The following is a 57,214-nucleotide window of genomic DNA, read 5'->3' on the forward strand; positions in this document are numbered from 1 at the left end:
GGTCGTGGGCGGGGGCAGGGGCGGCGTGCGGAGAGGGCCGCTCCGGGGTCGGCTCGTCGGCGGACCCTGCGCCGGACCTGAGGGCCGGGGACGCGGGGCCGCCCGGAGCGTCGGGCGGGCCGGACGCGTCACCGCCCGTGTCCGGCCCCGCCTCCGACGCCGTGGCCGCGGGCTGCGGGGGTGCGGGGTGCACGAGCCGCAGCGCGGGCTCGCCGGGCCGGGCATCCGTACCCGGGTGGCCGCTCCCGGAGCCGCCGCCCAGCTCCCGCAGCACGTCCCGCTGCCAGTCGCCACCACCACCGTGTGCCGACGGCTGCTCCCGCCACTGATCCCCCTGCTCCTGCGCCATACCGCCGCGCCTCCTAAGCGAAGGTGTCGAGCAGTCGCCCGTACACACCGAACACGCCGACGAGCAGCGGGAGCAGCGCGATGACCCCCACCGATTCGAGCAGGTCACCGGCTCGCCGCAGCCGGACCCGCACGTGCTCGGCCGGCTGTACGGCGAGCACGAGGAGGGGCAGGACCGCCAGCACGGCGAGGACGGCCGGCGCTGCCGCGGCCGAGGACCGCTCCGCCCACACCACCAGCAACCGCACGACGACGCCCGCCGCGGCGGCCAGCAGCACGACCACCTCGGCGACCAGCGGAAACGCCCGGGCCCGCAGAGCCAGCACCACCGCGACGACCGCGGCCAGCGGCACCGTCCACACGGAGGGGTCCCGCAGCGCCAGTACGGCGGCCACGGCGGCCGATCCGGCCACGGTGACCGTGGCGAGCACCAACCCGCGGTGGGCGGCGGCCAGGGCGGCGGACACCTGGTGGCGGCTGACGGAGATCCCCCCGGCCCGGCGGTCGTCGAGCTCCGAGAGCCCGGACGCCATCAGCGCGAGCCGCGGCAGCATCCCGAGCACCACCACGCAGACGACGCCGAGCACGGCCCCGACACGGGCCTGCTGCTCCGCCGTCCCGGCGCCGGACTGCACGGCCACGACGGCCTCCCAGCCGACGGCGGTCACGGCCACGGCACCGGCGCCCACGACCCCGCCCCGTCCCAACGGCGTGAACAGCCCGAGCAGGGCGAGGACCAGCACACTCACGGCGGCCACCCCGGCGAGCCGCAGGGCGTCCGCCGAGGATCCGCCGACGACGTCGACCAGGCTCCACACACCCGGCACACCGAGCGCGCCCGCGCCGCACAGCAGGGTCGCGGCCGGCCCGTGCCGGCGCAGCCGTCCCAGGACCGCACCCGTGACCGCGGCCAGGCCGGCCGCGGCGAGCAGGGCACCGACGACGACCGTCCGGTCGTACTGCGCACGCGCGAACAGAGCGGCGACGACCATCCAGCCCACGCTCGCGGCACCCGCCGTGACCCGGCGCGCGGCCGGCCCCCACACCCATGCCCGATGACCGAGATCCTCCGCCACCTCGTCGGTGACGTCGTGCACGACGGGAGCGGGCGGGGCGTCCTCCGCGCGGACGAGACGCAGCACGGCGCCGTCGCGGACGCCCGCCGTCTCCAGTGTGCTGTCGTGATCGAGCGCGGAGCCGTCCACCGTGACGAGGTGACGCGACGCGGGCCGCCCCTCCACACGGTCGTCCAGCAACCGCATGATCTCGGGCAGCAGCAGCCCGACCGGCTCCCGAGCCGGAAGCACCAGGTCGACGCGGCGCCGCTCACCGACGAGCGTGACCCGGCTCAACACCGTCGGCCCACCGGCCGTTTCCCTGCTCAAGGCCCCCGTAGACATCACGATCGCGAACCTATCACCGGCTCGTAGGACTGTCGGAAGGCGTGGAAACGCCAGGGGAGTACGGGCTCTGCCCGATCAGCCGGTGCGACACGAACGACCACCCCACACACCCCGCGCACAGCACGGCCGCGATCACCACCCCGGCGACCGCCTTCCCCATCCGCTCGTCCACGGCCCGCCGTTGCCGCTGCGCCCCGAACACCAGGGCGTCCCGCAACCGCCGTCGCCGCACGGAGACGGACTCGAGGAGCTGGCTGTCGTAGTCCTGAGCGGTCATGGTGATCAGTTACCTCGTGTCACGTCGGGAATTCGCCCAGCCAGCTGCGCTCGAGCAGGTTCTCGGGCAGGTACTCCGACTCGACCTCGACGGGCAGTCCGGCGTCGTGGGCGAGGCAGGCGAGGGCGAGGACGTCGAGGGGGATGTCACCGTCACTCGTCTCCTGACGCTCCTCGTTCGCCGTCCAGTACTCCTTGTGCAGCTCGAGCGCCTGGGCCAGAGCCTCGTTGAACCGGTCGGCGTCCCGGCTGACGAAGCGGTAGAAGAGGTTGATCGGCGGATAAAGAACTTTGAGCATCGTCTCGCGGTCCATGAACCGCAGCCGGTCGGGATCGGTCCCGTCGAATGCGGCGACGAGCTTGTCCCCGAGCCCCGGCCGCTCCAGCCAGTACGTCTGGAGGGCGTCGACCCAGTGGTAGATGTACTCCTCGAAGACGGCGCCGGAGGCCCGCAGCGTCTCGACCGGCACCTCGCACAACTGGGTCATCCGCGCCTGGTCCCGGCAGACGACCGCCAGCCAGAAGGCTTCCAGCCAGGTACCCGCATCCACGAAATGCGTGATTCCCACGGCGGGAATCGTCCGTACCTCGTGGCCGATCACGCACTCGACGGTGGAGCCCTCGGGAGCGGTCGCCGACGCGAACAGGGCGGACCCGACCTGCATGGCCATGACCCAGGCTTCCCACGTCTCCAGTTTGTCCGCGGTGGGGTCGAGGGAGCACTGGAGCTTGGCGGTGTGCAAGGCACTACTGAAGGTCATGCCAAAACTCTGAGGCCACTCCTCGAGCCGCCCGATGTCCTCGAGCGTGTCCTCGTTGAGTTCTTGTCTGAGTTCGTCGGGGTTCGGATGGCCGATTCCCTGCGCAGGTCGGGAGACGCGCGTCGGCATGAACTACTTCCTCATTTCGTGAGGTCGAACTGCTTCATTTCGTAGCCAGCGTACTTAGCCCCGTCGGGCTTGGCTTTCACGAGGACATAGTCCACCTTGCCCGCACCCAGCGCGGTTTTCAGGTCACGGGCCAAGGTGCGCTCAGCTCTGGCTTGATCGAGGTGACCATCCTTGCGGAGCTTCGCGGCCCTCTTTTCCATTTCCTTGAGGATGGTCTCGAAGTATTCCTTTGTCCCCTGTGTCACCAACCGCCCACTGTGCCCCTTGCGCACTCCGAGGGATGCTTTCGTGGACCCCTTCGCCTCGACGACGACATACCGGCCGTCCGTCGTCCGGTACACCTGGTCGAACCGGTTGTTCCCGAACGCCCCGTCGTCCAGGCGCACCGCACCCGCGTAGTGCTCGGGTATCGCGTGGTGTTCGGCGGCGTGCTCGCCGAGCAGTTCGCTCTGCCGGCGGGCGTCGCCGTGGAGCGGCGAGTGCGTCTTGTCGGCGAGATCCCTCGCGGCGGCCAGTTCGTCCGTGGGGTTGGCCGCGTAGGCCTTCTCCGCGGCTCCGAGGGCACCCTCCGCCGCGTTGTCGGCCTTGATGGCCGCGTCCCGCTTGGCGGCCTGCTTGTTCAGGTCCTCCAGGATCTTGTCGGGGAGGTCCGATGCCTTGCCCTTGATGGGATCCGGGCGCACATAGTCCTCCTTGATCGCCGGAGGCATGTCACTCGCCGCGATCCACTTGGGCGGCGCGAGCGGGTTGCGCGTGAGCTGGGGTACGGCCTGGCCGTACCCGCCCTCGGCGGACGTGGAGCGCCGGTATCCGTTCTCGCGGTAGTGCTCCTTGAACCACTGGGGGTCGTTGTTGGCCCGCTCGACCTGCCGGCGCATGATTTCACGTTCGACATCCAGCGGATCGCGGCTGCCGGACGGCGATCCGCCCGAGCCGTCTCCGCTACCGCGACCGCCACCGGTCCCGCCGTGCTGGGCGGGAACCGAGCCGCTGTCGGCCCCGCCGCCCGCGTGCCCGTCACCGCCCGCCGCATGGCCCCCGGTGTCGCGTGCGGGCACCGTGTCCGTGCCGCGCGCCCCGGCGTGCTCGCCGGCGTGAGCGGTCGGTGCCGTGTTCCCGCCGGCCCGGCCCGTCGCGTCACCGCCGACGTGGGCCGCCGTCTCCCCGGCCGCGTGCACGCCCGCCCGCTCGCCCGCCCCGACGAGCACACCCTCCTCGTGCGGCAGGCTCCGCTCCAGCAGCTCCCGGTCCGCCGCCGACAGTTCCACCTTCGCCGGCGCAGCCGTCCCGTCCGCGCGGACGACCGAGCCGTCGTCCAGGTTCAGCCGGGTTCCGTCCGGCCACTCCACGACGTTGTCGCGGATGACCGGCATGTCGTCGGCGACCCGGACCACGCTGCCGTCGGGCTGGACCCGTCCCGTTCCGGAGAGGATGTCGGCGTACGCGCCCGCGTGCACGCCCCGCAGGCCGGCGAACAGGTCGGCGACCTTGACCGTGCCGAACGTCGCGGCCTTGCCGAGGTACGTCATGGGATCGACGAGCCGGGCCGTCTTGCCGAGCGCGCCGACCGTACGGGCCACCGCGCCGCCCTTCGCCGCCGCTCCGGCGCCTCCGGTGAAGACCGTCGTCAGGACGTTGAAGGTGACCGCGCCGCCCGCCCGTGCGGGGTTCTCGCCCCACTGGTCCCAGGCGACCAGCGCCTTGCCCGTCTCCTTGACCGCGTTGCGGGAGTCGCGCAGGTAGGAGGGCAGCTTGTCCTCGGGCATCGCCCAGTAGGCGACGCCGACGACGGGCACCGCGGTGATGAGCACGCCGGTCGCGAGCTTGCCGAGCCCCTTCCACGCCTCGCCCGCGGCGTCCCAGCCGTCGAAACCGACGAGGGTGCCGAGGCCCCGTATCGTGCCCCACACGCCGTCGACGACGAACCCCTTGCCGAACTCCATCAGCTGGTGGCCCAGCCAGTCGAGCCCGTGCCGCTCCTTCTCCACGGTCTTGCCCCAGGGCAGTTCCTCGGACTGGTTCAGGAGGTCGGCGGTGAAGCCGTAGGTGCTGTCGCCGAGCTTCATCAGCCGTTGCTGGGCGCCGTCCTCGATGATCAGCGTCGAGCCGCCCACCAGCGCGGTGATCTTGTTGTGGCAGGAGATCTCCGCCAGCCAGAAGGCCTCCGCGGTGGCGTTGACGTCGTACACCAGGTCGTTGTTGAGCTGGACGTTGTCGTCGTCCTCGCGCCAGTCGTCGTCCCCCGCGATCTGCTGCCGGAAGGTTTCCGCACGCTGTTTGAGGCTCTTCAGTCTGGCCACGAGCGGCTGGATCTCCGTCTCGTACGAGCTGAGGGCCGCCGCCACCTTCTCCAGGTCGTCGGCGAACTCGTCGGCCTTGGCCGCCACCGGCGCCGTCGTGGCGAACAACTGCTCCGCCTCCGGCGCCGTGTAGCACGCCGACAGCCCCTGGAAGCGGGTGTGCACGTCCGACCCCGACTGGCGGAAGGCGATGGCCTCCGCCGTCAGCAGCATGTGGTCCGTGCCCAGTTGCTCCAGGTCGCCGGTGAACTGCGGGATGTTCTGCGGGTCGATGAGGTCCGCGCTCACCGGCCCCCCTGCTGACCGCCCGCACCCGGCAGGTCGATCTTCGGTTCCTTCAGCGCGTTCGCCTGGGCCTGCGCGGCCATCTCCAGGTCACCCTTGACGTACGCGTTGGTCGCGCCGGCCGCCCCGTCGAGGGAGTTCGACGTGCGCACCGCGACGTACATCAGCTTCTCCTGGTAGGCGGTGAAGAACTCGCCCAGCGCCGCCGCGACCGGGCCCTGGACCCCGCTCTTCTCCACGCCGCCCTGCTGGATCGTGCCGGCGGACTTCGCCGCGCTCGGCATGGTCTCCTGCAGGGCCTTCCCGGTGTTCGAGAGGCCCTCGGCCGCCTTCGCCGTCTCCGTGAGGACGTGCTGCACGCCCGACGGCGATATGTCCCACCCCGTCATGTGGATTCCCCGTACTCCCGTGTGCCGTCGCCCCGCCGACGCGTCCGCGTCAGCCGATGTTGTCGACCGCCGCCCGCGCCTTCGCCATCGTCGACTGGGCCGTCCCGTCGTTCTCCTCGAGGGTCGTGCGCACCAGTCGGATGATGTTGCGCACCTCGTCGGCCGCGCGGTTCCAGCGCATTTCCTTGCCGTGGTACTCCTCGGAGACCCCGTCGGCCTGGAAGTCGGCCATGGCGGCCTTCACGGCCCTGTCGCGGTCGGCCAGTACGCGCTCCAACTGCCCGACGATCCCCTGCAGACCACCCTGCACCTCGCTCGACGCGCCGGTGTCGTAGGAGCGGCGGTCCAGATTCTGGCCCATCGTCAAAACCCCCTGTGGTTGTCGGCCTCTGCCCCGGCCGGCGGTCTAGCGCGCGCCGAAGCGGGCCGCGTCGAAGTTGGCCGCGCCCATGTTCTTCTGGGCGTTGTCCTGCTGTTCGGTCTCACCGGTGGTGAACGCGGTGTCCATACCGCCCTGGCCTTCGAGGATCGCGCCGAGCGACTCGTTCAGCGCGGCGGTGATCTCGTCCGCGCGCGTCTTGAACGAGTCGAAGGCGACCTTTCCGGAACCGTTGAACTTGCCCTCCAGCGGCTCGGCCGCCTGGATGAGCATGCGGATCAGCGTGCCCAGGTCGGTGCTCGAACCGGACGTGTTCTTTCCCAGTTCCGACAGGGTCGTGGACCCCATGTCGAACTTCACGTGTGTCACCCCCGTGCGTCACGTACGCATCACAAAGTTGTTCGAACATGTTGTCGCACAACCCGTTGCGGACGCAACGCCGTTGATCACGGTGTGACGCGATCCGGACATGGTGGGGACAATGCCGATGCCTGCGCACGTCGGCGGGAGGTACTCGCCGGGACGGCGGCACGGTTCGTGGGGCACGCGGACAGGAGCCGGGACCGGGCTCGTACGAGGGCGAGAGAACGGTTCCTTCCGGCTCGCGCGGAGCGCAAGCCGTGCGGTGCCGGATCGGACGCCGACGTTCGCCGGCACCGCACGCTGCTTCCCCCCTGTTCCCCGCTGGTGCACAGCCCCCACCGTGCACGGGCACCAGCATGCGCCCACCGGGCGGTTGAATCCTTGACCGTCCGTGCAGGGATCTTGTCGATTCCGGCAGGAGACGCCGGACCGCCCCTACCGGTCGCGGCCCGCGTGGTGATGGCGGTGGTCCGTCGGCGTCATGCCGTACGCGCGGCGGAAGACGCGGCTGAAGGTGGCCGCGTCGGTGAAGCCCCACCGCGCGGCGATCGCGTGGACGGAGCGGCCCCGCAGCCGGGGGTCGGCCAGGTCGCGGCGGCACCGTTCCAGACGGCGGTGGCGGATCCAGGCCGCCGGGGCCTCGCCCTCCGCCGCGAACAGCTGGTGCAGGTGCCGTACCGAGATGCCGTGGGCCGCCGCGACGGTCGCCGGGGACAGTGACGGATCGCCCAGGTTCCGGTCGATGAAGTCCCGGATCCGGGTGTGCAGGGCGCGCCGGCGGGACTCCGGTGGCAGCGCGTCCTCGGAGTCCGCGCAGCGGCCGAGCAAGGAGGCGAGCAGATCCGTGGTCACCGAGGCCAGCGCCGGCACGTCGGCCTCGGTGAACTCGTCGGCCCGCCGGGCGACGTCGGCCAGCCAGCGGTGCAGCGCGCCGCCCATGCCCCGGTCCACCGGGACCGGCACCGCCAGCAGGCGGCGCACCGCGCGCGGCGGCAGCGGGAGCCGGGCCCGGGGCAGGCTGACGACCACCGTCGTGGACCGCTGCGACGTCCTGTTGATGCGGACGTCGTACGGCAGGCTGGTGTCGGCCACGATGAGCTGCCCCGCCCCGAACACCCCCTCGGTGCCGTCCTGCGCCAGCATGCCGTCGCCGGAGAGATGACAGTTGATCTGGAGGACCTCGGGGTCGAAACGCCGGATGGTGCGCGGTGTGCGCACGGTGTCCAGGTGCGGCAGGTCCAGCTCGGCGATCTGCAGGTCCCCCAGCGGCAGGACCCGCATCGTGGCCTCGAAGTCGTCGCTGCGCTCACTGCGCAGCAGGTTGGGCACGTGCGTCCGCGTGGCGACGTCCTGCCACAAGTCCCACCGCTCGGCGGGCGGCACCACTCCGGTCCGGAACTCCTGCACCAGCATCGCCACACGCCCCCAACGCGTACCGGACGACCGCATCCTGCCCAGGAGGACATCGTAGGGAACCGGAACCGGAGCCGGAAAAATTACGGAGGGACCGTGCAACCCTCCCCGCACCTCGCGGGTCGTACTTGGAGTCAGGACTCCTGGGAGGGGACCCGGGGGGACTTGAGGGGTTCTGGCGGGGGAGGGACCGAGGGGGCCCGGTCGACGGACCGGGCCCCCTCGAAGCGCGTACGGCGGTACCGCGGGTCGCCTCAGAAGAACACCCCGCAGCGCAGCAGCACGTTCGCGTACGGCCGTGCCTCGCCGGTGCGGACGACGAGCCGCGCGCCGGCGCTCAGCTCCTTGAGCCGCTCGTGCGGGACCAGGCCGAGGCCGGGGAAGCGGCCCGCCAGCAGCTCGGCCGCGGCCGGATTGGCGTCCCGCACCTCGGACGCGGCCGTGGCGCCCTCGACGACCAGCTCGTCGAGGAGCCCCTCCAGCACCTCCGCGAACGACGGCACCCCCGCGCGGAAGGCGAGGTCCACCACGCGCGGCCCACCGGGTACCGGCATCCCCGCGTCGCACACCAGCACCCCGTCGCCGTGCCCGAGCTCGGCCAGGGCACCGGCGAGGTGCCTGTTCAGGATCCCGTGCTTCTTCACCGGGTGCCGCCTTCCGGGTCGGCGCCGGATGCGCCGTCCGGCCCCCGGCCGGGGGTCCGGGGGCCGTCCCCCGGACCGGTACGGCACAGCCCGTCGATCTCCGCCGCCGTGGGGAAGGAAACCTGCGCGCCCTCCTTGGTGACCGTCGCCGCGCCCACCCGGGCCGCGTACGCCGCCGCCTCGGCGAGCGGTTCGCCCGCGCCGAGACGCCAGGCCAGCGCGGCGGTGAACGCGTCCCCCGCGCCGGTGGTGTCCACGGCGCGCACCTCGACGGACGCGACGCGGTGGACGCCCTCGGCGGAGGCCACCAGCGCGCCCTCGCCGCCCAGCGTCACCACCACCGACCGCGGGCCCTTCGCCAGCAGCAGCCGCGCCCACTCCTCGGGCTTGTCACCCGCCCCGGCGTCGTCGCCCAGGATCACCTTCGCCTCGTGCTCGTTGACGATCAGCGGGTCGCAGGCCGCCAGCACCTCCGCCGGGAGCGGGCGCGGCGGGGACGGGTTCAGCACGAACCGGCTGCCCGGCACCAGGCTCCGCACCACCTCCACCACCGTCTCCAGCGGGATCTCCAGCTGTGCGGAGACCACCCGGGAGGCGTGGAACAGGCTTCCGGCCGCCCGCACGTCCGCCGGGGTCAGCCGGCCGTTGGCGCCCGGCGAGACGACGATGCTGTTGTCGCCCGACGGGTCCACCGTGATCAGCGCGACCCCGGTGGGCGCCCCGCCCACCAGCACGCCCACCGTGTCCACCCCGGCCGCCCGCTGCGAGTCCAGCAGCAGCCGCCCGTGCCCGTCGTCGCCGACCCGCGCCAGCAGGGCCGTACGGGCACCGAGCCGGGCGGCCGCGACCGCCTGGTTCGCGCCCTTGCCGCCCGGGTGGACGGCCAGGTCGGAACCGAGCACCGTCTCCCCGGCGCCGGGCCGGCGCTCGACCCCGATCACCAGGTCGGCGTTGGCCGATCCGACGACCAGGAGGTCGTAGTCGTACATGAAATCGCTCCCCGATCCCGGCGTCAGCCCTCGAAGCCGGCCACGTTGTCCTGGGTGACCACCTTCACCGGCACCTTCACCATGTTCTCCACCTTCTCCTCATCGGCGGCCCGCAGCGCGTTCCGTACCGCGATCCTGCCGAGTTCCGACGGCTGCTGCGCGACGGACGCGTACAACGTGCCGGCCTCGACCGCCTTCAGCCCGTCCGGAGTGCCGTCGAACCCGACGACCTGGACCGACTTCCCGGCCTTGGAACCGAGCGCCTTGATCGCGCCGAGCGCCATCTCGTCGTTCTCCGCGAAGACACCGTCGATGTCGGGGTGCGCCTGGAGCAGGTTCGTCATCACGTCCAGGCCCTTGGTGCGGTCGAAGTCCGCGGGCTGCTCGGCGACGACCTTGATGCCCGGGTAGTCCTTCAGTCCCTCGGCGAAGCCCGCGCCGCGCTCGCGGCTGGCGGAGGTGCCGGCCTGCCCCTGGAGGATGACGATGGTGCCCTTGCCGCCGAGCTTCTCGGCGAGCGCCTTCGCGCCCAGCGCGCCGCCCTCGACGTTGTCGGAGGCGACCAGCGCGGCCGTGTCCGCGTCGTTGACCCCGCGGTCCACGGCGACGACCGGGATGCCGGCCTTGTTCGCGCCGCGCACGGCGGGAGCGGCGGCGTCGGAGTCCACCGGGTTGACGACGACCGCGGAGAGCGAGCCGCTGGTGAAGTTCTGCAGCTGGTTGGCCTGCTGGGAGGCGTCGTTCTGCGCGTCCGTGACCGTCAGGTCCACGCCCAGTTTCTTCGCCTCCTCCTCGGCGCCGGCGCGGATCTGCACGAAGAACGGGTTGTTGAGCGTCGACAGCGACAGGCCGATCCGCTGCGTCTTGCCCGCCGACGACCCGTTGTGCAGCAACGAGGTCGCGCCGACGACGGCGACGGCGACGACCGCCGCGATGACGTACGTCAGTGCCTGCCTGCCCTTGTTCCCGCCTCCGGACGCCCCGGCGGCCGGGGTGGTCGCGCCCGCCTTGCGGCGCAGCGTGTCGAAGAGGACGGCCAGCGCGATGACGACACCGATGACGACCTGCTGCCAGAACGCGGAGACGGACAGCAGGTTGAGCCCGTTGCGCAGCACCGCGAGGATCAGCGCGCCGATCAGCGTGCCCGACGCCTTGCCGGTGCCGCCCGCGAGGGAGGCGCCGCCGATGACGACGGCGGCGATCGCGTCCAGCTCGTAGCCCTGCGCGGCCTGCGGCTGCGCGGAGGCCAGCCGGGAGGCGAGCACGATGCCCGCGGCGGCGGCGAACAGCCCGGAGAAGGCGTAGATGGCGAGCTTCTGCCGCTTCACCCGCAGGCCGGACAGGCGTGCGGCCTCCTCGTTGCCGCCGATGGCGTACATGGAGCGGCCGATGTACGTCCGGCCGAGCACGAAGGCGGTGAGCAGCCCCATGACGACCATCACGAGCACCGGCACCGGCAGCCAGCCGCCCAGCGTGTCACCCAGGTGGGAGACCGAGTCCGGGAAGGCGATGGGCGAGCCCTGCGAGATGACGAGCGACAGACCGCGCCCCACCGACAGCATGGCCAGCGTCGCGATGAACGGCGGCAGCTTCCCGTACGAGATGAGGAAGCCGTTCACCAGACCGCAGGCGATGCCCGTCGCGACGGCGAGGAGGACCGCCAGGGGAACCGGGATCCCGGCCTCGGTCGCGCTCCACGCCAGCACGGTCGCGGACAGCGCGGCGACCGAGCCGACCGACAGGTCGATGCCCGCCGAGACGATCACGAAGGTGACGCCGAAGGCGAGGATCGCGGTCACGGCGGCCTGGACGCCGACGTTGAGGAGGTTGTCGGCGGTCAGGAAGTCCCCGGACAGCGCCGACATGGCGATGACGAGGACGATCAGCGCGGTCAGCGCGCCGTTGTCGAGGAGCAGGCGGCGCAGGCCGGCCGTGGCGCCGCCCTGCGCGCCCTTGAGCGTGTCAGTGGCCACGGGAGGCCTCCGTTCCGTTGCTGTGGGGAGTGGTGGTGCTGACGGCGAGGGCCATCACGGCGTCCTGGGTGGCCTCGCCGGCGGGGAGTTCGCCCGCGACGCGCCCCTGCGCCATGACGACCACCCGGTCGCTCATGCCGAGCACCTCCGGCAGATCGCTGGAGATCATGAGCACGGCGGCACCGGCGGCCGTCAGTTCGTTGATCAGCTGGTAGATCTCGACCTTGGCGCCGACGTCGATGCCGCGCGTCGGCTCGTCGAGGATGAGCACCTTGGTGTTCGCCAGCAGCCACTTGCCGATGACGACCTTCTGCTGGTTGCCGCCGGAGAGCGTGCGCACGTGCTGGCCGAGCCCGGCCATCCGCACGCCGAGCTGCCCGGCGATCCGCTCGGCGGCCTCGTGCTGCCCCTTGAGGTCGACGAGCCCTCCGCGGGTGGCGGACCGGAGGGTGACCAGGCCGAGGTTCTCCTCGACGGAGGCGTCGAGGACGAGCCCCTGCCCCTTGCGGTCCTCGGGCACCAGCCCGATCCCGGCCGCCATGGCGGCGTTCACGTCGTGCCGGCGCAGGGGGGTCCCCGCGACGTGCACGGTCCCGGCGTCGTACGGGTCGGCCCCGAACACCGCCCGGACCACCTCCGTCCGCCCGGCCCCGACGAGCCCCGCGATGCCGACGACCTCACCGGCCCGCACCTCGAAGCTCACGTCGTGGAAGACGCCGTCCCGGGTCAGCCCCTCCACCTTCAGCAGCGCGTCACCGGCCTCGGCGCGCTCGCGCGGGTACTGCTGCTCGATCGACCGCCCGACCATGAGCCGTACGAGCTCGTCCTCGGGCGTGGCGGCGGGCACCTGCCCGACGCTGCGGCCGTCCCGGATCACGGTGACCCGGTCGCCGAGGGCGGCGATCTCCTCCAGGTGATGGGTGATGAACACGATCCCGACGCCGTCCTCGCGCAGCCGCCGCACGATGGCGAACAGCTTCTCGACCTCCTCGGAGGTCAGCACGGCGGTCGGCTCGTCCATGACGAGCACCCGCGCGTCCAGGCTGAGCGCCTTGGCGATCTCGACCATCTGGAGCCGTGCGATGCCGAGTTCGCGCACCCGCGCACGGGGGGAGACGTCCACCCCGACCCGCTTCAGCAGCACCTCGGCGTCCGCGTCCATCCGCTTCCGGTCGATCATCCCGAGGCGGCGCGGCTGCCGCCCCAGGAAGATGTTCTCGGCGACCGTCAGATCGGGGACCAGGTTGAACTCCTGGTAGATGGTGGCGATCCCGAGCCGCTCGGAGTCCTGCGCACCGTGGATGCGCACCTCCTCGCCGCCGACCGTGATCCGGCCGGCGTCGGGCGTGTAGGCACCGGAGAGCATCTTGATCAGCGTGCTCTTGCCGGCGCCGTTCTCACCGAGGAGCACATGCACCTCGCCCCGGCGCAGGTCGAAGTCGACGCTGTCGAGCGCGACCACGCCCGGGAAGGTCTTGCGGATGCCCTCGATGCGCAGCAACTCGTCCGGGCTGCTCACGACGTACTCCTTCGTACGGGGGACTGTGGTGCGGGGGACTGCGGGGGCGCCGGCTCACCGCACGAGCGGCGTACGACGAGCCGGGCGGGGAGGGTGACGGACGCGCCGGGTCTCCCCTCGATCCGGTCGACGAGCGCGCGCACGGCGGCCCGCCCCAGCGCGCCGGTCGGCTGGGCGATCGCGGTGACCGGCGGATCGGTGTGCACGAACCAGGGGATGTCGTCGAACGCGGCCAGCGCGATGTCGTCGGGCACCCGCAGCCCGCGCGCGCGGACGGCGTCCAGCGCGCCGAGCGCCATCAGGTTGTCGGCGGCGAACACGACCTCGGGCGGCTCGGGCAGGCCGAGGAAGCCCTCGGTGACGCGGCGCCCGCTGTCGGCCTGGAAGTCGCCCTGGCCGATGTAGGCGTCGGGGAGGGGGAGCCCGTACGCGCCGAGCGCCTCCCGGAAGGCGTCCACGCGCTCGCGGCCGGTGGTGGTGGCGGCGGGCCCGGCGATGATCGCGAGCCGCCGGTGCCCGAGGGCGTACAGGTGCGCGACCAGGTCCCGTACGGCGCCGCGCCCGTCCGACCTGACGACGGGCACGTCCACGCCGGGGATCCACCGGTCGACGAACACCATGGGCGTGCCCGCACGGGCGGCGTCCAGCATGCCCGGCGACCCGCCGTCGGTGGGGGAGACGAGCAACCCGTCGATACGGCGGTCCAGCAGCGTCGTCACGTGGTGGTCCTGGAGGTCGGGCCGCTCGTCGGCGTTGCCGATGATCACGCTGTAGCCGAGCGCGCGGGCCTCCTCCTCGACGGAGCGGGCCAGCTCGGTGAAGTACGGGTTCATCACGTCGCTGATGACCAGCCCGAGGGTGCGGGTCTGGTCGGTGCGCAGGGAGCGGGCGACGGCGTTCGGGCGGTAGCCCAGCGCCTCGACGGCGGCCAGCACGCGGGTGCGGGCGTCCGCGCTGACCGACGGATGGTCGTTCAGGACGCGCGACACCGTGGCGACGGACACCCCGGCCCGCGCGGCGACGTCCTTGATGCTCGCCATCGCCGTTCCACCTCCTCGTGGAATCGATTACACGGAGGATTGGAATCGATTACACGGGCGGCTGGCAAGAGGGTGCGGGGTGGCCGAAACCGAATCGTGACCGCGGGGCGGCGGTGTCCCATGGGGCGACCGGGTTCCGCGTACCGCAAACGGTGAGCATCCGGCGGGCGAACGCACCCTGCGCACTCGGATGAGCGGAGCGCGAACACCACGGGCCGGAATGCTCCCGCTTTTCAGGCAAGGGTGAGCAAGCTCCAGGCGACCGCGCGGAGTTCCTCGTCCTCGTGGTCCTCGGAGAAGGGGGTGGCGCCGAGCAGGCGGCGCGGGGAGAAGGCGCAGGCCCGAAGGGCCGGGCGCAGCCCCTCGGGTGTCCGGCCGATGACGGCGAGGGCCTTGAGGGCGTGAAGACCGACCGGGCTGGGACCGGCCAGCTCGGCGAGGACGGGGACGGCGTCGGCCGGGGAACCGGTGATCCAGTGGTGCGCCTCGGCGGCGGTCGCCCGCGTCCATTCGTATCGCGATGTCAGCATCGGTTCGACGAGGGGGAGCAGGGGTGCGGCGGCACCGCCGAGGGGCTGGAGACTGCCCAGGTGCCAGTGTGTCGGGCCCTGTGCCGCCGAGAGCAGTTCCTCGAAGGTGCGAAGTGCCGGGACGGCGTCACCGGTCAACCGGTAGTGGGCGACGGCCGCCGCGGCCCGCAGCGAGGCGTCACTGCTCTGTCCGGCCTCCCGCAGGGCGGAAGAGATCCCCCCGGTCAGGATGCCGTCGAGGCCGAGCTGCCGGGCGGCGGCGACGGCCGCCCGGCGGGTCCGGAGGCATTCCACCAGTTCGGGCCGGGCCTGCCGGGCGGGAGTACCGAGCGGTTCCAGTGCCGCGATCAGGGCGGCGGCCGCGTTCCCGGTGGCGCCCGCCGACAGTTCCTCGCGGATCACCGCCGTGAGCTCGTCGCCCGCCTCCGGGAAGACCGTCGCCGCGGCCCGGACCGCCTTGGCGTCGGGGCGGCGCAGGAGCACGTCCACCGCACGGGGGTCACGTGACCGGACCAAGGCGAGGAGCGCCGGCCGTGCGGTCTCCCCGTCCGTGCGGGCGTAGTCGTACAGGGTGTCCCGGAGCTCGTCACCGGGCTCGGGCAGACGGCCGACCCAGCGGCCGATGACGTCCAGCGTGTGGACGAGTGAGCGGGCGCCCCGCTGGTGGGGCAGGGCGGCGAGCAGGAGATCCAGTACCTCCGGTTCCCGGTCGCGCCAGCTCTCCGTGATCTCCCGGGCCAGCCACGATCCGCGTGAGCCCAGGTCGCCCGCGTCGATCCAGCGGGCCGCCACGGCGAGAGCGGCGTCCGGGTCGTCGGTCAGCAGCCCGGTGAGGTGGGACTCCGGGGTGTCGGTGCCCGGCCACGGGAAATCGTCCTCCCCGGGATCGGGTTCGGCCCCGTCCTCGGCGAGGATCGTCACCAGCTCCGCCGGGTACGGCGGGCCGGACCGTTCGGCGGCGAGCGTGGCCGCCGCCATCCTGACCTCGGACCACGGGCTGTCGAAGGGCAGTGGTTCCCGCCCGCGCTGGTTCAGGACGACCAGTGCGTCGGCCCGTACCGCCGGGACCGCGTCACCGGCGTACAGCTCGCCGACCCGCTCCTCGACGGAGGCCCACAGCCCGGCGGGGAGCACGTCCGCCACGGCCGCGACCACGCGGAGCGCCGCCCGGCGCACCGGCCGTTCGGTGTCCGTCAGACAGGGCAGCAGGTCCGGAAGCACCCGGCACAGCTCCGTGCATACCTCGGCGACCGGACTGAGCGGCCAGTGCGGTGACCCGGTGTCCGAGGGAGTGTGGTCGGCGAGCGTCGCCAGCAGCATCAGCAGCTCGGCGCGCCTGCCGGGAACGTGCAGGGCGGCGTGTGCGAGGAAGGGAACGGCGGGCGCCGACGCCGAGTACACCGTGCCCTGGTGGTGGATGTTCCCGTACAGCTCGCGAACGGCTTCGTCGACGGCCGTGTCGTCGTCCTGGTGGAGCGCCCTGATCAGGTCGGGCACGTCCACGGCCGGGCCGTAGGCGTGGGCCAGTGTCTGCCACGGGACGGTGTCCAGTTCGGCCGGGGACTTCATGGTCGGCGCTCCTTCGCTGATCAGGTGTGCCGACCCTACGGAGCACCACCGACAGCGCCGGGCTCGCACCGCGCGTACTCGCCCCGACTGCCCTGTCCGGCCAGTGGCCGCCACCCCGCACCTCGGCACAGGCCCGTACCGGCGCCGGGCCCCGCCGGTCCTCCGGCTCGGGCCTCGGTGACGGCGACTCGTGCCTCGGGACCGTACACACCCGCCCCCTCGTGGCCGTACGCGACTCCGATGCCCCCACCCGGGCCGCCCCCGCCTTCCCGGCCATCGCCTTCGCTCGCTTCCTCGAGACACGGAAGGAACCGGACCGGCGGGAACCGGCGTGATATCCCTCGGCCGACATCCCCGCTGAACACGATCCCGTGGAACCGGGCCGTGCCGTTCCGGAGCGGCACGGACAGCCGTCCCGCCCGGCGGATCCCCCGCCGCGCTTTCACCCTGGAGCCCGCTTTGTCCTTACGGACGACCACCCGCCCCGTACCCCTGCTCCTGTCGGCCGTGCTCGCGGCCGGAACGCTCACCGGCTGCGCGCTGGGGGAGCTCGCCGGGGACTGCGAGGGGACCGACGGCCGGGTGAAGGAGATGGCCGCGCTCGGCATCCTCGACTCCCGGCCCGCCGGGGCCACCGTCGCCCGCGGCTTCGAGAAGGTCGACGCAGGCTGCTGGGCGGACAGCGGCGACGTCTCGGTGTACGCGGGCCGGACCTACGCCTTCCCCGGCACGGAGGCCGACGTCGTCGCCCACTACCGGACGGCAGCGGTACGGGACGGATGGGATCCGGACCCCGAGGCCCCGTCCGGTGAACCGTGCTTCGTCAAGGAGGACATGACCCTGCGGGTCGTCTTCCTCACCGCCGAGGGCCTCGCGGAGGACGGCCACGGAAGCCGCCCCGACCTCACCACCGGGGCCGGTTACTCGGTCAACGCCGACTCGTTCGTGGACAGCGGTGCCGAGGCGGGCTGCTAGAGCCAGGCCGTTTGGACGGGGCGCCCGGACAGGGCGCCCCTTGTCACACCCCACGGGTACCGTCGGATCATGTCCAACCAGTCCGCAGCAGCCTCCCCCGGCGAACGCCGGCTCGCCACGCTCGAAGGCGTGCTGGAGCGCATCACGTACGCCAACGAGGAGAACGGCTACACGGTCGCCCGCGTCGACACCGGCAGGGGCGCCGGTGACCTGCTCACCGTCGTCGGCGCGCTGCTCGGTGCGCAGGTGGGGGAGTCCCTGCGGATGGAGGGGCGCTGGGGGTCGCACCCCCAGTACGGCAAGCAGTTCCACGTCGAGAACTACACGACCGTGCTGCCCGCCACCGTCCAGGGCATCCGCCGCTACCTCGGCTCCGGCCTGGTCAAGGGCATCGGCCCGGTCTTCGCCGACCGCATCACGCAGCACTTCGGCATCGACACCCTCACCATCATCGAGGAGGAGCCCAAGCGCCTCATCGAGGTCCCCGGGCTCGGCCCCAAGCGGACCAAGAAGATCGCCGACGCCTGGGAGGAGCAGAAGGCGATCAAGGAGGTCATGCTCTTCCTCCAGACCGTCGAGGTGTCCACCTCCATCGCCGTGCGCATCTACAAGAAGTACGGCGACGCCTCCATCTCCGTCGTGAAGAACCAGCCCTACCGGCTCGCCGCCGACGTCTGGGGCATCGGCTTCCTCACCGCCGACAAGATCGCCCAGTCCGTCGGCATCCCGCACGACAGCCCCGACCGGGTGAAGGCCGGCCTGCAGTACGCCCTCTCGCAGGCCACCGACCAGGGGCACTGCTACCTCCCCGAGGAGAAGCTGATCGCCGACGCGGTGAAGCTGCTCCAGGTGGACACCGGCCTGGTCATCGAGTGCCTCGCCGAGCTCGCCGCCGAACCGGAGGAGGACGGCGAGGACCCCGGCGTCGTACGGGAGAAAGTGCCCGCCCCCGACGGCGGCGACCCCGTCACCGCCGTCTACCTCGTCCCCTTCCACCGCGCCGAGCTGGCCCTCTCCGCCCAGCTGCTGCGCCTGCTCCGTACCGACGAGGACCGGATGCCGGCCTTCCGGGACGTGGCCTGGGACAAGGCGCTGGGCTGGCTGAAGGGGCGTACGGGCACGGACCTCGCCCCCGAGCAGGAGGCCGCCGTCAAGCTGGCGCTGAGCGAGAAGGTCGCCGTCCTCACCGGCGGTCCCGGCTGCGGCAAGTCCTTCACCGTCCGGTCGATCGTGGAACTGGCCCGCGCGAAGAAGGCCAAGGTGGTCCTCGCCGCCCCGACCGGCCGCGCCGCCAAGCGCCTCGCCGAGCTGACCGGGGCCGAGGCCTCCACCGTCCACCGCCTCCTCGAGCTCAAGCCCGGCGGTGACGCGGCCTACGACCGGGACCGCCCGCTCGACGCCGACCTGGTGGTGGTCGACGAGGCGTCCATGCTGGACCTCCTCCTCGCGAACAAGCTGGTCAAGGCCGTGCCTCCGGGCGCCCACCTGCTCTTCGTCGGCGACGTCGACCAGCTGCCCAGCGTCGGCGCGGGCGAGGTGCTGCGGGACCTCCTCGCCGACGGCAGCCCCGTTCCCGCCGTGCGGCTCACCCGCGTCTTCCGCCAGGCCCAGCAGTCCGGCGTGGTGACCAACGCGCACCGGATCAACGCCGGGCAGCACCCCGTCACCGACGGCATGAAGGACTTCTTCCTCTTCGTCGAGGACGACACCGAGGAGGCCGGCCGGCTCACCGTCGACGTGGCCGCCCGGCGCATCCCGGCGAAGTTCGGCCTCGACCCCCGCCGGGACGTGCAGGTCCTCGCCCCCATGCACCGGGGCCCGGCCGGCGCGGGCACGCTCAACGGGCTGCTCCAGCAGGCCATCACCCCCGGCCGCCCCGACCTCGCCGAGAAGCGGTTCGGCGGCCGGGTCTTCCGCGTCGGCGACAAGGTCACCCAGATCCGCAACAATTACGAGAAGGGGGAGAACGGCGTCTTCAACGGCACCGTGGGCGTGGTCACCGCCCTCGACCCGGTCGACCAGCGCCTGACGGTGCTGACCGACGAGGACGAGGAGGTGAGCTACGAGTTCGACGAACTGGACGAGCTGGCGCACGCCTACGCCGTGACCATCCACCGTTCCCAGGGCAGCGAGTACCCGGCGGTCGTCATCCCGGTGACCACGGGCGCCTGGATGATGCTCCAGCGCAACCTGCTGTACACGGCGGTCACCCGGGCCAAGCGGCTGGTCGTCCTCGTCGGCTCCCGCAAGGCGATCGGACAGGCGGTGCGCACGGTCTCCGCGGGCCGTCGGTGCACGGCGCTGGACTTCCGCCTCGCCGGCTCCCGTCTCTCGGCCCCCGCGTGACCCCTGTGAGCGGCCCGTCATCAAAAAATGATCGATCAAATGAGTCACGAAGGTCACAGAGCCCTTCCGGACAGGGGACACAGGGGGCAGTATGGGCAAGTTGGCGGCACTCAGTGCCGCCGATAGGCCCGATGGTCGACCCCGAGTGCACTCTCCTGCGCCGAGTGGGGGATGGTGGAGACAGTCAGGGCACCTCGAAGATGAGGCACTAGGTCGGTGAGGGAAGACGTGAGCGACAACTCTGTAGTACTGCGGTACGACGGCAGCGAGTACACCTACCCGGTGATCGACAGCACCGTCGGCGACAAGGGCTTCGACATCGGGAAGCTCCGCGCACAGACCGGTCTGGTGACACTGGACAGCGGCTACGGCAACACCGCCGCCTACAAATCCGCCGTCACCTATCTGGACGGCGAGGCCGGCATCCTCCGGTACCGCGGCTACCCGATCGAGCAGCTGGCCGAGCGTTCCACCTTCCTGGAGGTCGCCTACCTGCTGATCAACGGCGAGCTGCCGACCGTCGACGAGCTGTCCGCGTTCAAGGGCGAGATCACGCAGCACACCCTGCTGCACGAGGACGTCAAGAACTTCTACAAGGGCTTCCCGCGCGACGCCCACCCGATGGCCATGCTGTCGTCGGTCGTCTCCGCGCTGTCGACGTTCTACCAGGACAGCCACAACCCGTTCGACGAGCAGCAGCGCAACCTCTCCACGATCCGGCTGCTCGCCAAGCTTCCGACGATCGCGGCCTACGCGTACAAGAAGTCGGTCGGCCACCCGTTCGTCTACCCGCGCAACGACCTCGGCTACGTCGAGAACTTCCTGCGCATGACGTTTTCGGTCCCGGCGCAGGACTACGAGCTCGACCCGACGGTCGTCGCGGCGCTCGACAAGCTGCTGATCCTGCACGCGGACCACGAGCAGAACTGCTCGACCTCCACCGTGCGCCTGGTCGGCTCCTCGCAGGCGAACATGTTCGCCTCGATCTCCGCCGGCATCTCCGCCCTGTGGGGCCCGCTGCACGGCGGCGCCAACCAGTCGGTGCTGGAGATGCTGGAGGGCATCCGCGACGCCGGCGGTGACGTCGACTCCTTCATCCGCAAGGTGAAGAACAAGGAGGACGGCGTCCGCCTGATGGGCTTCGGCCACCGGGTCTACAAGAACTTCGACCCGCGCGCGAAGATCATCAAGGCTGCCGCGCACGATGTGCTGTCCGCCCTCGGCAAGTCCGACGAGCTGCTGGACATCGCGCTGAAGCTGGAGGAGCACGCGCTCTCCGACGACTACTTCGTCTCGCGCAGCCTCTACCCGAACGTCGACTTCTACACCGGTCTGATCTACCGGGCCATGGGCTTCCCGACCGAGATGTTCACGGTCCTGTTCGCCCTCGGCCGCCTCCCGGGCTGGATCGCCCAGTGGCACGAGATGATCAAGGAGCCGGGTTCCCGCATCGGCCGCCCGCGCCAGATCTACACGGGCGTCGTCGAGCGGGACTTCGTCCCGGTCGAGGAGCGCTGACACCTGCCCGGTGCGGGGGCGTGCCCTTGAGGGCGCGTAACAGCTCGTCGCTGTAGGAGCGTGGGCGACTGCGGGCCGGTCTGTGGCTGGTTGCGCCCACGCGGCGGAGCCGCATATCGGCACAGTCCCGCGCCCCTGGGTGTGTCGCACAACCGCACACGAGCCCGCGTCCCTATAGGCGTGTTGCGCAACCGCGAAGAAGAAGGCGCCCCGGCCGACGGTCCCCCCACGGGCCGACGAGCCGGGGCGCCTTCCCATGTCCCGGTGCGGATTCCCCCCACGGGATCCGGCCGGGCGTCTGTGAGGACAGCGCCTGAATCGCTGTGTGAGTGCGGGCGGACCTGAACCCGCCGCACTCGTCGGTGTGTGCGGTCTGCCGGGACAGCGCACGTTCGGGAGGGCCGCTCAAAGCTCCCCGCTGGGTACGTGCCCCGGCAACGCAATCTCCGGAGAAAGTCCCCCAAGACATTCCCCAGATGTCAGGAAGCGCCCCCCAAGACGCTGCCCGACATCGCCAACTTAGACCTTCGAACCCCTTCGATGGTTACGTTCAGATCACTGTGATCTGCGTCTCTTGCACATCCCCTCAAGGTACGCAAGAGCCCGCAAACCGCTCACGGGACTCAAGCGTAAGGAAGATGCGCGAGCCGTGTGAAGAGCTTATGTGAGGGTCGTACCGGACGACAGGGGTACACCCCAACTTGAGACCTCAATGAAACGCCCGCAGGCGCAGGCTGTTCGTCACCACGAAGACCGAGGAGAACGCCATCGCCGCACCGGCGATCATCGGGTTCAGCAGCCCGGCCGCGGCCAGCGGCAGCGCGGCCACGTTGTAGCCGAAGGCCCACACCAGATTGCCCTTGATCGTGCCGAGTGTCCTGCGGGACAGCCGTATCGCGTCCGCGGCCACCCGCAGATCGCCGCGGACCAGGGTCAGATCGCCCGCCTCGATCGCCGCGTCCGTGCCGGTGCCCAGGGCGAGACCCAGATCGGCGACGGCCAGCGCGGCCGCGTCGTTGACGCCGTCGCCGACCATGGCGACGCTGTGTCCCTCGTCCCGCAGCCGCCGTACGACGTCGGCCTTGTCCTCGGGCAGCACCTCGGCGATCACCCGGTCGATGCCCACGGTCCGCGCCACCGCCTCGGCGACGGCCTTGTTGTCACCGGTCAGCAGCACCGGCGTGAGCCCGAGCGCGCGCAGCTCGCGCACCGCCTCGGCGCTGGTCTCCTTCACGGCGTCGGCGACCGCGAGGACACCGCGCGCCACCCCGTCCCAGCCGGCCACGACGGCCGTACGCCCGTCCCGCTCGGCCTCCTCCTTCGCCCGCGCCAGCTCCGGCGGCACCTCGTCGAAGAGGCGCCCCACGGCCACCTCGTGGCCCCCCACGCGCCCGCGTACGCCCCGGCCGGGGACGTTCTCGAAGTGCTCGGCGCGAGGCAGCGCACCCACGCGCTCCTCGGCGCCCGCGGCGATCGCCTGGGCGATCGGGTGTTCGGAGGCGTGCTCCAGGGCGCCGGCGAGGCGCAGGACCTCGGTCTCGTCGGTGCCGTCGGCGGTGTGGACGGCGAGCAGGGTCATGCGGCCGGTGGTGACGGTGCCGGTCTTGTCGAGGACGACGGTGTCGACGCGGCGGGTGGACTCCAGGACCTCGGGGCCCTTGATGAGGATGCCGAGCTGGGCGCCGCGTCCGGTGCCGACCATCAGCGCGGTCGGCGTGGCGAGCCCGAGGGCGCAGGGGCAGGCGATGATCAGGACGGCGACGGCGACGGCGGCGGTGAACGCGGTGACGGTGTCGCCCGTGGCGCCCAGCCACGTCCCGAAGGTGCCGGCCGCGATCAGCAGCACCACCGGGACGAAGATCCCGGCGATCCGGTCGGCGAGCCGCTGCACCTGCGCCTTGCCGTTCTGCGCCTCCTCGACCAGCTTCGCCATCCGGGCGAGCCGCGTGTCGGCGCCGATCCGGGTCGCCTCGACGACGAGCCGTCCGCCCGCGTTGACCGTGGCGCCGGTGACGGTGTCGCCGACGGTGACGTCCACCGGGACGGACTCGCCGGTCAGCATGGACGCGTCCACGGCGGAGACGCCCTCCACCACCGTGCCGTCGGTGGCGATCTTCTCCCCGGGCCGTACGACGAACAGGTCGCCCACGGCCAGCCGCTCCGCCGGGATCCGCACCTCCCGCCCGCCCGCCCGTCTCCCACCACCGCCCTCAACCGAGAGCGCTTCGCGCTCGCCCTCCTCGTATCGGAGCACGGTCACGTCCTTGGCGCCCAGCTCCATCAGCGCCCGCAGGGCCGCTCCCGCACGGCGCTTGGAACGGGCCTCCAGATAGCGGCCGAGGAGGATGAGCGCGGTGACGCCCGCAGCGACCTCCAGGTAGATCGTGGAGGCGCCGTCGGTGCGGGCGACGGTGAGTTCGAAGGGGTGCCGCATGCCGGGCATGCCCGCGTCGCCGAGGAACAGCGCCCACAGGGACCAGCCGAACGCGGCGAGCGTGCCGACGGAGACCAGCGTGTCCATGGTGGCCGCGCCGTGCCGGAGGTTGGTCCAGGCGGCCCGGTGGAAGGGGGCGGCGCCCCAGACCACGACGGGCGCGGCGAGGGTGAGCGAGAGCCACTGCCAGTTGTCGAACTGCAGCGGCGGGACCATCGCCAGGAGGACGACGGGGAGGGCGAGGAGCGCGGAGACGGTGAGGCGCCGGCGCAGGGCGGCCTGCTCGGGGTCGGCCTTCCGCGAGGCGGACGTCTCGTCCTGCGGAGACTGCGAGGACTGCGGGGACCGCGGAGGCGCGGGTTCCTCGGCGGTGTACCCGGTCCGCACCACCGTGCCGATCAGGTCGGCGACCTCGGTGCCCGGCGGGTAGGCGATCCGCGCCTTCTCCGTCGCGTAGTTCACCGTGGCGGTGACGCCGTCCATGCGGTTGAGCTTCTTCTCGACGCGGGCCGCGCAGGAGGCGCAGGTCATCCCGCCGATGAGCAGCTCGACCTCGGAGAGGGCCGGCTGCCCGGCGGCCGGTGCCTCGGGGGCGGTGGTGCTGGTCATGTCCGTATCTCCAGGGGCGAAGTCCGCGGTTCCGGGGACGAGGTCCGGGGTTCCGGGGGCGGTGGCGTGCCGGGCCGCGGGGAACGGGTGGCCGGTACGGCCCGGTTCACGCCGTGCGGGGGCTCGGGACCGGCTCAGGCGGTGCCCGCCAGCTCAAAGCCGGCCTCGTCGACGGCGGCGCGGACGGCCTCCTCGTCGAGCGGGGCCGCGGAGACGACGGTCACCTCGCCGGAGGAGGCGACCGCCTGCACCGAGCTGACCCCGGGGAGCTGGGAGATCTCGCCGGAGACGGCGCCCTCGCAGTGCCCGCAGCTCATCCCGCTCACCTTGTAGACGGTGGTGACGGAGCCCTGGGTGTCGGTCTGGGAGGTCATGTCATTGCTCCTCGTCGAGGCGTAGATGATGGGTGGAGGGTGGTGCGGGCCCACACGGGTCACGGGGGACCTCAAGACCCTCCTGCCACCCAGCTTATACCCCTAGGGGGTATAAATCCACGACGGTCGGGCCGAACGGAAGGCGGGGCGGGTCATGCGGGCGGTGGTGTTCGAGCGGTACGGGGAACCGGCCGAGGTGCGGGAGGTCGCGGACCCGGAGCCCGCGGAGCACGGGGTCGTGGTCCGCGTCGAGGCCACCGGCCTGTGCCGCAGTGACTGGCACGGCTGGCAGGGCCACGACCCGGACATCACCCTCCCGCACGTCCCCGGCCATGAACTCGCCGGGACCGTCGAGGCCGTCGGCGCCCGCGTCACCGGCTGGCGCGCCGGGGACCGGGTCACCGTCCCCTTCGTCTGCGCCTGCGGTTCCTGCCCCGCCTGCGCGGCCGGCGACCAGCAGGTGTGCGAGCGCCAGACCCAGCCCGGCTTCACCCACTGGGGCTCCTTCGCCCAGTACGTGGCGCTGGACCACGCGGACGTGAACCTCGTCGCCGTCCCCGACGGGATGTCCTTCGCGACGGCCGCCTCGCTCGGCTGCCGTTTCGCCACCGCCTACCGCGCGGTGGTGCAGCGGGGCCGGGTGGCGGCGGGGGAGTGGGTGGCCGTGCACGGCTGCGGCGGGGTGGGGCTGTCGGCGGTGATGATCGCCGCGGCGGCCGGTGCGCGCGTCGTCGCCGTCGACGTGTCACCGGGCGCCCTCGACCTGGCACGGAGGTTCGGCGCGGCGGAGTGCGTGGACGCGACGGCCGTACGGGACCCCGCCGAGGCGGTCCGCGACCTCACCGGCGGCGCCCACCTCTCCCTGGACGCCCTCGGCGCGCCCGCCACCTGCGCCGCCTCCGTCGACAGCCTGCGCCGCCGGGGCCGCCACGTCCAGGTCGGCCTGCTGCCCTCACCCACGGGCACCACACCGGTCCCCATGGCCCGCGCCATCGCCCTCGAACTCGAACTCCTCGGCAGCCACGGCATGGCCGCGCACACCTATCCCCCGATGCTGGAACTGGTGCGCGCCGGCGTGCTCCGCCCCGACCTGCTGGTGACCTCCACCATCGCCCTGGACGCCGCCCCGCCCGCCCTCGCGGCCATGGGCGGGGCGGGGGCGGGGGCGGGCGTGACCGTCATCGAACCCTGGAGCTGACCTCAGCCGTTCCCGCGGCCCCGGTTGCCCGGACGGGAGGCGACCCACGCCCGGACGGTGTCGGCGTACCAGTAGGGCTTGCCCCCCTCCACATGGTCGGGCGGGGGCAGCAGCCCGTGCTTGCGGTACGAGCGGACGGTGTCCGGCTGCACCTTGATGTGGGCCGCGATGTCCTTGTAGGACCACAGCGATCGGTCGGTCATGGTGGGCACCTCCCCGCGCGCACCACGGCGACGGCCGGGGGCGGCCGTCAGGGGGGAACCGGGCGTGCGCTGGTGATCAGGCATGCGTTGTGCCCGGTCAACGAGGCCCGTCGGCGGCAGGGCAGGGGTTGTGCGCCGGGTGTGACGGAAGGCCCGCGCACGTGTGACGCCCGTGACAGCGCGGGAGTGTTTGTGACAGGGATGCCACACAGGCGCACGCCGGTCCGTCGGCGAGGCGCGTTGACTTCCCTCGCGGCGGCCGGTCCGGACCTCACGACAGCGGGTCCGGACCTTACGGCGGTGCATCCGGACAGGCCCCGGCAAATCTCGTCCGAATGTCCGGACAAAACATTGACAGGGCTTCGTGCCCGGGGCTAGAAACCGGGGAGGACCACACAGGCGTGGAGCCGTACGAAGGGGACGCGATGGCGTACGACGTGATCACCATGGGGCGGATCGGGGTGGACCTCTATCCGCTCCAGACGGGCGTACCGCTGCCGCAGGTCACGTCCTTCGGCAAGTTCCTCGGTGGCTCGGCGACCAATGTCGCGGTCGCCGCCGCCCGCCTCGGCCGCCGCACCGCCGTGATCACCCGCACCGGCGACGACCCCTTCGGCACCTATCTCCACGAGGCGCTGCGCGACTTCGGCGTCGACGACCGCTGGGTCACCCCCGTCCCCGGTCTGCCCACCCCGGTCACCTTCTGCGAGGTCTTCCCGCCGGACGACTTCCCGCTCTACTTCTACCGCCGGCCCAAGGCACCCGACCTGGAGATCGACGCCCACGAACTCGACCTGGACGCCCTCCGCGACGCGAGCGTCTTCTGGGTCACCGGCACCGGCCTGAGCGAGGAACCCAGCCGTACCGCCACCCTCGCCGCCCTCGCCCACCGCGCCAGGTCCGGCATCACGGTCTTCGACCTCGACTGGCGTCCCATGTTCTGGACCGACCCCGACGCCGCCCGCCCCTTCTACCGCGAGGCCCTGCGCCACACCACGGTCGCCGTCGGCAACCTGGACGAGGTGGAGGTCGCCACCGGCGAGCGCGAACCGCACGCCGCCGCCCGCGCCCTGCTCGCCGCCGGGGTCGAGATCGCGGTGGTCAAACAGGGTCCGAAGGGTGTCCTGGCCATGGACCGCGACGGCCGGACGGCCGAGGTCCCCCCGCTCCCGGTGACCGTCCTCAACGGCCTCGGCGCCGGCGACGCCTTCGGCGGCTCGCTCTGCCACGGCCTGCTGGCCGGCTGGGACCTGGAGAAGACCATGCGGCACGCCAACGCCGCCGGGGCCATCGTCGCCTCCCGCCTGGAGTGCTCCTCCGCGATGCCCACCCCCGACGAGATCGACGCGGCACTCGCCGCCGGGGCCGTCACATGACAACCCCGTACGTCCCCCGGTGCGCCACCACCGGCACCACTCGCACCACCCGTACCACCGGCACTACCGGCACTACCGGCACCACCCCACCGATCGCCTCCGGCGCGGGAGGCCGCTTCGCTTTGGCAGGAGCGAAGAGCGAGCGACGACTCCCCGCCCGCCGCGGCCCCGCGCCGGAGGTTCCGCCGAAGCCCCAGGTGTCTAAGCGGGAACCGAAACGGCCGACACTGTGTCGGGCCCGTCCGGCTGCCCGCACCTGGTGTGATGGACCCGTGGCCGAGCCACCCGAACCGCACGAACCGCACGAGCTGTACGAACGGCACGTCTCCACCCGTCGCCGCCATCTGTGAAGGAGTTCCCGGTCATGACGAAGATCGTCAACCACTGGATCGGCGGCAAGACCGCCGAAGGCGCCTCGGGTACGTACGGCCCGGTGACGGACCCGGCGACCGGCGAGGTCACCACGAAGGTCGCGTTCGCCTCCGTCGAGGAGGTCGACGCCGCGGTCGCCGCCGCCAAGGAGGCGTACCTGAGCTGGGGCCAGTCCTCGCTGGCCACCCGCACCACCATCCTCTTCCGGTTCCGCGCGCTGCTCGACGCCCACCGCGACGAGATCGCCGAGCTGATCACCGCCGAGCACGGCAAGGTGCACTCCGACGCGCTCGGCGAGGTGGCGCGCGGTCTGGAGATCGTCGACCTGGCCTGCGGCATCAGCGTGCAGCTCAAGGGCGAGCTGTCCACGCAGGTCGCCAGCCGCGTCGACGTGTCGTCCATCCGCCAGCCGCTGGGCGTCGTCGCCGGCATCACGCCGTTCAACTTCCCGGCGATGGTGCCGATGTGGATGTTCCCCCTCGCCATCGCCTGCGGCAACACGTTCGTGCTGAAGCCGTCCGAGAAGGACCCGTCGGCCTCGATCCGCCTCGCCGAACTCCTCTCCGAGGCCGGTCTCCCCGACGGCGTGTTCAACGTCGTCCACGGCGACAAGGTGGCCGTCGACCGCCTCCTCGCCCACCCCGACGTCAAGGCGGTCTCCTTCGTCGGCTCCACCCCGATCGCCCGCTACATCCACACCACCGCCTCCGCGAACGGCAAGCGCGTCCAGGCCCTCGGCGGCGCCAAGAACCACATGCTGGTCCTCCCCGACGCCGACCTCGACGCGGCGGCCGACGCGGCGGTGTCGGCGGCCTACGGCTCGGCCGGTGAGCGCTGCATGGCGATCTCCGCGGTCGTCGCCGTCGGCGCGATCGGCGACACCCTGGTGGAGAAGATCCGCGAGCGCGCCGAGAAGATCAAGATCGGCCCCGGCAACGACCCCACCTCCGAGATGGGCCCGCTGATCACCAAGGTCCACCGCGACAAGGTGGCCTCCTACGTGGCCGGCGCGGCCGACGAGGGCGCCGAGGTCGTCCTGGACGGCACCGGTTACACCGTCGACGGCCACGAGAACGGCCACTGGATCGGCATCTCCCTCCTCGACAAGGTGCCGACCACGGCGAAGACCTACCAGGACGAGATCTTCGGCCCGGTCCTGTGCGTCCTGCGCACGGAGACCTACGAGGAGGCCCTGGACCTCATCAACAGCTCCCCCTTCGGCAACGGCACCGCGATCTTCACCCGCGACGGCGGCGCCGCCCGCCGCTTCCAGCTCGAGGTCGAGGCCGGCATGGTCGGCGTGAACGTCCCGATCCCGGTCCCCGTCGGCTACCACTCCTTCGGCGGCTGGAAGGACTCCCTCTTCGGCGACCACCACATCTACGGCAACGACGGCACGCACTTCTACACCCGAGGCAAGGTCGTCACCACCCGCTGGCCCGACCCGGCCGACGCCCCCACCGGCGTCGACCTGGGCTTCCCTCGCAACCACTGAGCCCGCACGGACCGTCACCCCGGCCGGCCGGGGTGACGGTCCACGCCATCCACCGGACGCAACCGCTCCGGGGCCACGGTCCACTCCCGCCCCCCCGCCGACGGGACGCACGAACGCGGTAGGACGCGGACGCTGATCCCCTCGCCAGGGCGGCACGTACGCGGTGACGTCCTGAAGCACTCCGACCCGCCCCGAATCCGGATCCTCCACCAGCGCCCCGCGCGGGATCGCGTCCGTACCGCGCGGCGGCGCGAGCCAGTGCGTATCCGACGGCCGCCCGGTCACCGCAGACCGCCCCGATGACTGCTCCAGCGGTTGAGCTCCCGGAGCCGCTCGCTCAGCTCCCGCGACGGGGCCTCACGCGCGGGACAGCCCCGCAAGCCGGCCAGGAGACGCAGCAGGAGACGGCACTCCTCGGCCGTGAGCGGCCGTGCCTCCTCGCTCACCGCGCGGCGCCCCGCAGAACGGCCGCGAGCTTGCGGGCGGTCGGAAGGTTGCACCGCCCGAGGTCGATCAACGGCTCGGCGTGCCACGCCGCGACCATGGGAACGTCCAGCGCCGGCGAGGGCAACGTGACCCCGACTCCGGCCAGCGCCGCCCCCAACTCCTCCCGTACGGCCTCCGCCCGCTGAATTCCGTTCATCACCGCTTCGAGTTCCTTGTCCGTCATTCACCCGCTCCGATCGCCGGTCACGTAATGCACTCGAATCGTCACGCCACGTGGATGGCGTGACCAGGCCCGACGCGTTGCCGCCCGGCACGGCAGCGGAGGCGGTACGAGGGACAGAGGGGGAAGACCGATGGACGTGCGACCGGGACAGCAGGACACCGGCGAGGACTCCGCGCGCGGCGCGCTCGGCAGCACCCTGCGCTATCTCCGCGAGAAGGCGGGCAAGTCCCTGAGCCAGCTCGCCGACGACACCAACTACGACAAGAGCTACCTGTACCGCCTGGAAGCCGCCGAACGCATCTCCAAGCGTCCGGTGATGGAGGACCTGGACAGGTATTACGAAACCGGTGACCTGCTGGTAAGGCTGTGGAAACTGGCGCGGATGGACGCGTTCGTCGACCACTACAAGGCATTCATGCGCCTTGAGTCCACGGCCAACGTGGTGCACATGTACACCCCGGTCATCCCTGGTCTGCTGCAGACCGAGTCGTACGCCAGAGTGCTGCTCTCCATGTGGCCGCAGCGAAATGAGGAGGAACTGGAGGAGCAGGTCGCTGCCCGCATCGGTCGACAAGAGCTGCTGCACCGCAACCCCCGGCCGACCGTCCGCGCGATCATCGATGAGGCCGCGCTACGGCGTAGCGTGGCCGATCCGCAGACCTGGGCCGACCAACTGACCCACCTTCTCTTTGCGGCGGCGCAGCCATCGATCACTGTCCAAGTGCTGCGGTTCAGTGCGGGAGTTGTGCCGGTACCGGGTGGCTCCCTCCATCTGCTGTGGCAACCGGACGGCAGCTCGGTTGCCTACTTGGAGGGCAGCTCGTCAGGTGATTTGCTTGATGAACAGGACGACATCCTCACGTACCGCTTGGCCTACGATCGGATCCGAGATATGGCGCTCACGCCACGGGACTCGGTGACGTTCATCGAGCGCATCCTGGAGGAACACCGATCATGAGCCGCACTCCCGACCTCGGTGCCGTGAGCTGGCGCAAGTCGAGCTACAGCGAAGGCGGAGCCGACAACTGCGTCGAGGTCGCCGAGGCCCTCCTCACCGTTGTCCCTGTCCGTGACAGCAAGGTTCCGCACGGTCCCGTCCTGCGCTTCCCCGCCTCCGCCTGGACGGCCTTCCTCGGCGAGCTCAAGGAGTCCCGTTCCCCGATGGCCTGATGCGGGGCCGCTCGCCCGCGGAGCACGCCGACGGGACGCGATCTCTCGCGGCCCCTGCCCCCTGGCCGTCCGGAAGGGCGAGCATTCGGCAAGCGAATGTAACTTGCGCGCTCAATCGAGCGGCCAGTGAACACTGGTGGCCGAGATGTTCACGCTTCGGGAGAAGACACATGTCTCCCGGCCCGGGTGGACGGCAGGGCCTCGACGGTCCCGTGCCCTCGAATCAGCCGGCGGATCTCTTGACGGCCGTGACCGGTCCCACGGTCCTGTCCTGCGGTTGTCGCGTCGCCGGACGGTCCGGTTGGTTTCCGTCGTGCTCTTCGGGGTGCGTGACGAATGGTTCGCCTCGCCCTGTCGCCATCTCCTCGAAGAGGATATGGGTGATATCTGCCGTAAACTCTCTTTTAGTTCCCCGTGCCACCCGATGCACCGAAATGCAACCGCCATTTGGTCCTCGGCGCCATAGCGAGGGACACTACCCCGCGGATGCGCGTTCCCGGCCGAGTGGCACTCGCTTCAGTATCCTCTCGTACGGGTCGTCGGGGGTCATCTACTCAAGGATTACTGGGCAGTTGACCTCGGTGTTTCGTGGTAGCGTCCTGGTTCGGAGGGACAGTGCGAACTGAAAGGGAAATCGTGAACACGGAGAAGATCGCCGCTCGCCGCCTCTCGCTGGAAGAGGTGACGAAGCTCGGCGTGAAGGACAGGATCTTCGTTTCCGCCGACACGGCAGAACTCAAACTTCCCGACTGCTACGTCCCTGCTTTTCTGACCAAGTCCGGTGAGCTTTTCGAGGGCGGCTCGGTCACGGCGAGGACCGTATTCCAGGAAGAGGTCTCCTGCCTTCCCGACGACGAGAACGAAGCCGGGATCTACGTGGCCGACGAGAGCGGCCCGGTGACCATCGAGGTCCTCCAGTCCGCCGGTGTCGTGCTGGACCTGGCACTTTTCGTCCCTGGCGGGGACAAGGGGTCCCTCACGGCCCTTTACGCCGCGGTCCGGCAGGCGTTCGGCGCCGACGTCGTGCAGATCTGGCGCCAGGGCCTCAAGGAGGTCCCCGACGTGAAGGTCGACATCTTCGAGGAGCAGGTTCCCCGGGGGCGCAAGGCGAGCGACAGTCCCAAGCGTGACCGTCGCGCGATCGACACCTACCCCACCCGTGCGGACTTCATCGAGTTCTCCGCGGGATGGAAGCCGGTCGTCGAGATCCACAAGCCGGTCGTCGACGACACCCCGACCATCTGAGACGGCGTCACACCTTCCGTCTCAGCCTGAGAGAAGGCCGGAACACCGTTCCACTCGACGGCCTCGCGAGACGGACGCCCGCCGGCCATGCCGAAGCCCTGGGGTGGACGGGCCGCCGCGTACCACGGACGCGGTACGCGGCGGCCCTCCCGTACACCAGTGGGAGGTGCCCGGGTTCGGTCTCCGGTCGACATCGCGGCGACAGGTTGACCCCGTACCGTTGACGCATGGATCTTCGACTGCCCGGATCGCGGTGGCTGCGGTCACGACGGCCGCTGTCACGGAGGCCGCGACGGACCGTCGTCGCCGCCGCGGCCGCCGCCGTCGTGCTCGCCGGTGCCGGTACGTGGAGCGCCGTCGCCTCCGACGACGCGCCCGCGGTCACCCGCGCCGACCGGGTCATGAGCACGGGCGACGGGGTGCGCATCGACACCTCGTACTTCACCGCGGGACCCGACGGCCGCCGCCCCGCCGTCCTGCTCGGGCACGGCTTCGGGGGCAGCAAGGACGACGTGCGGGAGCAGGCCGAGGACCTCGCGCGGGACGGGTACGCCGTGCTGACGTGGTCCGCGCGAGGCTTCGGCGGGTCCACCGGGAAGATCGGGCTGAACGACCCGGAGGGCGAGGTCGCCGACGTCTCCCGGCTGATCGACTGGCTGGCCGACCGGCCCGAGGTCCGGCTTGACAAGGACGGCGACCCGCGGGTCGGGATGGCCGGCGGCTCGTACGGGGGTGCCATCGCGCTGCTCGGCGCCGGATACGACGACCGGGTCGACGCCATCGCCCCGGCGATCACCTACTTCGACCTCGCCGACGCGCTCTTCCCGAACGGCGTCTTCAAGAAGCTGTGGGCCGGCGTCTTCGTCAACTCCGGCGGCGGCTGCGAGAAGTTCGAGCCCGCGCTGTGCGCGATGTACCAGCGGGTCGCCGAGTCCGGCGCCCCCGACGACAAGGCGCGCGAACTGCTCGAGGCGCGTTCGCCGTCCGCCGTCGCCGACCGCATCGACGTGCCCACGCTCCTTCTGCAGGGCCAGACCGACTCCCTCTTCCCGCTCGGCCAGGCCGACGCGGCCGCCAAGGCGATCCGCGCCAACGGCGCCCCGGTCGCCGTCGACTGGATCGCGGGCGGCCACGACGGCGGCAACCCGGAGACGGACCGCGTGCGACAGCGCGTACGGACCTGGTTCGACCGGTACCTGAAGGACGACAAGGGCGCCGACACCGGCCCCGCCTTCCGCGTCACCCGCACCGGAGGAGTCGACTCCACCGACGGCGAGGCCGTGCTGAACGGCGCGAGCGCCGACACCTACCCGGGTCTGACGAACGACGGCCGGTCCTTCCCCCTCACCGGACGCGAACAGAGCTTCGCCAACCCGGCAGGCGCCAACCCGCCCGCCATCTCCTCCCTGCCCGGCCTCGGCGGCTCCGGCGGACTCGCCCAGCTCTCCTCGCTCGGCGTGGGCATCTCCCTGGACTTCCCGGGCCAGTACGCCCGCTTCGAGTCCGCCCCGGTCGCCGACGACCTGCGGATCACCGGATCGCCGGCCGTCACCGTCCACGTCCAGTCGACCGGCGACGACGCCGTCCTCTTCGGCAAGGTCTACGACGTCGGCCCGGACGGACGGCAGCAGGTGCTCCCCTCGCAGCTCGTCGCCCCCGTCCGCGTCGAGGACGCCAGGTCCGGCAAGGACGTGACGCTCACCCTCCCGGCCGTCGACCACGAGGTCCGGAAGGGCCACCGGCTGCGCCTCGTCCTCGCCTCCACCGACCTCGGCTACGCCTCCCCGGCCGCCCCGGCGACGTACACCGTCTCCCTGAAGAGCGACCTCACCGTGCCCACCGCGCCCGGCGTGACCACCGCCGCGGCCCCGCTGCCCGCCTGGGTGGTGTGGCTGCCGGCCGCCGGCGCCCTGATCGCGCTCGCGCTGCTCCTCACCGGCCGTCGCCGTACCACCGCCCCGGCACCCGACCCGGAACTCGCCGACGTCCCGCTCCAGATCACCGGCCTGAGCAAGCGGTACGCCCGCTCCTCGGACCGGTACGCCGTGCGGGACCTGTCCTTCCGCGTGGAAAAGGGGCAGGTGCTCGGACTGCTCGGGCCGAACGGCGCCGGCAAGACCACCACCCTGCGCATGCTGATGGGGCTCATCAAGCCCGACGGCGGCGAGATCCGCGTCTTCGGCCACGCCATCCGCCCCGGCGCCCCCGTGCTGTCCCGGGTCGGCGCGTTCGTCGAGGGCGCGGGCTTCCTGCCGCACCTGTCAGGGCGGGAGAACCTGGAACTGTACTGGCGGGCCACAGGACGCCCGGCCGAGGACGCCCACCTGGAGGAGGCCCTGGAGATCGCCGGGCTCGGTGACGCGCTCGCCCGCGCGGTGCGCACCTACTCCCAGGGCATGCGCCAGCGCCTCGCCATCGCCCAGGCCATGCTCGGCCTCCCGGACCTGCTCATCCTCGACGAACCGACCAACGGACTCGACCCGCCGCAGATCCGCGAGATGCGCGAGGTGATGATCCGCTACGCGGCCGCCGGACGCACGGTGATCGTCTCCAGTCACCTGCTGTCCGAGGTCGAGCAGTCCTGCACCCACCTCGTGGTCATGGACCGCGGGCAGCTCGTCCAGGCCGGCCCGGTGCGGGAGATCATCGGCTCCGGCGACACCCTGCTCGTCGGGACGGAGGAGCCCGTGGACGAACCGGTCGCCGAGAAGATCGCCGCGCTGCCGGGCGTCGCCTCCGCCGTCCGCACCGACGACGGGCTGCTGGTCCGGCTCGACGCCGGCGGCACCGCCCCGCGCCTGGTCGCCGAACTGGTCCGGCTGGAGGTGCCCGTGGCGTCGGTGGGCCCGCACCGCCGCCTCGAAGACGCCTTCCTCACCCTGATCGGAGGTTCCGCATGAGCACGCTCACCGAGCGAGCCGAGCCCACCGAGCGGACCGAGGCCGCCGTCGGCTACCGCGCCGGCCGCACCCTGCCCCTCCGGGTCGAACTGGTCCGCCAGCTCAAGCGCCGCCGCACCCTCGTGATGGGCGCGATCCTCGCCGTCCTGCCGTTCGTGCTGGTGGTCGCCTTCGCGATCGGCGGCGAACCGGACCGTCCGGGCGGCCGGGTGAACCTGATGGACACGGCCACCGCGTCCGGCGCCAACTTCGCCGCCGTGAACCTGTTCGTGTCGGCGGGCTTCCTGCTGGTCATCCCCGTCGCCCTGTTCTGCGGGGACACCGTCGCCTCGGAGGCCGGCTGGTCCTCCCTGCGCTACCTGCTCGCCGCGCCGGTGCCCCGAATGCGGCTGCTGTGGTCCAAGCTGATCGTCGGACTGGGGCTGAGCCTGGCCGCGATGGTGCTGCTGCCGGTGGTGGCACTCGTCGTCGGCACGGCCGCCTACGGCTGGGGTCCGCTGCAGATTCCCACCGGCGGCGCGCTCGACCCCGGCACGGCGGCGCAGCGGCTCGTGGTGGTCGTGGCGTACCTGTTCGTGTCGCAGCTCGTCACCGCCGGGCTCGCGTTCTGGCTGTCCACCCGCACCGACGCCCCGCTGGGCGCGGTCGGCGGCGCGGTCGGCCTGACCATCGTCGGCAACGTCCTGGACGCCGTCACCGCCCTCGGCGACTGGCGTCACTTCCTGCCCGCGCACTGGCAGTTCGCCTGGGCGGACGCCGTCCAGCCGACCCCGGAGTGGTCCGGCATGATCCAGGGCGCGTCGGTGTCCGTGACGTACGCGCTGGTGCTGTTCGCGCTGGCGTTCCGCGGGTTCGTCCGCAAGGACGTGGTGTCGTGACCGGTGGCCCCTCCCAGGTACGGAGCGGGCCAACCGGGTGAAACTGCGCAACCGATTCCCCCGTGTCGGGTTGATGAAGCAGTAGGGCAGGGCATGGACGGGAGCTCTTGCGGAGCCTTCCGGCCATGCTCAGGCCGGTCTTGGGGTGTCGATCTCCGTGTCACGGCCGGCTTTCCCAGTACTGCAAGCAGGAAGATGACCACATTGCGACAGACCATGACCAGGGGAGTGTTCGCGGCGGCTGCCGCCACGGGCATTCTGTCCCTGTACGGCACCCCCGCCGTCGCCGACTCGTTCGACACGGGCGCCACCGAGGGCCTCTCGAACGTGCTGGCCGAGAACAAGGCCAAGGCGCCGGTCACGGCGCCGGTGAACCTGTGCCACAACACTCTCGGTGCCGTCGCGGCGTTCAACGAGACACACGACAACTCCTGCGGCAACACCTCGCACCAGGACGAGGACCGGTCGTCCGGGGCCGCGCACCACGACTCCACCGACCACGACGGTGAGAACGCGGCCGACAGCGGCAGGCGCTCCTCCGGATGGCTGAGCGGGAACAAGGCCGAGGTGCCGGTCACGGCGCCGGTGAACCTGTGCCACAACGCGCTCTACGGTGTCGCGGCGTTCAACGAGACGCACGACAACTCCTGCGGCAACACCTCGCACCAGGACGAGGACCGGTCGTCCGGGGCCACGCACCACGACTCCACCGGCCACTACGGCGAGGACGCGGGCTACGGCACCGAGGGCTCCTACGGAGCGCTGAACGGGAACGAGGTCCGTGTCCCGGTCCACGTGCCGGTGAACACGTGCGACAACGACATTGCCCTGATCGCGCTGTTCAACGACTCCTACGGCAACAGCTGCGGCAACTACGGCGGTTACGGCGGCTACGGCGAGGAGGACGAGCCCGAGAAGGAGACGCCTCCGCCCACCCACGTCAAGCTGCCTCCCGCCCACGAGGTCGAGAAGCCCCCGGCCGAGGAGTCGGAAGTGCCCGGCAACCCGCCGCACCTGGCCGAGACCGGCAGCGACGGCATGATCGCCGCCGCGGCGGCCGGCGCCGTCCTGATCACCAGCGGCGCGATGGTCTACCGCCGCAGCCGCGGCCGCACCGCCTTCCGCCGCTGAGTCACTGAGGCGTTGAGGCGTTGAGGCGCTGAGCCGCCGGCCGCCGGGCCCGCCCCACCCGGCAGCCGTGCCCGTACGACGACGCGTCCCCCGGACCGAGACCGGTCCGGGGGACGCGTCGTCGACGCCCGTCAGCCGTTCACCGGTGATGGCGCCCCGCTGCGGCTGCCGCCGCCCGGCACGGGGACCGTCCCGCGCACCGGCGTCGACCCCAGCCGCCGGCGCACCCCCTGGACCAGCGTCGACGCCGTGAACGTCGCGCCGTGCACGAAACGCATCGCCGGGCCGAAGCCGGACGCGGTCACCAGGCCCGCCAGGAACAGCCCCGGATGCGACGACTCGAAGCTGTGGCCGAGCGCCGGGGAACCGTCCGGCAGCACCGCCAGCGCCCCGCGCAGCTCGGCGGAGAGCAGACCGAGCCGGTCGCGGTGCGCCTTGAACCCGGTGGCGGCGATGACGTGTTCGGTCTCCAGGGAACGCCGGGAGCCGTCACGGCCGGTCAGGTCCAGGCGCAGCCCGCCCGGCACCGCGGCGGCCGCGGTGACCTCCTGGCCCGGCAGCAGGTCCACCGCCCGCTCCACCCGGTCCCGCACCCACCACGCGCCCGCGGGACCCAGCGCCGTGGCCGCGATCCGCGACCGGGACGTCTGCGGCAGCCGCCGGAAGAGGCCGGGGCGCTCGGCGTAGAACCAGTTCCGCCAGCCGGGCCCGAGACCGCTGTGCGGTGAGCGGACCGACTGCCACCACGGGCGCTCCCAGGCCGGCGGCACATCGTTCCACCGCAGCCGCTCCGCCCGCGCCAGCACCCGTACCCGCGTGCCCTGTTCGGCGAGGAGCGCCGCCGTCTCCAGGGCCGCCTGGCCGCCGCCGATCACCGTGACGTCCTTGCCCTGGAAGTGCCCCAGGTCGCTGTGGTGACTGCTGTGCGTCACCAGTGTGGGGTGCAGCCCGCGCAGGGTCGGCGGCACCTCGATGAACGGCATCACCCCGACCGCCAGCGCCACCGTCCGCGTGTGCAGCGCCTGCCCGTCCTCGGTGACCGCCGTGAACCCGTCGGCGCCGGACGAGATCCGGGTGATCATGCGCTCGTCCACCTCCGGCACGGCGTTGCGGGCGAACCACAGGCCGTACGACGCGAACGCCTCCACCGGGATCGGGTGTGCGTGACGCGCCGTCAGGCCCTGCTCGGCGCAGTACACGTCCAGCCGCCAGCTCCCGCCGGGATCGGACAGGTTGGACGCCCACGGCTCCGACTTCAGGAACATGCCGCCGGGCATGTGGTCCCGCCAGGACGCCATGGGCCGGCCGAACACACGCAGGTTCAGTCCGGCGGCCGCGGCGTGGGACGCGATCGACAGACCGTACGGACCGGCGCCCACCACCAGAAGGTCGTACATCATCAGCTGCTCGCTTTCTCGTTGTCGGCCGGGGAGGTCGGGGAGGTCGGGGAGGGGGCGGCCACCCGGGAGACCGGCTGGGAGACCGCCCGGGGGATCGAGCGGGGCGCCGGTGCGGGGATCGCCGTGCCCAGCCGCTGCCGCAGCCGGCCGGACACATGGCGGGCCCACAGGGCCCACATCGCCCATCCGGGCGCGCGGTCGTCCCTGGCGTACCAGGCCAGTTCGCGTCCGCCTGGCGGTGTACGCAGTGCGGCGAACGGCGCGTAGTTCTCCACCACGAACGACCGCCCGGCCACCGGATCCCCCTCCGGCAGCGGCCGTCCGGTCAGATCCAGGTGCAGGGCGCGTACGACGTCCAGCCCCGCGCTGTCCGCGAACAGCCGGAACTGCGCGCCGGGGCGCGGATTGAAGTCGAGGAGGTGGTAGCGGCCGGTCGTGCCGCAGCGGCGGAAGTCCAGGTCGAAGACGCCGCGGTAGCCGAGTGCGCCGGTGATCCGTTCGGCGAGCGCCCGGACCTCGGGGTTGGGGGTCCAGTGGCCCACCGCGGTCAGTCCCGCGCCGCGCGGCCAGGACAGCCGCTTGCGGCCCGGACCGCCGGCGCGTACGGCGCCCGTACGGTCGGCGTAGCCGTGGAAGAACCAGTCCCGGTCCTCGCCCGGCGGCAGATACGCCTGGAGCAGCAGCGGGCTGCCCGCCTCCGCGGTGCGCGCGTGCAGCTCCCGGGCCTGCCGTGCGGTGTGCACCAGCTGGGTGCTGCGCAGTCCGCCACCGGCCGGCAGCAGCCAGGGGCGGCTCCACTTCGCGACCAGCGGCAGTCCGAGCCGGTGGGCGTCGTCGGCGGCCCGCCGCGGGCTGTCCGGGACGAGCGTGAGCGGGTGCGGAACGTCCGCGGCGGCGCACACGGCGGCCAGTTCCGCCTTGTCGGCGACGCGTTCGGCCAGCGTGGCCGGCGTCTCGGGCAGCAGATAGGAGGAGGCGAGGTCGTCCCGCAGCCGGCCCGCGGCGATCGCGGTGGCGTCGTCCAGCGGGATCAGTACGGCGGGGCGCCCCACCCGGCCGGCCACCCGGCGCAGCACGTCGAGGATCTGCCGCGCGGATGCCCCCGGTGGCGGCGGGGAATGCATGTGGTGGACATAACGTGAGCGGCGAACGGGACTTCCCGTGGAATCGGCGACGACATGCACCTCCACTCCCGCCCTGCCGAGCGACCGTACGGCCCCCAGTGTTCCGTGGTGAAAGGGATTCCGGTCGGTCCGCAGCAGTACGGCGGGGACACGGGTGTCGAGCAGCGACACGAAAACTCACTTTCCTCTGGTACCGGCTCACCCGCACGGGCGAGCCCGGCACTCGAAAGCCGCAGTGATATTGGCACCGTCGTATGTCCTGTGCCTGAATTCATATGACTGTTCGTCAAGAGCTCGGACGCCAGGCAGAAGGCGGACACGAAATGAGAAAGAGGAGCAGCCCATGGCCCCACAGCACAGGCGGGTCCGGTCCCGCGGGATGGCCGTGGGCGCGGCGGCGCTCGCCGTGTCCGCCGCCCTGGCGGCCGGTCCCGCGCCGGGGACGGCGCCGGCCGACGACTCCCGTCCGGCGGTGCCGGCCCCGGGCGGGCCCGTGGTCACCCCCACGGTCCCCGCGGTCCCCGTGACCACAAAGGCCCCGGACGTCCCAGACGTCCCAGACGTCCCGGACGTCGGCTTCCCGTCGGTCTCCGTGCCGGCCCCGCCGGTGCCGCTCCGCGACATCCCGGCCTTCGGCGCCTTCCTCGCCTCCGACGCGCGCGGAGTGGCCCGCATGGAGCAGCTCAGCCACTGGCTGGGCGGTGCCGAGCTGCGCGTCGGCCACACCTACCTGCCCGGCAACCACTGGAGCGACATCGAGGGGGACATCGGCTTCCTCGAGTCGTGGGCGCGCTGGCGCAACGCCGAGGACGACCGGATGCTCGTCCTCAACGTCCCCCTGCAGGAGCGCAACGAGGAGGGCGTTCCCGACCACGAGGTCCGGCAGCTGCTGCGGCGGGGCGCCGCGGGGGAGTTCGACCACCACTTCCGTGCCCTCGCCGAGCGGCTGGTCGCGCTGAAGGTGCCGGACACGGTCCTGGTGCTCGGCTGGGAGATGAACGGCGTCACCTACACCCACCGCTGCGGCCCCGACCCGGAATCCTGGAAGAAATACTGGAACCGGATCGTCAGGACCATGCGCGCGGTACCGGGACAGGAATTCCGGTTCGACTTCACACCGAGCCGCGGCCGGGACGCCGTTCCCTGGACCCGCTGTTACCCCGGGGACGACACGGTCGACATCATCGGCATGGATTCCTACGACCAGCCGGCCGGGCACTCCTTCGACGAACAGGTGGGGGAACCGTACGGACTCCAGGCCCATGTGGATTTTGCGAAGGCCCACGGAAAACCGATCTCCTATCCCGAATGGGGGCTTTTCCGCAACGGCGACAATCCCGAGTACATGCGGCGCATGCTCGCGTGGATCGACGAACACAAGCCGCTCTACAACACGCTCACCGACTACTGCCCGCACGGGGTGTGGCAGTGCGACGACAATCCGGACTCGTCCCGCGTCTACCGGTCCGTCCTCTCCGGCCGCACCCACGAGGAGGAACCGGACACCACGCCGCAGACCCCGGCACCCGCTCCCGCACCGGCCACGCCCGAGCCCCCGCTGCCGCCGGAGAACTGCTCCCCGCTGGACCTGGGCCAGTGGGTGGAGTACTGGCTCGGCGGAAGGCTCTGCCTCCGCTTCGACTGGTGGTCGCGCACCCGTTAGGGCCGCCCCGGCCGCGTCACCGCTGCACATCGGCGGCGGTGGCCGGGCCGGGCACCGAGGCGGCGGGGGCGGGGTCGCCGTCCCGGGCGGTCCGTCTCGGCCGGGCGAGCAGCACCAGGCCGCCCAGCAGGCCGCCCGCGCTCGCCCCCACCAGCGCGGTCACCTCCGACGTCGCGGACGACGGCTTGCCCGGTGTCACCGCGCGCGAGAACTGCACCAGCCGGACCTGGGTGCTGCCCTTGGTGTCCTCGGCGTGCCGGGTCAGCGCGCGCGAGACCGCGTTGGCCATGTCGACGGCCAGTTCGGGCTGTGCGGAGGTGGCCGTGACGGCGACCATCGGCGCGTCCGGCGAGGTCGACGTGCGGACGCTGTCCCGCAGGGTGCGCACCGGCACACCGGCCCACACCTGCGCGTCGCCGAGGACCGCGAGCTGGGTGGCGACCCGGCCGTACGCCTGCGCGAAACCGCGGGCCGCTTCCGGGGCCGCCTCGTCGGTCGGCACGGCGACGACGTAACTGGTGGCCGTGTACACCGGGGGCGTGAGCGCGCCGTACGCGCCGCCGGACAGACCGCCGAGGAGCGTGCCCGCCACCAGCGCGGACCAGGCCGGCAGCTTTCTGACACGGTCCAGGGACGGACGGAGCCGACGGGACGGGGTGTCGGTCATGACGGGCTTGCTCCCTCGGAGGTACGGCGGAGTGCGGCGAAACAGGGCGAATGAGGCGGAGGACGGCGGACGACGGCGGAGGCCTACGGTGCGGCGGCGGACGGCGGCGGACCGGCGACGGCCGCCGCGTACACGTCCATCAGGCGGGCGGTGCTGCGGGTGATGCTGTAGTGGTGCGCGGCCTGGCCGGCCGTGCGCGGTCCGGGGCCCGCCGTACGGGCCTCGGCGATCGCGCGGGCGTACGCCCCGGGGCCGCCGCGCACCCGCCGGGCGCCGGCGCGGGTCCCGGCGGGCAGGTCCTCGATCGCCGGGCAGGAGGCGTAGAGCACGGGCAGACCGGACGCCAGCGCCTCCACGGCCGCCAGGCCGAACGCCTCCTCCGCGGACGGGGAGGCGAACAGGTCCATCGCCGCCGTCAGCGAGGGCAGGTCGGGGCCGGGGGAGCCGTCGGGGACGACGGGACGCTCGCCGGTGAACAGGACCCGCCCCGCCACCCCGGCCTCACGGGCGGTGCGGCGCAGTACGTGTTCCTCGGGTCCGCCGCCCACCAGCAGCAGCCAGTGGTCCTCCGGCAGCAGGGCCAGCGCCCGGACCAGGACGTCGAACCGCTTGCCCCGGGCGAGCCGGCCGACACCGCCGACGACGAACGCGTCCTCAGGCAGGCCGAGGCGCCGCCGGGTGCGCTCCCGCCGCTGCGGGTCGAAGCGGAAACGGTCCAGGTCGATGCCGTTGGGGACGACCTCGATGCGGGGGGCGGGCACACCCCAGCGCTTCAGCCGGTCGGCCACCGTCGGGGAGACGGCGACCGTCGCCGAGCCGAGCCGCTCGCTCGCCAGGTACAGGGCGCGCACCCCGGCCGTCAGCCTGCGGCCCTCCATCTGGGTGTCGCCCAGGGAGTGCTCGGTCGCCACGACCGCGCGGACCCCGGCGATCCGGGCGGCGATCCTGCCGTAGACGCAGGCCCGGTACAGATGCGTGTGCACGAGGTCGTAGCCGCCGGCCCGGATCACCCGGACCAGGCGCGGGAGCGCGGCCAGATCGCGGTTGCCGCCCATGCCCAGGTGCACGACCCGTACGCCGTCGGTGCCGAGCCCCTCGGCGACCGCGCCGGGGTTGGTGAGCGTCACCACGTCGCAGTCGACCGGCAGATGACGCAGCAGCAGCCGCAACTGCTGTTCGGCGCCGCCGACACCGAGCCCGGTGATGATGTGCAGCGCCCTCATCACAGGCCCTCCACCGGGCGCCGGCGCAGCCGGTGCAGCCGGAGCTTGAGGTGCAGGCGCCACGCTGTGTCGTTCTGCCCGACGTGCGCCCGCGGCAGGGCGTGCGGGCCGGTCAGCGGGCCGGGGTCGATGGCGCAGGCGTAGGTGTAGCCCGCTTTCCGTACGGCCTCGACGGCGCGCGCGTCGACCGTGCCGTACGGGTAGCAGAACCCGTCGGCCGGGACGCCGGTCAGCTCCTCCAGCCGGGCCCGGCTCCCGGCGACCTCGGCGGTGAGCGTGGCGTCGTCCGCGCGGGTCAGGTCGACGTGGGTGAGACCGTGCGAGCCGATCTCCACACCCTCGGCGGCGGCGCGCCGGATGCCGTCCGCGGTCAGCAGCGGCTTGCGCGGGCCGAGCGGGTCCCAGGCGTTGTCGCCGCCGAGCCGGCCCGGCAGGACGAAGAGGGTGGCGCCGCAGCGGAAGCGGCGCAGCAGCGGCAGGGCCCCGGTGAGGAAGTCGGTGTAGCCGTCGTCGAAGGTGAGGCCGACCAGGTCCCGGCCCTCGCCCCGGGCGCGCGCGGCGAGGAGCTCGGCGACGGACACGCCGCGCAGCCCGCGCCGGCGCAGCCAGGCCAGCTGCCGTTCGAGCCGCCGGGGGGTGACGGTGATGCGGTACGGATCGTCCGAGCAGTCGCCCACCGAGTGGTACATCGCCACCCAGGGGACGGGGCCCGGACGGGGCGCGGAGGGTCTGCCGGTGGCGACGGAATCAACGGGAGCGGCCATGTGTGAGCCTTCGTGTGACGGTGCGTACGGAGCGCAGTGCGGATGCGGATACGGAGCGCCGGGCGACGGACAGGGCGAGCGGTAGGAAGACGGCGGCCACGGCCGGACAGCCGGCCGCGAGAGCGGCCACCGGGGACTCGAAGCGGCTCGCGGCGAACGTCCCGGCGGCGACGGCGAGGACCGAGGCGAGCACGGGCCGGCTCAGCCGGCCCAGCACCTCACGGACACCGACCGAGACACCGGCCGGGACACCGGCCGGTTCGCCGGCCGTGCCGCCGTGGCGGGTCGCGCGCAGGCCGGTCAGCAGCAGGACGGCCGTGACGGTGATGCCGAAGGCGTTGGCGGCGGCGATCCCCGCCACCCCCCAGCGGCCCACGGTCGCGGCGCCGGTCAGGGACGTGACGACGATGCCGGCCGCCATCACGCCGAGGGGGTACCAGCTGGGGCGGCCCGCGGAGAAGTAGCAGCGGACGAGGGCGCCCACGAGGGTCTGGCCGAGCAGGCCGAGGGCGTACACGCGCATGACGTTCGCCGTCGCGGCGGTGTCGGCCGCGGTGAACGCGCCCCGCTGGAAGAGCAGTTCGATCATCTGTGGGGCGCAGGCGATCACCGCGCACATGCCCGCCAGCACCACACAGGACGCCAGCACCAGGTCCCGTTCCACCCGGGCGCGGGCCCGGCGGGTGTCGCCGTCGGCGAGCGCCCGCGCCACCACGGGGAAGGTGACGGTGCACACCATCAGCGACAGCGTCATCGGGATCTGGGCGACCTTCTGCGCGTAGTTGAGGTGCGAGATGGACCCGGCGGGCAGGGACGACGCCAGGAACCGTTCGACGAGGACCTGCGACTGGCGGCACAGCGCGAACAGCAGCACGGCGGCGATCAGGGCGAGACGCACCGGCCGCTCCTCGACGGCCGGCCCGGTGGCGGGCGCGGACGCGGGCGTACGCGACGCCAGTCGCCGCCACAGCGACGGCAGTTGCACCGCCACCATCAGACAGCCGCCCACCGCGACCCCGACGGCCGCCGCACGCACCCCCCACTCCCCGCCCAGCAGGAACATCGTCGCCACGATGCCGGTGTTGTAGGCGACGTAGATCGCCGCCGGCGCGAAGAAACGGCGGTGCGCCCGCAGGGCGGCGCTGCAGTACCCGGCGAGCCCGAAGGCCAGCAGGCTGAGCGCGGTGATCCGGGTGCAGTCGACGGCGAGGCGGGGGTCGGGCAGGCCGGGCGCCAGGACGCGGACCAGGTACGGGGCGCCGGCGGCGACCAGCGCCGTCACCGCGGCGAAGGCCAGGCACAGCCGGGGCAGGGTGGCCCTGACCAGTTCGCGCACCGGGTCGCCGGGCACGCCCCGGGCCCGGCGCGCCAGCGCCATGCTGAACGCCGGGATCAGCGCGATCGCCAGCCCGTCCTCGATCAGCAGCGTCGCGGCGATCTCCGGCACGGTCCACGCGACCAGGAAGGCGTCCGTGTCGCTCCCGGCCCCGAACAGCCGCGCCAGCGACTGGTCCCGCACCAGCCCGAGCAGCGACCCGGCGATGGACAGCGCCGCCGTCCCCAGCGCGGCCCGCGCGAGAAACCTCCGCGACACCCCACCCGACCCACCCCCGTCACCGGCCGCGTCCGCGCCCCCGCCGCCCGGCGCCTCACCCGGCTCGACCGCCCCGGCCCCGGACCCACCGGTGTCGGGCCCGCCGGGCGCGGGGCTGCCGGTTGCGTGGCCGGTGAGTCCGGGAGCCGTGGGCGGGGGCCCGCCCGTCACGGGGGCGCTCACCGTGGATCCGTCCGTCGTGGAGGTGCCTGCCGTAGCCCGTCCGGGTACAGGGCCCCCGGTCCGGGGGCGGTCGGCCGCGGGATCGTCGGTCGTCGTGCGGGTGTCGGCCGCGGGGCCGGTGAGTCCGGGGTCCGTGGCCCGTCCGGGTACGGGACCTCCGGTCCGGGGGCGGTCGGCCGCGGGATCGTCGGTCGTCGTGCGGGTGCCGGCCGCGGGGCCGGTGAGTCCGGGGTCCGTGGCCCGTCCGGGTACGGGACCTCCGGTCCGGGGCCGGTCGGCCGCGGGACCGTCGGTCGTCGTGCGGGTGCCGGCCGCGGGGCCGGGGGGACCGGGTTCCGCGGGCCGGTCAGGCCCGGGGGCGCCGGTCTTGAGGCCGCCGGGTTCGGGGCCGGCGGCCTCGGAGCCGGGAGTCTGGGACGGCAGCACTGTCATCGTGTCGCGGCCTCCTCGGCCCGCTCGGATGCCCCATCGCGCCGGGCGGTGTGCGGCCGGCCGTCGCGGGACAGCGCCCACCACGCCGTCAGGCCCAGGGCCACGCCGGTCAGGACGGTCGAGGGGCCGCCGATGTCGCCGTAGACGAAGTCGGTGAGCAGCCACAGCAGCAGGCCGACGGCGACGAGCGCGCAGTCGAGGCCGGGGCCCCGGCGGGCCCGCGACAGGCGCCGCAGCGCGCACACCAGCAGCGCCAGCCAGCCCCCGGCGAGCGACAGCAGCCCGACCAGGCCCTGCTCGCTCAGCACCAGCAGGTACATGCTGTGCGGCGACAGCAGCGCCTGCTTGTGGTACTCCGTACCCGCGCCCGCGATGTCACTGCCCGAGGACAGGGCCAGGGTGGCGTGCCCGTCGCGGTACTCGGGGAAGTTCTTCAGCCCCACCCCGGTCCACGGGTGCTCGCGCCACATGCCGGCCGCCGCCGCCCACAGGGTGTACCGGTCGACGACGGACTGGTCGGGCGTGCCGGTGACCTCCGTGATGCTGTCGATCCGCTCCTGCAGCATCGCCGTACCGACCCCGAACCCGCCCACCAGCACGACGCCTGCCGCGACCACGGCCGCCGCCACCTTCAGCGCGCGCCGCAGTCCCGCCAGCGCCAGCTGCACCGCGCACGCCAGCGCGGTCGCGATCCACGCGCCCCGGCTGAAGGACAGCGCCAGCGGCAGCACCAGCAGCAGGGCGCACCCGGCGGCGGCCGCCCGCTGCCGCACCGGGGCCCGCCCCAGCGCGATCCCCGCCGCGCACACCACGCCCAGCGACACCGCCGTCGCCATGCCCATCACGTCCGAGGCCCCGAAGGTGCCGACCGCGCGGACGGTCTCGCCCTGGTACGAGGCACCGGTCCCGGTGACGTACTGGTACACCCCGACGGACCCCTGCCACCCGGCGAGCCCCACGAACGACCAGGCCAGCACCCGGAAGTCGGCGCGGCCGCGGAGCAGCACCAGGACGGCGGCCGGGACGAGCACGAAGACCTGCAGATAACGGCCCAGCCCGCCGAACGCCGCCTGGGGCGAGGCCGCCCCCATGGCGGCGAGCGCCACCCCCACGACCGGCAGCCCCAGCACCACCGCCGCGACCCGCGACAGCGGACGCCGCCGTTCCCGCAGCAGCAGGATCACGCAGTATCCGACCAGCAGCGCGGACACCACGTCGGCGGGCCCCGCGCCGTCCCCCGTCGGCGGCAGGCCCGCCAGGACGACCACCGCCGCCGGCGGCAGGGCCGGCAGCAGAGCGGCGGCGGTGGCCCGGCGCGGCGGCGGGGCGAGGGCGTGGCTCACGTGACGTCAGCTCCCCGTCGGACGGACCAGTGTGGCCGCGGTGCGCAGCAGGATGCAGACGTCCCGCCACAGCGACCAGTCGTCGATGTAGGCGTTGTCGAACCGGCACCGGTCCTCGATCGAGGTGTCGCCGCGCAGCCCGTGGACCTGCGCCAGGCCGGTGATGCCGGTACGCATCCGGTGCCGGGCCGCGTAACCCGGATACGTCTGGCTGAACTGGGCCACGAAGTACGGCCGTTCGGGCCGCGGCCCGACCAGGCTCATGTCGCCGCGGAGCACATTCCACAACTGGAGCAGCTCGTCCAGCGAGGTGCGCCGCAGCATGCGGCAGAACCAGCGCATCTCGTGCTCGCCCGCCACGCTCCACCGGGTCGCCGACTCGTGCTCGTCGGCCGGCCGGTGGGTGCGGAACTTCAGCAGTGTGAACGGCTCCCCGTTCCGGCCGATGCGCTCCTGCCGGAACACCACCCCCGGCCCGTCGCAGAGCCGCAGCGTCACCGCGCACACCAGCAGCAGCGGGCCGGCCAGCAGCAGCAGCGTCCCCGAGACCAGGACGTCGAGCAGCCGCTTGCCGAGGCCGCCGCCGCGCACCGGGGCGAGGTCCAGCCGCCGGCAGGGGAATCCGGCCAGCCGCTCCCGCGCCGGGTACGGCGCCGGGCCGGCGTCGACCTCCCAGACCGCGCAGCCCGACGCGGCCAGCGCCCGCAGCAGCGGCCCCTGTTCGTCCCGTACCGAGGGGTGGACGGCGAGCACCGCCCGCACCCCGTTCTGGATGACCGCCCGCTCGACCTCCTCGTCCGTGCGCAGCACCGGCACGCCCTCGGCACCCTCCTGCTGCCCGGTGACGATCCCCACCGGCCGCACCCCGCAGCGCGGATGGCGCAGCACGGCGGCGGCCACCCGCTGCGCGGTCGCGGTCGGCCCGACGACGAGCGCGGCGTGCGGTCGGCGCAGCAGCGCGGCCCGCCGCCGCCGGTGCACGGCCGCGCGCAGCGCACAGGCTGCCGCCGCCTGCGCGGCGAGACCCGCGAGCACGGTGCCGGCGGACAGCGCCTGCTCCGGCCGGTACGCGGCCCACAGCGCGGCGCAGGCCGCCCAGACCACCGTGACACGGCCGCACACGGCGGGCAGTTCCTCCAGCAGCCCAGGCACCGGTGGCCGGGTGTCACGCGGGCGCAACAGCAGCGACACCGCGATCAGCAGGGCGACGAGCAGCGGATGGCGCTGGGCCCCGGGCAGCGCCAGCGCGGCGGGCAGGACGGCGGCGCCGTCCGCGACGAGCAGCGGCAGCGGTGAGGCGGTCCGGGGCGGCGCGGCGGGCAGCCGGGGGCCGGTGTCGGTGCCGCGCGGCGGGATGACGGAGACGGACGGGGGGAATCCGTGGTCCCGCGGCGGTACGCCGGGGGAGGCCACGGTGTGTTCGGCGGTCACGAGTGGATGGACTCCCTGTGATCGAGGGGCTCGACACGCGATGACGTCCGGTCGGCCTCGGCGTCCCGGGCCGCCCGGAACGGGCGGGTCCTCGTCGTGGCGGGCCGGGTGCCGAGCAGGTCGTGGTAGACGTCGGCGACCGCCCGCGCGGTGTGCCGCACGTCGTGGAGGGACAGCACGTGCCGGCGTCCCCGGTCGCCGAGGGACGCGCGCAGCGCCGGGTCGAGCAGCAGCCCGCCGACCGCCTCCGCCAGGGCCCGGGGGTCCTCCGGCGGCACCACGCACGAGGCGGCGAAGGACGGCGGCAGGCTCTCGCGGGCGCCGTCGACGTCGGTGACGACCACGGGCCGCCCGCAGGCCATCGCCTCCAGCGGGGCGAGCGCCATGCCCTCCCAGCGGGACGGCAGGACGACGAGGTCGGCGGCCTGGTACCAGGGGGAGGCGTCCGCGACGGCCCCCGCGAACAGCACGGATTCGGGTGCGGCCGCGCGCAGCCGGTCCCGGTCCGGGCCGTCGCCGACCAGGACGAGACGGGCGTCGGGCACCCGGCGCAGTACGGCGTCCCAGGCCCGCAGCAGGACGTCCTGCCCCTTCTGCCGGCACAGCCGGCCCACGCACACGGCGAGCGGCGCCTTCGCGGCCGGCCCGGCCAGCGGCGCCAGCCCGGCCCGTACGGGTCCGGCGGGCGCGGGGCGGAAACGGTCGGGGTCGATGCCGTTGGGCACGACGGTCCAGCGGCCGGTGATCCCGGCGTGCACGCCGGTGGCGCGTTCCGCCTCGCTCACGCACACCACCCGCGCGGCCCAGCGTGCCGCCCACCGCTCCCAGCGCAGTGCGAGGGCCGCCGTGCCGCCGCCCACCGCCTCGAACGACCAGGCGTGCGGCTGGAACACCGTGGGGATGCGCCCGCGCACCGCGAGCCGCCCGGCGAGCCCGGCCTTCGCGCTGTGCGCGTGCACCAGGTCGGGGCGCACCTCGTCGATCAGCCGGGCCAGTTGCCGTACCTCCCGCGCCAGCGAGGCGCCCGGCGCACGCGTCGCCCTCCAGTGCCGTACGTGCGCGCCGAGCGACCGGAGCCGGCCGGAGAGCGCGCTGTCGGGGCAGACCGCCACCACGTCCAGGCCGTCCGCGAGCTGGGCCCGGACCAGGTCCGTCACGACGCGCGCCACTCCGCCGTCCACCGGCTGGGTGAGGTGCAGGACCCGTGGTCCGCGGCCGGCGGCCGGCGGTTCCACGGGCACGGTCTCCTCGCGCCCGGAGGCGCCCGGTCCGGCGGCGTTCACCGCCGGGCGTCGACGGCGGCGAAGAGCACGCCCGCCCATGCCGCGTCCCGCTCGGACGTGAGCCGGAAGGCCGCCCGGTCACCGGCGTGCGGCAGGCCCCCTTCGAGGTCGAACACGTCGGAGTCGTAGCCCAGGGTGTTGGCGTACGCCGGCACCCGCGCGGGGGACGCGCCGCCGGGGTCGGCGATGGTGGAGTTCAGGACGTCGTCGAAGGGGTTGGCCCGGTCGGTGAACGCGGTGGGGGTGGGGCCGGCGGTGAGGACGAGCGAGTCGCCGGCGGTGCCGCGGTCGCCGTTGTACGCCACCAGTCCCGCCCGGCCCCCGGCGCCCGCCGGGAACGGCAGGTCGCGCAGCGGCATCTCGACCCCCGAGCGGCCGCCCAGCGGGGCGAAGCCGTCCCAGAGCGCGAGGTGCCGCAGCGGTTCCGCCGGGTTCTCGTACGCCACCACCAGCGTCCAGCCGCCCCAGGTCCCGGCCGCCGACCTGCCCATGGCCACGTTGACCTGAGCCACCGTGTACAGGCCCGGCGCGCTGTCCCGCACCAGCTCCGTCACGTCCGCCGAGGCCTGGAAGGCGTCCGCGCCGTCCGCCACCCGGTGTCCCACCACCGTGTCGGCGAGCAGCTCCTTGTACTCCCCGCCGGGCTCGGCGATCAGCACCCGCCCGTTGTCCTGCCACGGCTTCTGCTCGCCGGCCAGCAGGTTGCCGCCCCAGTACAGGCGGGCGTACGTCACCCGGGAGCCGGCCGGCAGGCGGAGCTCCGCGCGGGAGGAGTTGTACGTGTTCGGGTCGCTGTCGACGTCGATGTAGAACATGTCGAAGCCGCCGTTCACGCCCTGCGCTCCGGCCTGCACGTCCCGGCACGACGAGACCTGGGCACGGCAGGTGGCGGAGGCGTTGGCGGCCCGCACGATGCCGCCGTGCTGGACCGCGCGGTACCGCTGGGAGAAGGCGAGGCCGTCGGCCTCCGGGGAGGGCGCGACCGGAGCGGCGGCCGCGGAGCCGCAGGGGACCCACATCGCCGCGAGGGAGAAGACGCCCATCGCCGCATGGCGAAGCATCTGACCCAGGGATTGACGCATGACCGTCGGAGCCTTTCGGAACAGGGTGGCGGTGGCAGGCAGCGTGGACGAGTGCGATGCGGCCGCCCGTGAGGGTGCTTCGGAGGTTCGCAACTCTAGTCATCAAACGGACAAATTCGCCGAAAATCGATGAAGGGGGGTGAGTGTGTTGGAATCGTGAAGCCTGTTCAGGGGAAGGAGAAGGGGTTGGCGCCCCGGCCCGCCGCCTCCCGGGACCCACCGGGCGGAACGCGCGACGGTGCGGTGCGGGCGGAACGTGCGACGGTGTGGTGCGGGGAACCGAACGGCGCACCCCCGGTTGCGGGAGCCCTCGGGTGCTCTCACGGTGGGCTTCAAGATCCGAAGCCTGCGAAAGGACCCTCCATGCGCGCTCTGCCTGCCCGGCGCATCGCACTCGGCGCACTGTGCGCCGCCCTTCTTGCCGGCCTCGCCGGCCCGGCCGCCATGGCAGCCGACACGGCCGCCGAACACGACCGCGCGGCGTCCTCCGCCGCGCTGCTCGCGCAGGTCAGGACCGTCGACGGGGACGAGAACGGACTCGCCCCGGTCGTCGACCTGCTGAAGGCCGTGCTCGGGACGGACAGTGGCCAGACGTCCTCCGCCGAGGTCAGGAGACTGGGCGACGCGGCGAGGAAGGCCCTGGCGAAGGAAGCCCAGGCGAAGGCGGCCGACGAGGACCCGGTGGCCACCACCACTGAAGCCACCACCGAGACCACCGCCACGACCGAGCCGTCGCCGTCGGTCACGACGGACGACACGCAGCTGACCGTCTCCGTGGACGACCTCACGAACGAGGAGATGACCGCCCTGCGGGAAACCCTCGACAACCTCCTCGAACTGCTCCGGCCCGACACCGGCGCGGACGGGAGCACCACCGAGGACCCCGCACTGGGCGGCGAGTTGGCGGCCCGGGTGCACGACCTCGTCGACGCCCTGCTCGGTACCGGGCCCCAGGCGTCGACCCTGCCCGCGCCGGCCGCGCCCGCGCCCGCGCCGTTGCTCCCGGGCGCCACGTTCCCCGCGTTCACCCCGCTGCTGCTGCCGCCCGCGGCGTCTTCGTAAAACCCGGCCGTCCTCGAAAAACTCTCATATGAGGACTTGCCAATCTCCCGCTTCACGGTTTCCGCCCCGGCCGGGGATCGTTAGGCACGGCGACAGAATTCCCCTCCGGTGACCGCCCCCGCGGCGCCGAAGAAAGGAACACGATGAAGTCCCTGAAGGCTGCCGCCGTCCTCGCCGGAACCCTGATCGCCGCCGGTGCCGCCGCGCCCGCGTACGCGGAGCCCATCGACCTGGCGCAGACCGGCGTCGACACCGGCCTGCGTACCGCGGTCCCCTTCGAGCTGATGCCGGCGCACGAGGCGGAGACGCTCGCCGACACCGACGACACGTCGCTGCTCGGCACGACGAAGGAAGCGGCGGCCACGGTGAACGACGCCAAGCCGGTCCACGGCGACCTCGGGCTGCACGCCTGAAAAACACCCCTGCGCGATCCGGCCCCCAGTTCCCACTGGGGGCCGGATTCCGTTTGCCGCTACGGACAACCGTATGGACAACCGTATGGACAAGGGAGTCGGACCGATGGTCACCCACATCGACGGAACCCCGAAAGACACACAGCCGCCGTCACCACCGCCACCGGCCCCGGAGGGCAGAACACGGCGGGACGTGACCCGCGGACTGCGCACCGGCGCGCTCGCCGCGGCCCTGGCACCGCTGCTCGCCGCCTTCCGCGCCCCGCGCCCCGCCGCTCCCGGGGAGGCCCCCGGCCGCGCCTCCTTCGACCGGACGCACCGGGGACGCCGCATCCAGGGGACGCGGACCGCGGACGGCCACTGGCACGTCACCCTCGACGGCCGCCCCCTGCACCTGATGCGGCGGGCCGACGGCACCTGGCTGAGCATGGTCGACCACTACTGCTCCTACCGCACACCGCTCGACGCCGCCCGCGCCGCCGCGGACGCCCTCGCCCCCGGCGAGCGGCTGCGTGACGCGGGCACGCAGCCGCGGCACGGGCACGGGCACGAAGGAGGCCGGCATGGCGTACGTGCGTAAGGACGCCGCCACCCTCACAGCGACCGAGAAACGCCGGTTCGTGAACGCGCTGCTGGAGGTCAAGCGGCGGGGCGAGTACGACGAGTTCGTGCGCACGCACATCGCGTACTACGCCTCCGACGGTGAACGGGGGCTGCGCACCGCGCACATGGCACCCTCCTTCCTGCCCTGGCACCGCCGGTTCCTGCTCGACCTGGAGGAGGCCCTGCGCCGGGTGGACTCCTCGGTGACCCTGCCGTACTGGGACTGGACCCGCGACCGCACGACCCGCTCCGCGCCGTGGACCGCGGACCTGCTCGGCGGCAACGGGCGCCGCTCCGACCGCCAGGTGACGACGGGTCCGTTCGCGTACCGGGAGGGCAACTGGACGATCCGGGTGAACGTGACCGACACGGAGTTCCTCACCCGGGACCTCGGCCGCCGGGCCGATCCGATCGCCCTGCCGGGCAAGAAAGACCTGGAGTGGGCGCTGAAGGAGTCCGCTTACGACGTGGCGCCCTGGGACTCGACGGTCACGCGGGGCTTCCGCAACCGGATGGAGGGCTGGGGCACCGGCCGGGGCAGCGTCTCGTGGCGCAACCACAACCGGGTGCATCGCTGGGTCGGCGGGAGCATGCTCACCGCCGCCTCCGTCAACGACCCCGTCTTCTGGCTCCACCACGCCTTCGTCGACCTGCAGTGGTACCGCTGGCAGCGCAGACACGGCGGGGCCCGCTACCGGCCCGCGACCGCGCCGGGCTCCGGCGACGCGCAGCACGGCCGGATCGTCTCCCGCCACGAGAAGCTGCCGCCGTGGGACGTGACCCCCGGCGACCTGGAGGACGTCAGCGCGACGTACCGCTACGCGTGACACGACGTGCCCCCCACCTCCCGTTCGGCCATCTGATACCTCCTCGCACCGCGCTGACCTGCATATTCACAGGAAAGTTACGCAATTGGACGTTTCGGTTGCGAAGCGCCGCAAAACATCCCTTATAGTCATGACTGTCGGTGAACGGGCCATAACGGAACGTGCCGACACAACGAGAAACGGAGAGGTAATGCGTAAGTTCCAGAAGGCCGCGGTCGTCGTGGCCATGCTCGGCAGCGTTGGCTTCCTCGGTGCGGGCGTCAGCCACGCCGGTGACGAGCCGAGCTTCAAGCTCGACAGCGAGCAGAGCCACTCCTGCACGGGTGAGGCCAACTTCCAGCAGGCCCTGATCGGCCTGCAGGACACCAACGTGGCTGCCAACGTCATCGGCGTCGGCAACCCGTCGGCGGGCGCCACCTCCGTGGAGTGCAACTCCATCCTCGGTGTTGGCTGACGATCACTGATCCAGTGATCTAGGCAGGTCTCGGGGCTCGAACCCAGTGGTTCGAGCCCCGGGACTCCTCGGCTTGTCGGGCCGCACCCCATTGATCGGAACGGCTCTCCCGCCCGTGGTGGAGGGCCGACCGCATAAGGAAAACAGGTAAATGTTCAACTCGAAGAAGATCGCAGCGACAGCGGCAGCCGGAATCCTGGGGAGCTTCGCCCTGGTCGGTCTCGGCGCCTCGCAGGCCCTTGCCGACGACGGTTCCGACGCGTGCGTCGCCGACGGCGAGACCATCAGCTGCGTCCAGTCGCAGACCTGCTCCGGTGGAGGAGAGGTCTCCTGCAACAGCATTGTCGTCATCCGTCCCCATGGATCGGAAGCCTGACACGGCTGTCGCCCAGGTCTTGCCGCGAGGCGGAGAACGGCCGGGACCCCCGAGGGGTCCCGGCCGTTCCGTGTGTCCCGGCCCGCTCAGCAGGGCCGCGGCGCCGTGAGAGGGGCGGCGTACGACGACTCGACGGGGGTGCAGTACGGCAGGCCGTCGATGGGGCGGTCGGTGCAGAAGCGGCCGATCAGGTCGGCGGACTCCTGGCTGCGCTCGACCGTGACCAGGTGGTCCGTCTCCTTGACGGTGGTGAACCGTGCCGAGGGCATCGTCGCGGCGAGTTCACGGCCCATCTGAGGGGTGCACAGGGAGTCGTACTCGCCGGTGAAGACCAGCGAGGGCACGTCGGGCACGGGCAGGGGCTCGTAGCAGCCGTGCGTCACGAGCCTCGTGTTGTGCTCGACCGCCTTCCTGAGCTCGTCCGGCGTCTGGTTCATGAACTGCCGGCGGAGGAGACGCGCCACCGCCGCGTGCCTGCGGACCTTTCCGATGCCCGGGTTCGACATGAACAACTGGACCAGCCTTTCGGCGGCCCCCTCGATGTCACCCTGTTCGAGCGCGTGTGACACACGCGGTACGGCGTCGGTGTAGAGGCCGGGAAGACGGATCGCCGCGCCGGCGAAGACGATGCGCCGCACGGACCCCGGATGCCGCTGCGCGAAGCGGAGGCCGACGACCTCACCGAAGCAGCCGCCGAACAGGTTCACCTCGGGGACACCGAGCTCCGTCAGCATGTGCTGGACGGCGTCGGCGAGGAAGTCGATGCCGTAGCGGGCCGGCAGGAAGTCCGAGCTGCCGTAACCGGGCAGGTCCACGGTGATCAGCGTGCACAACGGCGCCAGCCACCTCTCGTGGCCCTGCCAGGAGTACCGGTTCTGCGACGACCCCCCGAGCAGCAGCAACGGAGCCGTCTGCGGTGCGCTCTGATGGACGATCCGGCACGTGTACGCGAAACCCTGGAAGGCGAGCCCTCGCTCCTCCACGGAGTCCTGGGCGGCGGGGACGGCAGTGCGCATGAACGGCTCCGGGAAGGCGAAAGACAGCGAACCGTTCCATGATTACCAGGAGTCCAGCAAATCCGCCGCAATCACTCCAAGGTGGGCGATCCAGTCATACCTGATCATGGATCGGAGTGAGGGGGCCCGGCCCGCCCGGAGCCGCGGTGCGCGGACAAGCGGAAAGACCGGCGTTTCCGCCGGCCCATGAGCGTCGGCGCTCCCCGGCAGGACTCGAACCTGCGGCCAAACGCTTGGAAAGCGCCTTGCGGGTTGTGTCCCACCCTCCTGATGACCTGTGGCTCTTCCTCGACTGAGCGGTATGTCGGTGGAGCTTTGACACGGATTCGGCATGCACTGTACGGGCGGCCCGTACGGTGTGAAGGTCACGCACACCGGCCGATGGTCTGCGGTGCCGGAGGTTGGGCCGGTCAGGGGAACGGAGCAGTCCCGGGGCGGGCTTGGAACGGGGCAGAATGAAGCCTCTCAAAGGCGAGACGTGGGGGTGGACGTGACGACGTATCTGGCTGAGGCTGATCCGCGGTGGGCTGAGCATTCCGGGGAAGAGGGGCACTACGAAGCTCCGGAATGGGGTCCCGAGGACTTGGAACGCGCCGCAGTGTTCCTGGCCGAGCTCGCCCCGCAGGCCCGGCAGATGTTCGAGTACCTGCTACGCAACCCCGGCCGGAGGATCCACTGCACAGAGTTGGTGGACAAGGCCCTGGGTGGGCCCAACGGGAGTGATCCGGCGCGACGCGTGGCAGGTGTTCTGTCCGGGACGAGCAAGGGGCACGGCAACAGTGGGCGGCGGTATCCGTTCTACTGGTGGGAGGCCCCTGAGGGAAGTGCGGGCGCAACGTACGCAGTCCGCCCCTCGGTAGCAGCGGTGTTCCTGGCCGCTCAGCTCGGAGAGTAGCTCCATCACCCGTGGCTTGAGGGCCGCTGGTCTCGTAGTAGCGCCTCGCTGGCGATCATGTGTCGTCGACGGGGCGCATGCCTTTTGAACCTCGCCCGGTGTGTATCAACCGCCCTGCGAGTAGCGGCTAACGGTTGATCGGAATCTCATAGACGATCTCGCAGTGAGCGGCGGG

General features: G+C 72.5%; 51 protein-coding genes, 1 tRNA gene and 3 pseudogenes (1 of these 55 cut by a window edge). 22 read left to right on the forward strand and 33 right to left on the reverse strand.

What is annotated here, in order from left to right:
• The 15 genes and pseudogenes from IH50_RS38670 to IH50_RS0105665 form a co-directional block, all read right to left on the reverse strand.
• A pseudogene (locus tag IH50_RS38670) lies at positions 1-349 on the reverse strand (hypothetical protein); the annotation flags it as partial.
• 13 nt (positions 350-362) lie between these two features.
• Complete coding sequence (gene eccD / locus IH50_RS0105600) at positions 363-1,733, reverse strand: type VII secretion integral membrane protein EccD (RefSeq protein ID WP_030857912.1); 1,371 nt, start codon at positions 1,731-1,733, stop codon at positions 363-365.
• A 31-nt stretch (positions 1,734-1,764) separates the two neighbouring features.
• Positions 1,765-2,028 carry a hypothetical protein gene (locus IH50_RS0105605; RefSeq protein ID WP_030857914.1) on the reverse strand — a complete coding sequence of 88 codons (264 nt, stop codon included), beginning with the start codon at positions 2,026-2,028 and terminating at the stop codon, positions 1,765-1,767.
• A gap of 19 nt (positions 2,029-2,047) precedes the next feature.
• The gene (locus IH50_RS0105610) at positions 2,048-2,917 is read right to left on the reverse strand and encodes an immunity 49 family protein (RefSeq protein WP_030857916.1); all 870 of its coding nucleotides are present in this window, start codon (positions 2,915-2,917) and stop codon (positions 2,048-2,050) included.
• 11 nt (positions 2,918-2,928) lie between these two features.
• On the reverse strand, positions 2,929-5,505 hold the full coding sequence (locus IH50_RS0105615) for a hypothetical protein (RefSeq protein WP_030857918.1): 2,577 nt from the start codon (positions 5,503-5,505) through the stop codon (positions 2,929-2,931).
• Positions 5,502-5,891 (reverse strand): DUF6507 family protein, encoded by a 390-nt coding sequence (locus IH50_RS41555; RefSeq protein ID WP_063759469.1) that lies wholly within the window; start codon positions 5,889-5,891, stop codon positions 5,502-5,504. Before IH50_RS41555 ends, IH50_RS0105615 begins: the two co-directional genes overlap by 4 nt.
• A gap of 49 nt (positions 5,892-5,940) precedes the next feature.
• Positions 5,941-6,252, reverse strand: coding sequence for a pore-forming ESAT-6 family protein (locus IH50_RS0105625; protein WP_030857922.1), 312 nt, complete (start codon positions 6,250-6,252; stop codon positions 5,941-5,943).
• Positions 6,253-6,297: 45 nt separating this feature from the next.
• Entirely contained in the window at positions 6,298-6,630 is a 333-nt protein-coding gene (locus tag IH50_RS0105630) for a hypothetical protein (protein WP_030857924.1), read from the reverse strand.
• A gap of 438 nt (positions 6,631-7,068) precedes the next feature.
• Positions 7,069-8,046 carry a helix-turn-helix domain-containing protein gene (locus IH50_RS0105635; protein ID WP_030857926.1) on the reverse strand — a complete coding sequence of 326 codons (978 nt, stop codon included), beginning with the start codon at positions 8,044-8,046 and terminating at the stop codon, positions 7,069-7,071.
• Between the two features lie 254 nt (positions 8,047-8,300).
• Positions 8,301-8,690: a D-ribose pyranase gene (rbsD, locus tag IH50_RS0105640; RefSeq protein ID WP_030857928.1), complete on the reverse strand. Its 390-nt coding sequence runs from the start codon at positions 8,688-8,690 to the stop codon at positions 8,301-8,303.
• A complete protein-coding gene (locus tag IH50_RS0105645) occupies positions 8,687-9,679 on the reverse strand; it encodes a ribokinase (RefSeq protein WP_051767198.1) in 993 nt (330 codons plus the stop codon). Before IH50_RS0105645 ends, rbsD begins: the two co-directional genes overlap by 4 nt.
• Before the next feature lie 23 nt (positions 9,680-9,702).
• Entirely contained in the window at positions 9,703-11,652 is a 1,950-nt protein-coding gene (locus IH50_RS0105650) for a substrate-binding domain-containing protein (protein WP_030857932.1), read from the reverse strand.
• Complete coding sequence (locus IH50_RS0105655) at positions 11,642-13,171, reverse strand: sugar ABC transporter ATP-binding protein (protein WP_030857934.1); 1,530 nt, start codon at positions 13,169-13,171, stop codon at positions 11,642-11,644. The genes IH50_RS0105650 and IH50_RS0105655 overlap by 11 nt, the downstream gene beginning before the upstream one ends.
• Positions 13,168-14,211, reverse strand: coding sequence for a LacI family DNA-binding transcriptional regulator (locus IH50_RS0105660; protein ID WP_030857936.1), 1,044 nt, complete (start codon positions 14,209-14,211; stop codon positions 13,168-13,170). The genes IH50_RS0105655 and IH50_RS0105660 overlap by 4 nt, the downstream gene beginning before the upstream one ends.
• A 233-nt stretch (positions 14,212-14,444) precedes the next feature.
• Entirely contained in the window at positions 14,445-16,310 is a 1,866-nt protein-coding gene (locus tag IH50_RS0105665) for a hypothetical protein (protein ID WP_030857938.1), read from the reverse strand.
• A 26-nt stretch (positions 16,311-16,336) separates the two neighbouring features.
• On the opposite strand from IH50_RS0105665, the gene IH50_RS0105670 reads away from it, so the two are divergent.
• The 4 genes from IH50_RS0105670 to IH50_RS0105685 all read left to right on the forward strand — a co-directional run bounded on the left by IH50_RS0105670 (position 16,337) and on the right by IH50_RS0105685 (position 21,149).
• Positions 16,337-16,645: a DUF397 domain-containing protein gene (locus tag IH50_RS0105670; RefSeq protein WP_234328098.1), complete on the forward strand. Its 309-nt coding sequence runs from the start codon at positions 16,337-16,339 to the stop codon at positions 16,643-16,645.
• A gap of 124 nt (positions 16,646-16,769) precedes the next feature.
• A complete protein-coding gene (locus tag IH50_RS0105675; RefSeq protein ID WP_030857942.1) occupies positions 16,770-17,285 on the forward strand; it encodes a hypothetical protein in 516 nt (171 codons plus the stop codon).
• 69 nt (positions 17,286-17,354) lie between these two features.
• On the forward strand, positions 17,355-19,631 hold the full coding sequence (locus IH50_RS0105680; RefSeq protein WP_030857944.1) for an ATP-dependent RecD-like DNA helicase: 2,277 nt from the start codon (positions 17,355-17,357) through the stop codon (positions 19,629-19,631).
• Between the two features lie 228 nt (positions 19,632-19,859).
• Positions 19,860-21,149: a citrate synthase gene (locus IH50_RS0105685; protein WP_030857946.1), complete on the forward strand. Its 1,290-nt coding sequence runs from the start codon at positions 19,860-19,862 to the stop codon at positions 21,147-21,149.
• 709 nt (positions 21,150-21,858) lie between these two features.
• Here IH50_RS0105685 and IH50_RS0105690 read toward each other — a convergent pair.
• Together IH50_RS0105690 and IH50_RS0105695 are read right to left on the reverse strand one after the other, a co-directional pair.
• Positions 21,859-24,192, reverse strand: a complete 2,334-nt coding sequence (locus IH50_RS0105690; RefSeq protein WP_030857948.1) for a heavy metal translocating P-type ATPase — start codon at positions 24,190-24,192, stop codon at positions 21,859-21,861.
• A 134-nt stretch (positions 24,193-24,326) separates the two neighbouring features.
• The gene (locus IH50_RS0105695; RefSeq protein WP_030857950.1) at positions 24,327-24,566 is read right to left on the reverse strand and encodes a heavy-metal-associated domain-containing protein; all 240 of its coding nucleotides are present in this window, start codon (positions 24,564-24,566) and stop codon (positions 24,327-24,329) included.
• Positions 24,567-24,720: 154 nt separating this feature from the next.
• Between IH50_RS0105695 and IH50_RS0105700 the strand changes: the two genes are divergently transcribed.
• On the forward strand, positions 24,721-25,764 hold the full coding sequence (locus IH50_RS0105700; RefSeq protein ID WP_030857952.1) for a zinc-dependent alcohol dehydrogenase family protein: 1,044 nt from the start codon (positions 24,721-24,723) through the stop codon (positions 25,762-25,764).
• A 2-nt stretch (positions 25,765-25,766) separates the two neighbouring features.
• Here the strand turns inward: IH50_RS0105700 and IH50_RS0105705 are convergent, their stop codons facing one another.
• Positions 25,767-25,967, reverse strand: a complete 201-nt coding sequence (locus IH50_RS0105705) for a helix-turn-helix transcriptional regulator (protein ID WP_030857954.1) — start codon at positions 25,965-25,967, stop codon at positions 25,767-25,769.
• A 425-nt stretch (positions 25,968-26,392) separates the two neighbouring features.
• On the opposite strand from IH50_RS0105705, the gene iolC reads away from it, so the two are divergent.
• The 3 genes and pseudogenes from iolC (at position 26,393) to mmsA (ending at position 29,210) form a co-directional block, all read left to right on the forward strand.
• Entirely contained in the window at positions 26,393-27,343 is a 951-nt protein-coding gene (gene iolC, locus IH50_RS0105710) for a 5-dehydro-2-deoxygluconokinase (protein ID WP_030857956.1), read from the forward strand.
• Positions 27,344-27,423: 80 nt separating this feature from the next.
• Positions 27,424-27,528: pseudogene (locus tag IH50_RS43500) on the forward strand (5-deoxy-glucuronate isomerase); the annotation flags it as partial.
• Between the two features lie 179 nt (positions 27,529-27,707).
• A complete protein-coding gene (gene mmsA, locus IH50_RS0105715) occupies positions 27,708-29,210 on the forward strand; it encodes a CoA-acylating methylmalonate-semialdehyde dehydrogenase (RefSeq protein ID WP_030857959.1) in 1,503 nt (500 codons plus the stop codon).
• A 281-nt stretch (positions 29,211-29,491) separates the two neighbouring features.
• Here mmsA and IH50_RS41560 read toward each other — a convergent pair whose 3' ends face one another.
• Together IH50_RS41560 and IH50_RS0105720 are read right to left on the reverse strand one after the other, a co-directional pair.
• Positions 29,492-29,656, reverse strand: coding sequence for a hypothetical protein (locus IH50_RS41560; RefSeq protein WP_158801169.1), 165 nt, complete (start codon positions 29,654-29,656; stop codon positions 29,492-29,494).
• Positions 29,653-29,880, reverse strand: coding sequence for a hypothetical protein (locus IH50_RS0105720; RefSeq protein WP_234328099.1), 228 nt, complete (start codon positions 29,878-29,880; stop codon positions 29,653-29,655). Before IH50_RS0105720 ends, IH50_RS41560 begins: the two co-directional genes overlap by 4 nt.
• Before the next feature lie 130 nt (positions 29,881-30,010).
• Here IH50_RS0105720 and IH50_RS0105725 point away from each other — a divergent pair, with 130 nt between their 5' ends.
• The 6 genes from IH50_RS0105725 (at position 30,011) to IH50_RS0105750 (ending at position 37,204) form a co-directional block, all read left to right on the forward strand.
• On the forward strand, positions 30,011-30,838 hold the full coding sequence (locus IH50_RS0105725) for a helix-turn-helix domain-containing protein (protein WP_030857963.1): 828 nt from the start codon (positions 30,011-30,013) through the stop codon (positions 30,836-30,838).
• The gene (locus IH50_RS0105730) at positions 30,835-31,050 is read left to right on the forward strand and encodes a DUF397 domain-containing protein (protein WP_030857965.1); all 216 of its coding nucleotides are present in this window, start codon (positions 30,835-30,837) and stop codon (positions 31,048-31,050) included. The genes IH50_RS0105725 and IH50_RS0105730 overlap by 4 nt, the downstream gene beginning before the upstream one ends.
• Positions 31,051-31,686: 636 nt before the next feature.
• Complete coding sequence (locus tag IH50_RS0105735) at positions 31,687-32,295, forward strand: hypothetical protein (protein WP_030857967.1); 609 nt, start codon at positions 31,687-31,689, stop codon at positions 32,293-32,295.
• A 227-nt stretch (positions 32,296-32,522) separates the two neighbouring features.
• Positions 32,523-35,195 carry an alpha/beta fold hydrolase gene (locus IH50_RS0105740; protein ID WP_030857969.1) on the forward strand — a complete coding sequence of 891 codons (2,673 nt, stop codon included), beginning with the start codon at positions 32,523-32,525 and terminating at the stop codon, positions 35,193-35,195.
• Complete coding sequence (locus tag IH50_RS0105745) at positions 35,192-36,073, forward strand: ABC transporter permease (RefSeq protein WP_030857972.1); 882 nt, start codon at positions 35,192-35,194, stop codon at positions 36,071-36,073. Before IH50_RS0105740 ends, IH50_RS0105745 begins: the two co-directional genes overlap by 4 nt.
• Before the next feature lie 216 nt (positions 36,074-36,289).
• Complete coding sequence (locus tag IH50_RS0105750) at positions 36,290-37,204, forward strand: chaplin (protein ID WP_078913871.1); 915 nt, start codon at positions 36,290-36,292, stop codon at positions 37,202-37,204.
• A gap of 131 nt (positions 37,205-37,335) precedes the next feature.
• On the opposite strand, the gene IH50_RS0105755 is transcribed toward IH50_RS0105750, so the two are convergent.
• Together IH50_RS0105755 and IH50_RS0105760 are read right to left on the reverse strand one after the other, a co-directional pair.
• Positions 37,336-38,601, reverse strand: coding sequence for an NAD(P)-binding domain-containing protein (locus IH50_RS0105755; protein WP_030857976.1), 1,266 nt, complete (start codon positions 38,599-38,601; stop codon positions 37,336-37,338).
• A 2-nt stretch (positions 38,602-38,603) separates the two neighbouring features.
• Positions 38,604-39,899 carry a hypothetical protein gene (locus IH50_RS0105760; protein WP_030857978.1) on the reverse strand — a complete coding sequence of 432 codons (1,296 nt, stop codon included), beginning with the start codon at positions 39,897-39,899 and terminating at the stop codon, positions 38,604-38,606.
• 172 nt (positions 39,900-40,071) lie between these two features.
• On the opposite strand from IH50_RS0105760, the gene IH50_RS0105765 reads away from it, so the two are divergent.
• Positions 40,072-41,391, forward strand: a complete 1,320-nt coding sequence (locus IH50_RS0105765; RefSeq protein ID WP_030857979.1) for a glycoside hydrolase family 26 protein — start codon at positions 40,072-40,074, stop codon at positions 41,389-41,391.
• A gap of 16 nt (positions 41,392-41,407) precedes the next feature.
• Here the strand turns inward: IH50_RS0105765 and IH50_RS0105770 are convergent, their stop codons facing one another.
• From IH50_RS0105770 to IH50_RS0105805, 8 genes are all read right to left on the reverse strand, one after another.
• Entirely contained in the window at positions 41,408-42,058 is a 651-nt protein-coding gene (locus IH50_RS0105770) for a hypothetical protein (protein ID WP_030857981.1), read from the reverse strand.
• 83 nt (positions 42,059-42,141) lie between these two features.
• Complete coding sequence (locus IH50_RS0105775; protein ID WP_030857984.1) at positions 42,142-43,281, reverse strand: glycosyltransferase; 1,140 nt, start codon at positions 43,279-43,281, stop codon at positions 42,142-42,144.
• Positions 43,281-44,045 (reverse strand): polysaccharide deacetylase family protein, encoded by a 765-nt coding sequence (locus tag IH50_RS0105780; RefSeq protein ID WP_030857986.1) that lies wholly within the window; start codon positions 44,043-44,045, stop codon positions 43,281-43,283. Before IH50_RS0105780 ends, IH50_RS0105775 begins: the two co-directional genes overlap by 1 nt.
• On the reverse strand, positions 44,029-45,639 hold the full coding sequence (gene murJ / locus IH50_RS0105785) for a murein biosynthesis integral membrane protein MurJ (RefSeq protein ID WP_420709020.1): 1,611 nt from the start codon (positions 45,637-45,639) through the stop codon (positions 44,029-44,031). Before murJ ends, IH50_RS0105780 begins: the two co-directional genes overlap by 17 nt.
• A 611-nt stretch (positions 45,640-46,250) precedes the next feature.
• Complete coding sequence (locus tag IH50_RS0105790) at positions 46,251-47,597, reverse strand: O-antigen ligase family protein (protein ID WP_030857990.1); 1,347 nt, start codon at positions 47,595-47,597, stop codon at positions 46,251-46,253.
• A gap of 6 nt (positions 47,598-47,603) precedes the next feature.
• A complete protein-coding gene (locus IH50_RS0105795) occupies positions 47,604-49,028 on the reverse strand; it encodes an exopolysaccharide biosynthesis polyprenyl glycosylphosphotransferase (protein ID WP_030857992.1) in 1,425 nt (474 codons plus the stop codon).
• Positions 49,025-50,263, reverse strand: a complete 1,239-nt coding sequence (locus IH50_RS0105800) for a glycosyltransferase family 4 protein (RefSeq protein WP_234328103.1) — start codon at positions 50,261-50,263, stop codon at positions 49,025-49,027. Before IH50_RS0105800 ends, IH50_RS0105795 begins: the two co-directional genes overlap by 4 nt.
• A 44-nt stretch (positions 50,264-50,307) precedes the next feature.
• Entirely contained in the window at positions 50,308-51,393 is a 1,086-nt protein-coding gene (locus IH50_RS0105805; RefSeq protein ID WP_030857996.1) for a hypothetical protein, read from the reverse strand.
• 363 nt (positions 51,394-51,756) lie between these two features.
• Between IH50_RS0105805 and IH50_RS0105810 the strand changes: the two genes are divergently transcribed.
• The 6 genes from IH50_RS0105810 to IH50_RS0105835 all read left to right on the forward strand — a co-directional run bounded on the left by IH50_RS0105810 (position 51,757) and on the right by IH50_RS0105835 (position 55,128).
• Entirely contained in the window at positions 51,757-52,455 is a 699-nt protein-coding gene (locus IH50_RS0105810; protein WP_030857998.1) for a hypothetical protein, read from the forward strand.
• A 143-nt stretch (positions 52,456-52,598) separates the two neighbouring features.
• Positions 52,599-52,868 (forward strand): hypothetical protein, encoded by a 270-nt coding sequence (locus tag IH50_RS0105815; protein ID WP_030858000.1) that lies wholly within the window; start codon positions 52,599-52,601, stop codon positions 52,866-52,868.
• A gap of 73 nt (positions 52,869-52,941) precedes the next feature.
• On the forward strand, positions 52,942-53,448 hold the full coding sequence (locus IH50_RS37485; protein ID WP_030858001.1) for a tyrosinase family oxidase copper chaperone: 507 nt from the start codon (positions 52,942-52,944) through the stop codon (positions 53,446-53,448).
• A complete protein-coding gene (locus IH50_RS0105825; protein WP_030858002.1) occupies positions 53,432-54,298 on the forward strand; it encodes a tyrosinase family protein in 867 nt (288 codons plus the stop codon). Before IH50_RS37485 ends, IH50_RS0105825 begins: the two co-directional genes overlap by 17 nt.
• Positions 54,299-54,488: 190 nt before the next feature.
• Positions 54,489-54,752 (forward strand): hypothetical protein, encoded by a 264-nt coding sequence (locus IH50_RS0105830; protein ID WP_030858004.1) that lies wholly within the window; start codon positions 54,489-54,491, stop codon positions 54,750-54,752.
• A 151-nt stretch (positions 54,753-54,903) separates the two neighbouring features.
• Positions 54,904-55,128, forward strand: a complete 225-nt coding sequence (locus IH50_RS0105835; RefSeq protein ID WP_030858006.1) for a hypothetical protein — start codon at positions 54,904-54,906, stop codon at positions 55,126-55,128.
• A gap of 86 nt (positions 55,129-55,214) precedes the next feature.
• On the opposite strand, the gene IH50_RS0105840 is transcribed toward IH50_RS0105835, so the two are convergent.
• Both IH50_RS0105840 and IH50_RS41565 read right to left on the reverse strand, forming a co-directional pair.
• Positions 55,215-56,144: an alpha/beta fold hydrolase gene (locus tag IH50_RS0105840; RefSeq protein WP_030858008.1), complete on the reverse strand. Its 930-nt coding sequence runs from the start codon at positions 56,142-56,144 to the stop codon at positions 55,215-55,217.
• 197 nt (positions 56,145-56,341) lie between these two features.
• Positions 56,342-56,442 (reverse strand) — tRNA-Ser (locus IH50_RS41565).
• 33 nt (positions 56,443-56,475) lie between these two features.
• Between IH50_RS41565 and IH50_RS43140 the strand changes: the two genes are divergently transcribed.
• Positions 56,476-57,039 (forward strand): DUF6416 domain-containing protein, encoded by a 564-nt coding sequence (locus tag IH50_RS43140; protein ID WP_267883268.1) that lies wholly within the window; start codon positions 56,476-56,478, stop codon positions 57,037-57,039.
• A 127-nt stretch (positions 57,040-57,166) separates the two neighbouring features.
• Here IH50_RS43140 and IH50_RS39390 read toward each other — a convergent pair.
• A pseudogene (locus tag IH50_RS39390) lies at positions 57,167-57,214 on the reverse strand (GntR family transcriptional regulator) (its annotated part continues 60 nt past the right edge of the window); the annotation flags it as partial.

Source organism: Streptomyces sp. NRRL S-37 (genome assembly GCF_000721605.1).
Lineage (GTDB): Bacteria > Actinomycetota > Actinomycetes > Streptomycetales > Streptomycetaceae > Streptomyces.

Coding starts and splice junctions, on each gene's coding strand:
- IH50_RS0105730 (WP_030857965.1), top strand. CDS start 30,835: ATGAGCCGCACTCCCGACCTCGGTGCCGTGAGCTGGCGCAAGTCGAGC.
- IH50_RS0105840 (WP_030858008.1), bottom strand. CDS start 56,144: ATGCGCACTGCCGTCCCCGCCGCCCAGGACTCCGTGGAGGAGCGAGGG.
- IH50_RS0105605 (WP_030857914.1), bottom strand. CDS start 2,028: ATGACCGCTCAGGACTACGACAGCCAGCTCCTCGAGTCCGTCTCCGTG.
- IH50_RS0105805 (WP_030857996.1), bottom strand. CDS start 51,393: ATGCGTCAATCCCTGGGTCAGATGCTTCGCCATGCGGCGATGGGCGTC.
- IH50_RS0105780 (WP_030857986.1), bottom strand. CDS start 44,045: ATGGCCGCTCCCGTTGATTCCGTCGCCACCGGCAGACCCTCCGCGCCC.
- IH50_RS0105770 (WP_030857981.1), bottom strand. CDS start 42,058: ATGACCGACACCCCGTCCCGTCGGCTCCGTCCGTCCCTGGACCGTGTC.
- IH50_RS0105740 (WP_030857969.1), top strand. CDS start 32,523: ATGGATCTTCGACTGCCCGGATCGCGGTGGCTGCGGTCACGACGGCCG.
- IH50_RS0105835 (WP_030858006.1), top strand. CDS start 54,904: ATGTTCAACTCGAAGAAGATCGCAGCGACAGCGGCAGCCGGAATCCTG.
- IH50_RS0105825 (WP_030858002.1), top strand. CDS start 53,432: ATGGCGTACGTGCGTAAGGACGCCGCCACCCTCACAGCGACCGAGAAA.
- IH50_RS41555 (WP_063759469.1), bottom strand. CDS start 5,891: ATGACGGGGTGGGACATATCGCCGTCGGGCGTGCAGCACGTCCTCACG.
- IH50_RS0105765 (WP_030857979.1), top strand. CDS start 40,072: ATGGCCCCACAGCACAGGCGGGTCCGGTCCCGCGGGATGGCCGTGGGC.
- IH50_RS0105815 (WP_030858000.1), top strand. CDS start 52,599: ATGAAGTCCCTGAAGGCTGCCGCCGTCCTCGCCGGAACCCTGATCGCC.
- IH50_RS0105720 (WP_234328099.1), bottom strand. CDS start 29,880: ATGACGGACAAGGAACTCGAAGCGGTGATGAACGGAATTCAGCGGGCG.
- IH50_RS0105635 (WP_030857926.1), bottom strand. CDS start 8,046: ATGCTGGTGCAGGAGTTCCGGACCGGAGTGGTGCCGCCCGCCGAGCGG.
- IH50_RS0105680 (WP_030857944.1), top strand. CDS start 17,355: ATGTCCAACCAGTCCGCAGCAGCCTCCCCCGGCGAACGCCGGCTCGCC.
- IH50_RS0105625 (WP_030857922.1), bottom strand. CDS start 6,252: ATGGGCCAGAATCTGGACCGCCGCTCCTACGACACCGGCGCGTCGAGC.
- IH50_RS0105705 (WP_030857954.1), bottom strand. CDS start 25,967: ATGACCGACCGATCGCTGTGGTCCTACAAGGACATCGCGGCCCACATC.
- IH50_RS0105610 (WP_030857916.1), bottom strand. CDS start 2,917: ATGCCGACGCGCGTCTCCCGACCTGCGCAGGGAATCGGCCATCCGAAC.
- IH50_RS0105665 (WP_030857938.1), bottom strand. CDS start 16,310: ATGAAGTCCCCGGCCGAACTGGACACCGTCCCGTGGCAGACACTGGCC.
- IH50_RS0105750 (WP_078913871.1), top strand. CDS start 36,290: ATGACCAGGGGAGTGTTCGCGGCGGCTGCCGCCACGGGCATTCTGTCC.
- mmsA (WP_030857959.1), top strand. CDS start 27,708: ATGACGAAGATCGTCAACCACTGGATCGGCGGCAAGACCGCCGAAGGC.
- IH50_RS0105745 (WP_030857972.1), top strand. CDS start 35,192: ATGAGCACGCTCACCGAGCGAGCCGAGCCCACCGAGCGGACCGAGGCC.
- IH50_RS0105700 (WP_030857952.1), top strand. CDS start 24,721: ATGCGGGCGGTGGTGTTCGAGCGGTACGGGGAACCGGCCGAGGTGCGG.
- iolC (WP_030857956.1), top strand. CDS start 26,393: ATGGCGTACGACGTGATCACCATGGGGCGGATCGGGGTGGACCTCTAT.
- IH50_RS0105695 (WP_030857950.1), bottom strand. CDS start 24,566: ATGACCTCCCAGACCGACACCCAGGGCTCCGTCACCACCGTCTACAAG.
- IH50_RS0105660 (WP_030857936.1), bottom strand. CDS start 14,211: ATGGCGAGCATCAAGGACGTCGCCGCGCGGGCCGGGGTGTCCGTCGCC.
- IH50_RS0105775 (WP_030857984.1), bottom strand. CDS start 43,281: ATGAGGGCGCTGCACATCATCACCGGGCTCGGTGTCGGCGGCGCCGAA.
- IH50_RS0105690 (WP_030857948.1), bottom strand. CDS start 24,192: ATGACCAGCACCACCGCCCCCGAGGCACCGGCCGCCGGGCAGCCGGCC.
- IH50_RS0105810 (WP_030857998.1), top strand. CDS start 51,757: ATGCGCGCTCTGCCTGCCCGGCGCATCGCACTCGGCGCACTGTGCGCC.
- IH50_RS0105725 (WP_030857963.1), top strand. CDS start 30,011: ATGGACGTGCGACCGGGACAGCAGGACACCGGCGAGGACTCCGCGCGC.
- IH50_RS43140 (WP_267883268.1), top strand. CDS start 56,476: ATGCACTGTACGGGCGGCCCGTACGGTGTGAAGGTCACGCACACCGGC.
- IH50_RS0105830 (WP_030858004.1), top strand. CDS start 54,489: ATGCGTAAGTTCCAGAAGGCCGCGGTCGTCGTGGCCATGCTCGGCAGC.
- IH50_RS37485 (WP_030858001.1), top strand. CDS start 52,942: ATGGACAACCGTATGGACAAGGGAGTCGGACCGATGGTCACCCACATC.
- IH50_RS0105755 (WP_030857976.1), bottom strand. CDS start 38,601: ATGTACGACCTTCTGGTGGTGGGCGCCGGTCCGTACGGTCTGTCGATC.
- IH50_RS0105645 (WP_051767198.1), bottom strand. CDS start 9,679: ATGTACGACTACGACCTCCTGGTCGTCGGATCGGCCAACGCCGACCTG.